50 protein-coding genes and 2 pseudogenes (1 of these 52 running past the window's edge) are annotated in these 57,209 nt (G+C 71.8%); 21 read left to right on the plus strand and 31 right to left on the minus strand.

From position 1 onward, the window contains the following. Positions 1-249 precede the first annotated feature (249 nt). The 4 genes from ABZ953_RS35615 to cynR form a co-directional block, all read right to left on the minus strand. The gene (locus ABZ953_RS35615) at positions 250-405 is read right to left on the minus strand and encodes a DUF6131 family protein (protein WP_361733010.1); all 156 of its coding nucleotides are present in this window, start codon (positions 403-405) and stop codon (positions 250-252) included. Between the two features lie 108 nt (positions 406-513). Then, positions 514-864, minus strand: a complete 351-nt coding sequence (locus ABZ953_RS35620; RefSeq protein WP_361733012.1) for a PRC-barrel domain-containing protein — start codon at positions 862-864, stop codon at positions 514-516. Positions 865-1,126: 262 nt separating this feature from the next. Next, positions 1,127-1,642: a lytic polysaccharide monooxygenase auxiliary activity family 9 protein gene (locus tag ABZ953_RS35625; protein ID WP_361733013.1), complete on the minus strand. Its 516-nt coding sequence runs from the start codon at positions 1,640-1,642 to the stop codon at positions 1,127-1,129. A 96-nt stretch (positions 1,643-1,738) separates the two neighbouring features. Then, positions 1,739-2,683, minus strand: coding sequence for a transcriptional regulator CynR (gene cynR, locus ABZ953_RS35630; RefSeq protein ID WP_361733015.1), 945 nt, complete (start codon positions 2,681-2,683; stop codon positions 1,739-1,741). Positions 2,684-2,867: 184 nt separating this feature from the next. Here cynR and ABZ953_RS35635 point away from each other — a divergent pair, with 184 nt between their 5' ends. Together ABZ953_RS35635 and cynS are read left to right on the plus strand one after the other, a co-directional pair. After that, on the plus strand, positions 2,868-3,452 hold the full coding sequence (locus ABZ953_RS35635) for a carbonic anhydrase (RefSeq protein ID WP_361733017.1): 585 nt from the start codon (positions 2,868-2,870) through the stop codon (positions 3,450-3,452). A gap of 60 nt (positions 3,453-3,512) precedes the next feature. Next, on the plus strand, positions 3,513-3,983 hold the full coding sequence (gene cynS, locus ABZ953_RS35640) for a cyanase (protein WP_361733019.1): 471 nt from the start codon (positions 3,513-3,515) through the stop codon (positions 3,981-3,983). Positions 3,984-4,160: 177 nt separating this feature from the next. On the opposite strand, the gene ABZ953_RS35645 is transcribed toward cynS, so the two are convergent. Next, on the minus strand, positions 4,161-4,358 hold the full coding sequence (locus tag ABZ953_RS35645; protein ID WP_361733021.1) for a hypothetical protein: 198 nt from the start codon (positions 4,356-4,358) through the stop codon (positions 4,161-4,163). A gap of 32 nt (positions 4,359-4,390) precedes the next feature. On the opposite strand from ABZ953_RS35645, the pseudogene ABZ953_RS35650 reads away from it, so the two are divergent. Then, positions 4,391-4,726: pseudogene (locus tag ABZ953_RS35650) on the plus strand (hypothetical protein); the annotation flags it as partial. 95 nt (positions 4,727-4,821) lie between these two features. On the opposite strand, the gene ABZ953_RS35655 reads toward ABZ953_RS35650, so the two are convergent. The 7 genes from ABZ953_RS35655 to ABZ953_RS35685 all read right to left on the minus strand — a co-directional run bounded on the left by ABZ953_RS35655 (position 4,822) and on the right by ABZ953_RS35685 (position 11,120). After that, entirely contained in the window at positions 4,822-5,370 is a 549-nt protein-coding gene (locus ABZ953_RS35655; RefSeq protein ID WP_361733023.1) for a tellurite resistance TerB family protein, read from the minus strand. 14 nt (positions 5,371-5,384) lie between these two features. Beyond that, positions 5,385-6,782: a C4-dicarboxylate transporter DctA gene (gene dctA, locus ABZ953_RS35660; RefSeq protein WP_361733024.1), complete on the minus strand. Its 1,398-nt coding sequence runs from the start codon at positions 6,780-6,782 to the stop codon at positions 5,385-5,387. A gap of 73 nt (positions 6,783-6,855) precedes the next feature. After that, positions 6,856-7,911 (minus strand): tartrate dehydrogenase, encoded by a 1,056-nt coding sequence (locus ABZ953_RS35665; protein WP_361733026.1) that lies wholly within the window; start codon positions 7,909-7,911, stop codon positions 6,856-6,858. A 101-nt stretch (positions 7,912-8,012) separates the two neighbouring features. Then, entirely contained in the window at positions 8,013-8,900 is an 888-nt protein-coding gene (locus tag ABZ953_RS35670; RefSeq protein ID WP_361733028.1) for a LysR family transcriptional regulator, read from the minus strand. An 87-nt stretch (positions 8,901-8,987) separates the two neighbouring features. Then, complete coding sequence (locus ABZ953_RS35675; protein ID WP_361733030.1) at positions 8,988-9,632, minus strand: TetR family transcriptional regulator; 645 nt, start codon at positions 9,630-9,632, stop codon at positions 8,988-8,990. An 89-nt stretch (positions 9,633-9,721) separates the two neighbouring features. Beyond that, positions 9,722-10,597, minus strand: a complete 876-nt coding sequence (locus ABZ953_RS35680) for a DUF1206 domain-containing protein (protein ID WP_361733032.1) — start codon at positions 10,595-10,597, stop codon at positions 9,722-9,724. 103 nt (positions 10,598-10,700) lie between these two features. Then, positions 10,701-11,120: an STAS domain-containing protein gene (locus ABZ953_RS35685; protein ID WP_361733034.1), complete on the minus strand. Its 420-nt coding sequence runs from the start codon at positions 11,118-11,120 to the stop codon at positions 10,701-10,703. Between the two features lie 425 nt (positions 11,121-11,545). Here ABZ953_RS35685 and ABZ953_RS35690 point away from each other — a divergent pair, with 425 nt between their 5' ends. Then, positions 11,546-12,358: a hypothetical protein gene (locus tag ABZ953_RS35690; protein ID WP_361733036.1), complete on the plus strand. Its 813-nt coding sequence runs from the start codon at positions 11,546-11,548 to the stop codon at positions 12,356-12,358. 159 nt (positions 12,359-12,517) lie between these two features. Next, on the plus strand, positions 12,518-13,627 hold the full coding sequence (locus ABZ953_RS35695; protein ID WP_361733038.1) for an alpha/beta hydrolase-fold protein: 1,110 nt from the start codon (positions 12,518-12,520) through the stop codon (positions 13,625-13,627). A 41-nt stretch (positions 13,628-13,668) separates the two neighbouring features. Here ABZ953_RS35695 and ABZ953_RS35700 read toward each other — a convergent pair whose 3' ends face one another. Continuing rightward, on the minus strand, positions 13,669-14,472 hold the full coding sequence (locus tag ABZ953_RS35700) for a sulfite exporter TauE/SafE family protein (protein WP_361733040.1): 804 nt from the start codon (positions 14,470-14,472) through the stop codon (positions 13,669-13,671). A gap of 84 nt (positions 14,473-14,556) precedes the next feature. Between ABZ953_RS35700 and ABZ953_RS35705 the strand changes: the two genes are divergently transcribed. Then, on the plus strand, positions 14,557-15,330 hold the full coding sequence (locus ABZ953_RS35705) for a helix-turn-helix domain-containing protein (RefSeq protein WP_361733042.1): 774 nt from the start codon (positions 14,557-14,559) through the stop codon (positions 15,328-15,330). Here ABZ953_RS35705 and ABZ953_RS35710 read toward each other — a convergent pair. The 5 genes from ABZ953_RS35710 to ABZ953_RS35730 form a co-directional block, all read right to left on the minus strand. Beyond that, complete coding sequence (locus ABZ953_RS35710) at positions 15,320-17,062, minus strand: ankyrin repeat domain-containing protein (protein ID WP_361733044.1); 1,743 nt, start codon at positions 17,060-17,062, stop codon at positions 15,320-15,322. The two genes, ABZ953_RS35705 and ABZ953_RS35710, sit on opposite strands and share 11 nt — an antisense overlap. A 360-nt stretch (positions 17,063-17,422) precedes the next feature. Continuing rightward, the gene (gene menC, locus ABZ953_RS35715; protein WP_361733114.1) at positions 17,423-18,490 is read right to left on the minus strand and encodes an o-succinylbenzoate synthase; all 1,068 of its coding nucleotides are present in this window, start codon (positions 18,488-18,490) and stop codon (positions 17,423-17,425) included. Positions 18,491-18,531: 41 nt separating this feature from the next. Next, entirely contained in the window at positions 18,532-19,335 is an 804-nt protein-coding gene (locus tag ABZ953_RS35720) for a GNAT family N-acetyltransferase (protein ID WP_361733046.1), read from the minus strand. Next, complete coding sequence (locus tag ABZ953_RS35725) at positions 19,332-20,414, minus strand: M20 family metallopeptidase (protein ID WP_361733116.1); 1,083 nt, start codon at positions 20,412-20,414, stop codon at positions 19,332-19,334. Before ABZ953_RS35725 ends, ABZ953_RS35720 begins: the two co-directional genes overlap by 4 nt. A gap of 198 nt (positions 20,415-20,612) precedes the next feature. After that, on the minus strand, positions 20,613-22,235 hold the full coding sequence (locus ABZ953_RS35730; protein WP_361733118.1) for a helix-turn-helix domain-containing protein: 1,623 nt from the start codon (positions 22,233-22,235) through the stop codon (positions 20,613-20,615). Between the two features lie 308 nt (positions 22,236-22,543). Between ABZ953_RS35730 and ABZ953_RS35735 the strand changes: the two genes are divergently transcribed. From ABZ953_RS35735 to ABZ953_RS35745, 3 genes are all read left to right on the plus strand, one after another. Continuing rightward, positions 22,544-23,662: a hypothetical protein gene (locus ABZ953_RS35735; protein ID WP_361733047.1), complete on the plus strand. Its 1,119-nt coding sequence runs from the start codon at positions 22,544-22,546 to the stop codon at positions 23,660-23,662. A gap of 50 nt (positions 23,663-23,712) precedes the next feature. After that, complete coding sequence (locus ABZ953_RS35740; RefSeq protein ID WP_361733049.1) at positions 23,713-24,573, plus strand: alpha/beta hydrolase; 861 nt, start codon at positions 23,713-23,715, stop codon at positions 24,571-24,573. A gap of 138 nt (positions 24,574-24,711) precedes the next feature. Further along, positions 24,712-25,656 carry a cation diffusion facilitator family transporter gene (locus tag ABZ953_RS35745; RefSeq protein WP_361733051.1) on the plus strand — a complete coding sequence of 315 codons (945 nt, stop codon included), beginning with the start codon at positions 24,712-24,714 and terminating at the stop codon, positions 25,654-25,656. A gap of 26 nt (positions 25,657-25,682) precedes the next feature. On the opposite strand, the gene ABZ953_RS35750 is transcribed toward ABZ953_RS35745, so the two are convergent. The 3 genes from ABZ953_RS35750 to ABZ953_RS35760 form a co-directional block, all read right to left on the minus strand. Beyond that, positions 25,683-27,311 carry a sigma-70 family RNA polymerase sigma factor gene (locus ABZ953_RS35750; RefSeq protein ID WP_361733053.1) on the minus strand — a complete coding sequence of 543 codons (1,629 nt, stop codon included), beginning with the start codon at positions 27,309-27,311 and terminating at the stop codon, positions 25,683-25,685. A gap of 171 nt (positions 27,312-27,482) precedes the next feature. Next, the gene (locus ABZ953_RS35755) at positions 27,483-28,865 is read right to left on the minus strand and encodes an SLC13 family permease (RefSeq protein WP_361733055.1); all 1,383 of its coding nucleotides are present in this window, start codon (positions 28,863-28,865) and stop codon (positions 27,483-27,485) included. A 208-nt stretch (positions 28,866-29,073) separates the two neighbouring features. Continuing rightward, a complete protein-coding gene (locus tag ABZ953_RS35760) occupies positions 29,074-29,949 on the minus strand; it encodes an IclR family transcriptional regulator (RefSeq protein WP_361733057.1) in 876 nt (291 codons plus the stop codon). Between the two features lie 96 nt (positions 29,950-30,045). Between ABZ953_RS35760 and ABZ953_RS35765 the strand changes: the two genes are divergently transcribed. Together ABZ953_RS35765 and ABZ953_RS35770 are read left to right on the plus strand one after the other, a co-directional pair. After that, a complete protein-coding gene (locus ABZ953_RS35765; protein WP_361733059.1) occupies positions 30,046-31,218 on the plus strand; it encodes an aminotransferase class V-fold PLP-dependent enzyme in 1,173 nt (390 codons plus the stop codon). Then, positions 31,211-34,171 carry an FAD-linked oxidase C-terminal domain-containing protein gene (locus ABZ953_RS35770; RefSeq protein ID WP_361733061.1) on the plus strand — a complete coding sequence of 987 codons (2,961 nt, stop codon included), beginning with the start codon at positions 31,211-31,213 and terminating at the stop codon, positions 34,169-34,171. Before ABZ953_RS35765 ends, ABZ953_RS35770 begins: the two co-directional genes overlap by 8 nt. 4 nt (positions 34,172-34,175) lie before the next feature. Here ABZ953_RS35770 and ABZ953_RS35775 read toward each other — a convergent pair whose 3' ends face one another. Then, positions 34,176-35,384 carry an alpha/beta hydrolase gene (locus ABZ953_RS35775; RefSeq protein ID WP_361733062.1) on the minus strand — a complete coding sequence of 403 codons (1,209 nt, stop codon included), beginning with the start codon at positions 35,382-35,384 and terminating at the stop codon, positions 34,176-34,178. Positions 35,385-35,620: 236 nt separating this feature from the next. Here ABZ953_RS35775 and ABZ953_RS35780 point away from each other — a divergent pair, with 236 nt between their 5' ends. Further along, on the plus strand, positions 35,621-38,839 hold the full coding sequence (locus ABZ953_RS35780; RefSeq protein WP_361733064.1) for an amidohydrolase family protein: 3,219 nt from the start codon (positions 35,621-35,623) through the stop codon (positions 38,837-38,839). Between the two features lie 50 nt (positions 38,840-38,889). Here ABZ953_RS35780 and ABZ953_RS35785 read toward each other — a convergent pair whose 3' ends face one another. Next, a complete protein-coding gene (locus ABZ953_RS35785; RefSeq protein ID WP_361733066.1) occupies positions 38,890-39,510 on the minus strand; it encodes an L-threonylcarbamoyladenylate synthase in 621 nt (206 codons plus the stop codon). 397 nt (positions 39,511-39,907) lie between these two features. On the opposite strand from ABZ953_RS35785, the gene ABZ953_RS35790 reads away from it, so the two are divergent. Together ABZ953_RS35790 and ABZ953_RS35795 are read left to right on the plus strand one after the other, a co-directional pair. Beyond that, entirely contained in the window at positions 39,908-40,360 is a 453-nt protein-coding gene (locus ABZ953_RS35790) for a ricin-type beta-trefoil lectin domain protein (RefSeq protein WP_361733068.1), read from the plus strand. 92 nt (positions 40,361-40,452) lie between these two features. Further along, the gene (locus ABZ953_RS35795; RefSeq protein WP_361733070.1) at positions 40,453-41,232 is read left to right on the plus strand and encodes a DJ-1/PfpI family protein; all 780 of its coding nucleotides are present in this window, start codon (positions 40,453-40,455) and stop codon (positions 41,230-41,232) included. Positions 41,233-41,557: 325 nt separating this feature from the next. Here ABZ953_RS35795 and ABZ953_RS35800 read toward each other — a convergent pair whose 3' ends face one another. Beyond that, a complete protein-coding gene (locus tag ABZ953_RS35800) occupies positions 41,558-42,796 on the minus strand; it encodes a sigma-70 family RNA polymerase sigma factor (RefSeq protein ID WP_361733071.1) in 1,239 nt (412 codons plus the stop codon). Next, positions 42,789-43,004: a hypothetical protein gene (locus ABZ953_RS35805; protein WP_361733073.1), complete on the minus strand. Its 216-nt coding sequence runs from the start codon at positions 43,002-43,004 to the stop codon at positions 42,789-42,791. Before ABZ953_RS35805 ends, ABZ953_RS35800 begins: the two co-directional genes overlap by 8 nt. A 119-nt stretch (positions 43,005-43,123) precedes the next feature. On the opposite strand from ABZ953_RS35805, the pseudogene ABZ953_RS35810 reads away from it, so the two are divergent. From ABZ953_RS35810 to ABZ953_RS35820, 3 genes and pseudogenes are all read left to right on the plus strand, one after another. Beyond that, positions 43,124-43,590, plus strand: a pseudogene (locus ABZ953_RS35810) (SAM-dependent methyltransferase); the annotation flags it as partial. 51 nt (positions 43,591-43,641) lie between these two features. Continuing rightward, positions 43,642-44,196, plus strand: a complete 555-nt coding sequence (locus ABZ953_RS35815; protein ID WP_361733120.1) for a putative immunity protein — start codon at positions 43,642-43,644, stop codon at positions 44,194-44,196. A gap of 108 nt (positions 44,197-44,304) precedes the next feature. Beyond that, positions 44,305-44,952 (plus strand): TOPRIM nucleotidyl transferase/hydrolase domain-containing protein, encoded by a 648-nt coding sequence (locus ABZ953_RS35820; protein WP_361733075.1) that lies wholly within the window; start codon positions 44,305-44,307, stop codon positions 44,950-44,952. Positions 44,953-45,392: 440 nt separating this feature from the next. Here the strand turns inward: ABZ953_RS35820 and ABZ953_RS35825 are convergent, their stop codons facing one another. The 3 genes from ABZ953_RS35825 to ABZ953_RS35835 form a co-directional block, all read right to left on the minus strand. Next, entirely contained in the window at positions 45,393-46,559 is a 1,167-nt protein-coding gene (locus ABZ953_RS35825) for an alanine--tRNA ligase-related protein (protein WP_361733122.1), read from the minus strand. Between the two features lie 326 nt (positions 46,560-46,885). Further along, the gene (locus ABZ953_RS35830; protein WP_361733077.1) at positions 46,886-47,926 is read right to left on the minus strand and encodes an FAD-dependent oxidoreductase; all 1,041 of its coding nucleotides are present in this window, start codon (positions 47,924-47,926) and stop codon (positions 46,886-46,888) included. Between the two features lie 104 nt (positions 47,927-48,030). Further along, positions 48,031-48,597: an HPP family protein gene (locus ABZ953_RS35835; RefSeq protein ID WP_361733079.1), complete on the minus strand. Its 567-nt coding sequence runs from the start codon at positions 48,595-48,597 to the stop codon at positions 48,031-48,033. Here ABZ953_RS35835 and ABZ953_RS35840 point away from each other — a divergent pair. Next, positions 48,584-49,237 (plus strand): hypothetical protein, encoded by a 654-nt coding sequence (locus tag ABZ953_RS35840; RefSeq protein ID WP_361733080.1) that lies wholly within the window; start codon positions 48,584-48,586, stop codon positions 49,235-49,237. The two genes, ABZ953_RS35835 and ABZ953_RS35840, sit on opposite strands and share 14 nt — an antisense overlap. A gap of 13 nt (positions 49,238-49,250) precedes the next feature. Here the strand turns inward: ABZ953_RS35840 and ABZ953_RS35845 are convergent, their stop codons facing one another. After that, positions 49,251-50,612 carry an amidohydrolase family protein gene (locus tag ABZ953_RS35845; RefSeq protein WP_361733124.1) on the minus strand — a complete coding sequence of 454 codons (1,362 nt, stop codon included), beginning with the start codon at positions 50,610-50,612 and terminating at the stop codon, positions 49,251-49,253. Between the two features lie 724 nt (positions 50,613-51,336). Here ABZ953_RS35845 and ABZ953_RS35850 point away from each other — a divergent pair. The 3 genes from ABZ953_RS35850 to ABZ953_RS35860 all read left to right on the plus strand — a co-directional run bounded on the left by ABZ953_RS35850 (position 51,337) and on the right by ABZ953_RS35860 (position 55,466). Next, positions 51,337-52,185, plus strand: a complete 849-nt coding sequence (locus ABZ953_RS35850) for a GntR family transcriptional regulator (protein WP_361733082.1) — start codon at positions 51,337-51,339, stop codon at positions 52,183-52,185. Then, positions 52,182-53,771, plus strand: a complete 1,590-nt coding sequence (locus tag ABZ953_RS35855) for an MFS transporter (RefSeq protein ID WP_361733084.1) — start codon at positions 52,182-52,184, stop codon at positions 53,769-53,771. Before ABZ953_RS35850 ends, ABZ953_RS35855 begins: the two co-directional genes overlap by 4 nt. A 204-nt stretch (positions 53,772-53,975) precedes the next feature. Next, positions 53,976-55,466: a glycoside hydrolase family 43 protein gene (locus ABZ953_RS35860; RefSeq protein WP_361733086.1), complete on the plus strand. Its 1,491-nt coding sequence runs from the start codon at positions 53,976-53,978 to the stop codon at positions 55,464-55,466. Positions 55,467-55,494: 28 nt separating this feature from the next. On the opposite strand, the gene ABZ953_RS35865 is transcribed toward ABZ953_RS35860, so the two are convergent. Both ABZ953_RS35865 and ABZ953_RS35870 read right to left on the minus strand, forming a co-directional pair. Further along, positions 55,495-56,727: a cytochrome P450 gene (locus tag ABZ953_RS35865; protein ID WP_361733088.1), complete on the minus strand. Its 1,233-nt coding sequence runs from the start codon at positions 56,725-56,727 to the stop codon at positions 55,495-55,497. A 12-nt stretch (positions 56,728-56,739) separates the two neighbouring features. Beyond that, on the minus strand, positions 56,740-57,209 hold the 3' end of the coding sequence (locus ABZ953_RS35870; RefSeq protein WP_361733090.1) for a cytochrome P450. The gene runs 739 nt beyond the window's last position; only the last 470 of its 1,209 coding nucleotides appear in the window; its start codon lies off the right edge, out of view; it ends in the stop codon at positions 56,740-56,742.

Raw genomic sequence — 57,209 nt, forward strand, 5'->3', positions numbered from 1 at the left:
TGGTCTACTGAGGGGGGACGACAGCCCCTTGGCCGCGTTTGGGGCGGTGTGCGGGTGGGGGGGGGGGCGTCCCCACTCCCCCCCCCCCCCTCTCACGGGCTACGTCAACTCTTATGGGTCAACTCATATGCGTCCATTGGTGGGCCGACCCATGGCCGACCCATGACTGATGGGCCCACCAATATCTGGTGGGCCCATCGATGTCACTGGTTTTCGAGGCTCCGCTGACGTCTACGGCTCCGCTGACGTCTACCAATAATGCTTGCGGCCGCCCACCGAGTGTCCGACTGCTCCGAGCACCCAAAGGACCGCACCGATGACGACGAGTGCGACGCCAATGGTCCAGAGGATAGAGATACCTGCCAGCATGCCGATGACGAGCAAGATGATGCCAAGTGCGATCATGGATCCTCCGACCCTCAGAACTCTTTTTTAGTGTACGCCTGTCGGGTGAAACCGACCGGCGCGCGAATGCTGCCGCCGTGCGGGGACGAAACCGTCGGGGCGGCGGAATCAGTGGCCCGATCCGCCGTAATAGCCGCCGAGCTGGTCGCGGTAGGCGGGGTCGCCCAGATGCTTTTCCTTGTCGAACTCGGGTGCGTTCTTGATCTGTTCCTTGGTGAGCGCGACCAGGATCCGCCGGTCGTCATGGTCGATTGCCGTGACGGTGCTGGCGGGCAGCAGAACCTCCTTGCCGAAGATCCAGACGCCGGTGTCGACGACGAGGTACTGATTGGCGACCTCGTTGGAATGCTTGTCGACCTTGCCGATGTGACCGTCCGAGGCTTCCACCTTGTAGCCGGTCAGATCGGCGTCCGGACCATGACCGGCCGTCGGAACGTAGTTCCACATTTCATTGCTCACGCAGGACTCCCCAATCGACATCAGAAACACAAGTCTTTGAATACCAGGGGCGGCGACGTAATGATCGGCCGCTCCCGCTGTTCGGGTGTCCTGCCGGAGCGCGGTCAAACAAAGAGGGGTCGAAATTCTTGGGAGTACCAGATGGGAGTACCAGAAACGCCCGTACCGCCGGACCGTGACGGGTCCGGCGGTACGGGCGAGGTGGCGTATGTGGGGGGACCACCTTGAGGCTGGGCCGCGGGCTCAGTCCGCGCGGCCGGCCTCAGCCTTTGATGTTCACGTCGATACAGGCGTAGAACGCGTTGGAGGTGTCCGCGATGTTCCACACGGCGAGGATCTTCTGCTTGCCGGTGAGCCCGCCGAAGTCGACCTTGTGCGTGACGGTCTCACCGGGCTTGGCGCCCCCGTCGTCGACTTCGGCGATCTTGTTGCCGCCGGCGAAGTACTGCCAGGTGCTGGTGGAGTGACGCGCCGTCAGCTTCCAGCTGAACTCCTGGGCCGAGCCGACGTCGGTGACCTGCCAGCCCTTGCTGTCGTCGTCGAGCTCGGCGAACCGTTCGTTGCCCGCGCTGCAGGTCGTCTGGCCTTTGGGCCCTTCGACGCTCTGCGGCTCGTGGGTGATCTCGCCGCAGGCCACGGTCCCGGCCGCGCACTGGGCCTGACGGCTCGGCGGTGAGGAGACATAGCCGTGGGCGCCGGCCGGGGAGACGCAGGTCAGGGCGAGGACGGGCGCGATGCCCGCTCCGATGACCGCCGCCAGTTTCCGCTTCGCATGCATCTCTGCTCCCTCTGGGGGTGGGGGGTGAGGGGGAAGAGGCAACCGGGCGCCTCGGTCGACTCATTGGCCTAGACCTTACTGATTGTCTGGACTCCGTCAACCCTTCAATTGATGTTCGTGGGGCGCAAGTTGCGCCTGGGACCACTCAAGGGCCAGCTCGGTGGACCACTCAACGGCCAGCTCGGTGAAGGCCCGCGCGGCGGCGCTCCGGTAGCCGATCTCGCGGTGCAGAAGCGTGACCGTTCGGGCCGGCAGGGCTGGGGCGAGCGGGACGGTGTGCAGGTCGGGGCGGTCGCGGGTGAGGGCGTCGGGCAGGACCGTGGCCAGCGGAGTGTGCCGGACGATCTCGGTGAGGGCGTTGATCGAGGTGGCCTCCACGGCGACGTCCGGCCGCACCCCGTACCGGCTCAGGTGGGCGTCGATGTGCACGCGGGTGGCGAAGTCGCCGCTGAGCAGCGCGAGCCGAAGCCGCGCCAGCTCGTCGAGCGGCAGGGGAGTGGTGCGTCTCGCCTCCGGGTGGCGGTCGCCCACCACGAGGCTGAGCGCCTCGGTGAACAGGTCCATGGCGGCCAGTCCCGGCAGATGCGGACCGTGGAAGGCGATGCCGAGGTCGAGCTCGTCGGCGAGCAGGGCGGGCTCGATGCGCTCCTGTGGAAGCTCTTTCAGGCGCACGGCGATCCCGGGGTGGCGGGAGTGCAGCAGCGCGGTGAGCGGCCCGACCAGGTAGGCGGTGAACGTCGGCGTCACGGCAAGGCGCAGAGTGCCGCGGGACAGATCGGTCACGTCGTGCACGGCGCGCTCGGCGGCCGCCAGGTCCTGCACGGCGCGCCGCGCGTACGGCAGGTAGGCGGCCCCGGCGTCGGTGAGCCGCACCGCGCGGCCGCCGCGGTCCAGGAGAGGGACGCCGATCGCACGCTCCAGCTGGCGGATCTGCTGGGAGAGCGTCGGCTGCGAGATGTGCAGCTCCTCGGCCGCCCGCGTGAAGTTGCCGTGCGCGGCGACGGCGAGCAGATAGCGCAGATGACGCAGTTCAGGGGCCATGAACCGACTATAGATGCCATCGATAGAAGTCATGGAAACCACGTCTTGGACTCTATAGGTGCACGTCATGCACGGTGGAACTCGTCAGCCCGACGGGGTGGATCCCCGTCGGACCACGGTGTTCGCCGCGCCGTCCGGGCCCGACCGCCCCACGCCGGCCGACCCTCTGTCGAAGGGAGTGACCATGCGAGACCTCGCGGCGGGAGTGCGGAGCTTCCAACGGGACGTCTTCCCGGCCAAGGCCGGGCTGTTCGCGGAGCTGGCCGCCCGCCACGCGCCGGACACGCTGTTCATCAGCTGTTCCGACGCCCGCGTCGTACCCGAACTGATCACCCAGCGCGAACCCGGCGAACTGTTCGTCGTGCGCACCGCGGGCAATCTCGTACCGGCCCACACGCCGTACCCCGACGGTACGGCCGCGAGCATCGAGTACGCGGTGGCGGTCCTCGGCGTCACCGACATCGTGGTGTGCGGCCATTCGTCCTGCGGCGCGATGACGGCCCTCGCCGAGGGCCACGACCTGAGCGGCGCGCCCGCCGTCGCGGACTGGCTGCGCCACGCGGACGCCGCCGTGGCCGGCACGACCGGCTCCACGACCGGCGCGGCGCGCGTGGCCGACCTGGTGCGGGAGAACGTCCTCGCCCAGCTGACCCGCCTGACCACCCACCCCTCGGTGGCCGGAGCCCTGGCCCGCGGCGCCCTGACGCTGCACGGCTGGGTCTACGACATCCCCATCGGCTCCGTCGAGACCCTCACCCCGGCCGCCTGAACCCTCCGTCCCCTGACCTGCTCTCCCCTGACCCGCTCTCCCCGAAAGGACACCACCCCCATGATCCATGCCCAGTTCGACCCCACCGCCCGTCAGGACCTCGCCGTCCGCGCCGTCGAGGCCAAGGTCCGCGAGGACCTGTCCTGGCAGCGGATCGCCGACACGGCGGGCCTCTCCGTCGCCTTCGTCACCGCGGCCGTCCTCGGCCAGCACGCCCTGCCCGCGCCCGCCGCGCAGGCCGTCGCCGAACTGCTCGGCCTGGACGGCGATGCCGCGACCCTGCTGCAGACGATCCCGACCCGCGGCTCGATCCCCGGCGCCATACCGACCGACCCGACGATCTACCGCTTCTACGAGATGCTCCAGGTCTACGGCACCACGCTGAAGGCCCTGGTCCACGAGGAATTCGGCGACGGCATCATCAGCGCGATCAACTTCAGGCTCGACGTGCGGAAGGTCGCCGACCCCGAAGGCGGCGAGCGCGCGGTGATCACCCTGGACGGCAAGTACCTGCCCACCAAGCCGTTCTGACCTCAACAGCCTCAACACCCCCTGAAATCAGGGCAGTCGACGCGCGAACGGCCCGCGACCCATTGACATCGTGCGGGCCCGAGGTGAAGCTCCAAGACGCCCGTGTTAACGCTAACAACGGGCTGAGGCACACCTGAGGGAGTCATCCATGTCAGGTAGTCGTCACCCTTCTAGTCGTCACCCCTCGATGGAGCGCCGCACCCTGCTCCTGGCCACCGCGGCCGGCGCGCTCGCCACCGCCTGCGGCACCGCCGAGGGGCTGCCCGCGGGCGAGGTGGCCGTGCTCGGCGACAGCACCGCATGGGAGAAGCCCATGACCGCCGCCGGCACGGCCATGAAGTCCGTGGCGTCGCTGCGCCTCGTGCCCGAGGTCAATCCGTCCCTGGAGTCGTTCGAGCAGATCGTAACCGAACTACCAGGCGGGCGTGTACCGGGACGTGCTGCTGCGCCGGTGGAACAACGCGCTGGGGCGCACCATGTGGGACTTCCCCGGCGGCCGGACCGGCGGCAACCGGTATCTGGTGCTCGGCCTCGGCTCCGGGCCCGCCGCCGACCTGGAGGTGCCGACGGGGCAGGACGGGCTGATCGCGTACGGGCCGCTCCTGTCCGACGACGGCGCCGACTGGCTGGGTACGGCGGCGCTGCTCTGCGCGCCGGACCCGGACACGGCGCGGGCCGTGCTGACCGCGGGCCGGTACGCCGACATCGAGGTGCACGACTGGGAGTTCGGCGGCAGGCGGTGAGGAACATCCGGGCGGACGCGGCCCGTTGAAACGTTCGGCCCTGGACCGGAACCGGTCCAGGGCCGAACGTTTCGACGCGGCGAGGCGTCACCCGATCAGAGGCCGAACTCCTGCGGGGAGACGCCGAGGGCCGTGCACGCCTCCCGCAGGACCTGCTCCTCGGCCGGAGCGATGTACCCGTCCGCTCCCGCGACGACGAAGCCGGTCTGGACGACGGCCTTGGCCTCCGTCTGCTTCTTCGCCGCCTTGGCGATCTCCTGCATGGCCTCGGTCTTGCCGTGCTGGAAGTTGGCCGCCAGCTGGTCGACGTGCTTGTTGAACCGCTGCCTGAGCTGCTCGGGCGGGAAGTTCTGCAGGACGTCGTTCTGCAGGATCAGCGACTCCACGTGCTGGCGTTCGGCCGGGTCGACCGAGCCGTCGGCGGCGGCGACGAGAGCGCACATGGCCATGCTGGCGTCCCGGTAGGCACCGCTCTTGAGCTCGGTCTTGAGGGAGGAGAGCTGGTTCTTGAGGACGCCCACGAGCTGGGTCTTCGAACCCCTGCCGGACCCGGAACCCGGACTGCCGTGCCCGCTGGAGCCCCGCGCCCCCTGCGACTGCTGCAGACCCTTCGCCTGATCCTTGATCCGGTCCCACATCGCCATCCGTGCCACCTCGGTTACCCGTTCGCTTCCACCCGCGCGTTCTGCGCGTCGTTCTGCCAACGCCTTCCCGCCTCCGGGAGTTCCGCCTCCGGGAGTTCCGGCTCCGGGACCCCGGTGTGCAGGACCCTGTTGACGCGTGCCGTGTCGAGCACGCGCTCCCAGCGGGCGACGACGAGAGTGGCCACGCTGTTGCCTGCGAGGTTGGTGAGGGCGCGGCACTCGGACATGAACTTGTCGATCCCGAAGACGAGCATGATGCCCGCGGCGGGCACGGTGCCGACGGTGGAGAGGGTGGCCGCCAGGGCGATGAAGCCGGCGCCCGTGATGCCGCCCGACCCCTTGGAGGTGAGGATCATGACGGCGAGCAGACCGAGCTGCTGGCCGATGGAGAGCGGCGTGTCGGTGGCCTGGGCGATGTAGACGGCGGCCAGGGAGAGATAGATGGAACTGCCGTCGAGGTTGAAGGAGTAGCCGGTCGGCACGGTCAGGCCGACGATGTCCCGGCGCACGCCGAGGCCCTCCAGCTTGGACATCACCCGGGGCAGCACGCTCTCGGACGACGAGGTGCCGAGGACGATGAGGAACTCCTCGCGCAGATGGCCGAGGAGCCGGAAGATGTTGATCCGCAGCAGGGCCAGGACGCCGCCGAGGACGACCACGACGAAGAACAGCGACGTGCCGTAGAACAGGCCGATCAGTCGGCCGAGGCTGGTGAGCGTCGAGATCCCGTACTTGCCGATGGTGTACGCCATGGCGCCGAACGCGCCGACGGGGGCGGCGAGCATGACGTAATGCAGGATCTTGAAGACGACCGTGCTGAGCCGGTTCACTCCGTCGACGAGGGGCGCGCCCACGGGCCCCACGGCCTTCAGTGCGATGCCGAACAGGACGGCGAAGAAGATGACTTGCAGGATGTTGCCCTCGGCGAACGCGCCGACCGCGCTGGAGGGCACGATGTCGGTGAGGAAGTGCCACCAGCTCTGGTTCTCGCCGTCCTTCACGTACTGCGCGGCGTCACCGGAGAGCTGGAGGTCGCCGGGGTGGGCGTGGACCCCGGCGCCGGGCCGGAAGACGTTGACCGCGATCAGCCCGACGGCGAGCGCGGCCAGAGTCCCCGCCTGGAAGTAGAGCAGGGATTTGAGGCCGACCCTGCCCACCCGGCGCAGGCTGTCGACACCGCCGATGCCGGCCACGATCGTCAGGAAGACGATCGGGGTGATCAGCATCTTGATGGCGGAGACGAAGGTGGTGCCGACCGGTTCCAGGGCGACGCCCACGGAGGGCCGGAGCCAGCCGGTCAGGACGCCTGCGACGATCGCGGCCAGGACCCAGAAGTACAGCTGTTTGTACCAGGGCCTGGACGGCGGTGCGGGCGGGGGCGCGGCAGGGGTGGTGGACTCGGTTGCTGCCATGGCGTCTCTCCTCGTCGAGCAACGTGGATGCAGCCGGGACGCGGTGCGGCCTCGGGTCCTGGCCTTGCGTGGGTCAGAGCAGTTCGAGGAGCTTCTCGGTGAACTCGGCGGTGGTGGCGCCGCCGCCGAGGTCGGGGGTGCGCAGACCGGTCTTGGCGAGCACCGCGGCGATGGCGCCGGTGATGTCGTCGGCCGCCGCCCGGTGGCCGAGGTGGTCGAGCATCAGCGCGGCCGACCAGATCGCGCCGAGGGGGTTGGCGATGCCGCGCCCCGCGATGTCGGGGGCGGAGCCGTGCACCGGCTCGAACATGGAGGGGTACTCCCGCTCCGGGTTGAGGTTGGCGGCCGGGGCGATCCCGATGGAGCCGGCCACGGCGGCGGCCAGGTCGCTGAGGATGTCACCGAAGAGGTTGGAGGCGACCACCACGTCGAAGCGGGCGGGTTCGAGGACGAACTTGGCGGCCAGCGCGTCGATGTGCTCCTGGTCCCAGGCCACCCGCGGATGGGCGGCGCCCCGCTCGGCGACCAGCTCGTCCCAGAACGGCATGGTGTGCACGATGCCGTTCGACTTGGTGGCCGAGGTGAGGGTGGCGCCGCGCCGCCCGGCCAGATCGAAGGCGTAGTCGAGGACGCGGGTCACACCGGCGCGGGTGAACACCGCCTCCTGCACGGCCATTTCCTCGGGGAAGCCCCGGTTGAGCCGGCCGCCGATCTCGCTGTACTCGCCCTCGACGTTCTCGCGGACGACCACGAAGTCGACCTCTCCCGGTGCGGCGGCGCGCAACGGGCTTTCGACCCCCTCGAAGACGCGGACCGGGCGCAGATTGACGTACTGGCGAAAGCTGCGCCGGATGGGGATCAGCAGGCCCCACAGCGAGACGTGGTCGGGGACGCCCGGGTAGCCGACCGCGCCGAGCAGAATGGCGTCCTTGTCCCGCAGCTGGTCCAGGCCGTCCTCGGGCATCATCGCGCCCTCACGCAGGTAGCGCTCGCACGACCAGTCGTAGGACGTGTACGAGAGGCGGAATCCGTGCCGGGCGCCGACGGCGTCGAGGACCCGCCGGGCGGGCGGCAGCACCTCTGCCCCGATGCCGTCCCCGGGGATGAGTGCGATGTGGTGGTGGGTCATGTCCTGATTGCAGCAATCAGGACGCTCGACCGTCCAAGACACTCTGCCGATCTGCCTTATAGGGCAGACCTATGAGCAAGCGGACCTACGAGCATGCGGGTCTATGCGCAGCCGATGGCGGCAAGACCGCAGGTCAGGAACGTCCGAGCGGCAGGCGACTGCTCGGCCCTGCGGCTCACCAGAGCGATCTGCAGCGTCGTCCTCGGCTCGATGTCCAGTACGCGCGCCCCGGCCCGCTCGGCGGTCGTGCGCCAGGACTCGGTGACGACGGCGAGCCCGACGCCCGCGAGCACCAGCGGCAGGATCGCCACCCGGTGCTCGGTCTCCGCCGCGATCGTGAAGTCGATCCCGCTCGCGCGGAGCCCGTCGACGTACGCGCGCATCCCCGTGCCCCGCTGCCCGACGATCAACCGCTGCCCGGCCAGCTCCTCGCAGGCCACCGCCCTGCCCTCGGCGAAAGGCCCGTCGGGCGGGGTGACCAGCACGAAGCGCTGCTCACCCGCGGCGTGGGAGATCACCTCCTTGTCGGAGACGGGGCCGGGCGTCGCGAGGAGACCCAGTTCGGCGGCCCCGGTGCGCACCATGTCGATGACGCCGCGCGGTGTGAAGGCGGCCCGGATGTTCACCGAGACGCCGGGGTAGCGGCCGCTGAAACTCCGGACCATCGTGGTCAGTGGCTCCACCGCCTGGGAAGGCATGGCGGCGATGTCGAGGCGCCCCTCGCGCAGTTCGTGCACCGCGGCGACGCTGGCCCGCGCCGTCTCCAGACTGCGCACGGCCGCCCGCGCCGGCTCGATCAGCGCCGTGCCCGCCTCGGTGAGCACCACGCGGCGGCCGATCCGGTGGAACAGGCTGCTGCCCAGGTCACGCTCAAGGGCACGCACGGCCTGGGAGAGCGACGGCTGCGAGAGGTAGAGGGCCGCCGCGGCCCGGTTGAAACCCCCGTGGTCGACGATCGCGAGGAAGTACTCCAGCTGGCGAACATCCATGCGCACATCCTCGGAGACTCATGAACCGGCGCCGGGCCGCCGGGCCGCCGGGCGCCGGCACCCGCGGACGGCGCACGTCAGGCGGAGTCAGCGCACCTCGGCGGCGTCAAGGGCCGGGGTGATCACGACGAAAGCCCGGTCGAGCAGCTCGGCCGGGTCCTCGGCGCCGTCGCTGCCGCTCCACCGCTGCAGCACCGTGTCGAACGCGGTCAGCGCCATCCCCGCGGCCAGCCGCGGATACAGCTCGGCTTCGGGGTCGAGTCCCGTACGGCTCGCCAGCTCCTCGGTCAGATCGCCGCGCCACTGTGCCTGGCGCTCCAGGAAACGGGCCAGCAGGGCGGGGGTCCGCAGAATGAGCTGTACGACGCTCAGCGCACGCTCGGAGTCGTCGGAGCAGGCGGCGAGCGGAACTCCGACGGCGTGCAGCAACGCGACGGAGGGGCGCTCTCCGGCGGGGCGGGCCGCCAGCTCCGCGCGTATGTCGGTGCCCATGTCGGCCAGGAACTGGACGACCACATCTTCCTTGGACGCGAAGTACCGGAAGAACGTCCGCCGGGACACGCCCGCGGCGGCCACGATCTCGTCGATGGTGACCGCGTCGTACCCCTTCAGAGCGAGCAACTGCAGCGCTGACTCGGTCAGTTCGTCCGAGACGAGTCGGCGTTTGCGCTCGGCCATGCTCAATTTGGGGCGGGAAGTCACCACGACATCGTACACATCGGGCGTTCCCATGCCCTTCCCGGCGCTCAGAGGCGCCCTGGCATCGAGTGCCACTGTCAACAGGGCGCGCCGAAGGATCTCGCGCTCCGCCAGGCCGGTCGTCAGAACTTGCGCCAGCGCGCGTTCGCCCACGAGAACAGCCCGAACGCGCCGAGGCCGACGGCGACCAGCACGAGCAGCCAGGGCCCCGCACCGGTGTCGGCGAAGGAGCGCAGTGTGTTGTCCATGCCCTTGGCCTCGCCGGGCTTGTGCTTCAGCGCCGCGGCGACGGCGAAGCCGCCCGCCGCGGCGAACACCGCGCCTCGGGTCGCGCCGCCGGAGACCCCGAGGATGTCGACACCACGGCGTACGCGCTGCGACATCTCGGACATCCGCAGCCGCTTGTGAAACTTGCGCAGGAGGGCGCGCCCGGCGATCCAGACCCCCGCCACGATCACCCCGACGCCCGCGGCGGCGACGATCCACTGCCCGCCGGGCCAGTCGAGCACCTTGGCCGTCGCGTCCTGGGTGTTCCGGTCGCTCGCACCGCTGCCGCTGCCCTCGTCGCCCGAGGCGTAGGCGAGGACGGAGTACGACACGAATCCGTAGAAGACGCAGCGCACGGCGGCCATGGCCCGTTTGCCCGCGCCGTCGCCGTCGGGCCCGGCCTGCCCGAAGAAGGCTTCCGAGAGGCGCCACAGCGCCATGCCCGCCAGGGCGCAGCCGAGCAGCCAGAGCAGTACGTTGCCGAACGGCCGGTCCGCGAGTTCCGCCATCGCGCCGCCGCGGTCCGCCTGGCGGCCGCCGCCACCGTCGGAGAAGGCGATCCGCAGGGCCAGCGCGCCGACGAGGAGATAGATGACGCCGCGGCCGACGAACCCGGCGCGCGCCACCGCGGCGACGCCCCGGCCCTTGGCCGCCTTACGGGCCTTGCGCTTGCCGGAAAGGGTGGCCGAGGGGAGACGTCTGGAGGAGAGGCGTAGGGAGGGGAGATGCATGGCTCCCGGATGCCCCGCGCGTTCCGTCTCATGCGGGGGCCGGGTGTTCCCGATACGGCTGGGGGGTGTTGTGGCGTGCGGTTCTGTCCGTGACGGTGCGGGGTCAGTGAAACCCGCTGTGGGCGCCGGGCCGTGCGCAGGAGGCGGGTGCGCAGGCCGGAATGGTGAACGCCCGGTCGAGGGCGGTGATGCGCAGCAGGCGCCAGTTGTGCGCGCTGCCGGGGACGAGCCACAAGGTGCCCTGGTCGTGGGCGACTTGCTTGCGGATACGGACCAGCAGCCGCAGGCCGCCGGCGTCCATGAAGGTCACCTTTCGTAGATCCGTGACGACTCGGGGACCGGCCCGGTCGAGGAGTGCCATGACACGGGGGGCGAGCTCCTGGTCGGCCCAGGCGTCCAGTTCACCCCAAAACGCAAGGACATCAGTGCCGTTCACCACGCGGTGGTGCAGGCCGAAGGTGAAGTCGGCGGTGCCCGTTTCCCAGTGCAGCAGTGTCTCTCTCCCTTCACGGAGAGTAATCAATATTGCGGTGGCGTGGCGTGCGATGACCGGCGCCGGACGCCACCGAGGTCCTGGGCGGCATCGAGTTCATATGTCAATCGTTCCCGCTCAGGACCGTTCTTACCCTTATGGGGTGGGGAGATTGGTCGAGTTTCCAAGCTGATCTAGCGCCAACTCTTATGTTACGGAGCGTAGTTATGCACGTGAATCGGGTCGCACGGTCGCGCGGAAGCCCGGCGGGAGCCGCCCGGTGCCGTTGCGAGGGCGCACGGAAATCGCCGACCCGGCTCCTCCTCCGGTCCTCCGGCGGAGCCTCCGCCTCCGGCAGAGGCTCCGCCTCCGGCAGGCGCGGGCAAGAGTCCAAGCCCGTGCCGGAAAAGTCCATGGCGCGCCTGAGGGGGCGGGGCGGGACACTGCTGCGCACTTCCACAGAGGAGGAACAGGACATGACCGCAGTCGGAATCCGGCGCCGGTACGCCGCGGCGGCCGCGGCCGCCGGACTGATGTTGGCCACCCCCGGCCCGGCGGCCGCGTCGGTCGGCGGCGGGAACGTGTCGATCAGCTGGTCGATCCCCGGCGCGCCCCCCGGCGGCCTGGGCGACATCACGTTCCCCATGACGGTCAACCGGGCCACGGCACACCGGAGCGGCATCTACTTCGCCCAGCAGTTCGGCTTCACCCATGCCCAGGACGTGGGCTACACCGGCCTCCAGCCCCGCGCGAACAGCGGTGGCAGCGAGCGTCTTTCCGCCCGCTTCTCCAACTTCGTCGCCGGATCGACCACCACCGACCCGCTCTGCCACCAGGGAGCCGACGGCGGGCCGGGGGTGACCTGCGCGGTGGACTTCGACGGCGTCTACGGCCACCGCTACGACATCGAGGTCCGACGCTCCGGCACCGACACCTGGACCGGCACCGCGCGGGACACGGTCACCGGAAAGGAGACCCACCTCGGCACGTACACGCTCCCGGCGGGCAGCGGTGGCCTGCGCGGCTCCCAGGGCGGCTTCGTCGAGTACTACGCGGGGATCCCCAGCTGCGCCGAGATGCCCAGATCCGACGTGCTCTTCGGCGGACCCACGTCCACCGACGGGGGAGGGCTGAGCGGCACGTCGAAGGCCAACTACGAGTACAGCGACTGTGTGGGCGAATCCAACTACCGCGCGGAGAACGCCGGGTCGGGGACGCACGTCACCCGCGGCTTCGTCAGCGGCGCCGGGCAGGCCGGGGAGAGCGGCCAGGCCGGGTCGGCGGGGTAAACCAGCGCGGTAGCCGATGTCCAACCGCGGCTGTATGTAGGGGAGTCCCGGCGGCGATAGCGTCGAGAACGCCGTTCGCGCCGGGGCGTTTCCCGGACATCGACGAGACGGGTGGGGGCCATGCGGGGGTGGAGAGAATTCGTGCACGGGTGGAGATCCGTGCGGACATGGCCGGCGCCCACCGCTCTGGCCGCCGCCCTGGTGCTCACCGGGACGCCTGCTCCGGCCGCTACGGCTGCCGCCGTGAGTTGCCCGGCCATCGCGGCGGGTGACGCGAACGGCCTGGACATGCGGTACTGGCGGCCGTCGCCCGACGGCCTCGTCTGCGAGGCGGAGTTCACCACGGGCGCGCTCTTCACCCCGCGCGGGCCAGGGGCGCCGCAGATCGACCCGGTGCGCAGGCCCGTGCGGGTGCGCGTCCAGCTGCCCGCGCCCTACGACCCGTCGGCCGCCTACCCGGTGCTCTACCTCCTCAACGGCGGCGCCGCCGACTACGAGCAGTGGACGAGCGGCGGCGGCAACGTCACCGACAGCGTCACGAAAGCCGGTTTCAAGGGCATCGTCGTGATGCCCGAAGGCGGCAAAGTCGGCTTCTACTCCGACTGGCAGGGCTCCACCTACGGCAACTTCACCCCGCTGTGGGAGACCTTCCACATCAAGCAGTTGGTGCCCTGGATCGACGCGCACTTCGCCACGTCCGGCCGTCGTGCCGTCGCGGGCATGTCCATGGGCGGCTACGGCGCACTGAAGTACGCGGCCCAGCACCCCGACCTGTTCAGCGCTGTCGGCGCCTTCTCCGGCGGCACGGACATCCGGCGCCCCGATCACCAGCAGATCGTCAACGAAGGCACCACCGCCTACGGGGCCCGCTTCTGGTGGCACGGCTCGGGCAGCGACGCGGGGAACTACTGGAAGTACCTGCTCCCCGGCAACCCCAACGCGCTGCAGCGCACCGAGCTGGTCTTCGGACCGCAGTCCGGCTGGCCGGCGTTCAACCCGGCCCAGGTCGCCCGGAGCCGTCCCGACGCGTACCGGTCGTACCAGGGGAAGATGGCGCTCTACGCCGGCCGGAGCGAGGACCCCTACGCGTGGAACGACGAGCTCCACGCGACGCTGAAGCAGCAGACCGTCCCCCACCGGTACTGCTCGGGACCGGGCGGACACGACTTCTCCACCTGGACGCCCGCGCTGAAGCATTTCCTCGGCTTCGCCTTCGGCCCGGCGCCCGCCCCGTGCCCCGACGGCACCGGCTGGCGACAGGAACCTTGAGACGTGCGCCCGCCGCCCGGCCGGGGATGTGGCACAGGCTCTCAGGAGACCAGCAGCATCACGATCGCCACCAGGGTGAGCAACCCGACGTAGGCCCACGCGTGGGCGCGGTCGGGTATCCGTGGCGGGCGCCGTCGCAGCACCGCGATGACCGGCAGGGCGCCGAGGAGCAGCGCGGAGGCGGCGCGGTAGTCGAGCAGACCCGCCAAGTGCACGTGAGCGTCCGTGGCGGCCGGGAGTGCCGCCACGCAGAGCGATACCGCCGTGGCCGGGAGCGCGATGGCGAGAGTGAGCGGATTGGCCAGCGAGGTCGCCACCCGCATGGGGTGCCCGGCCCGCCGCATCGCCGGAACGGTCATGACGCTGCCGCCCACACCGAGGAACGCGGCGACGGCCCCGATCGGCGCGCCGAGGGCGACCGGCAGCGGACGCGGCGCGTCGCGGGCCGTCGCGGCCCGCGGGTGCGGGCGCAGAAAGCCGGGGCGCAGCAGCAGGTCGACGATGGTGAGCGCGACATAGCCGACGAACGCCCAGCGGGCCAGGCCGGCGGGGGCGAGGCGAGTGGCGAACGCGCCGACCGCGGCGCCCGCCGCCAGCAGGGCGCACAGCCCGCCGCTGCCGCGCAGCATACGGAGCACGCGCCGCGGGGTGACGGCCGTCGCTACCCCCGCGTTCACCACCATCACCAGGGCCGAGGTGGCCGTCGCCACCCGCATCGCGTCCGCGCCGAGCACGGCGTCCGCCCACACCACGACCGGCACCGCGACGAACCCGCCACCGAAGCCGAACAGCACCGTCGTCGCCCCGGTGAGCAGCCCCACCCCGACCAACATCACAAAGTCCATGGGCCCACCTCACCAGCCGTACCGGCCAACTCGCATGCGATGGTCAGCCCGGTTCCTTCGCGTCTCGGCCACTACGGTGGACCGGTGAAGAACATCCCGCCGGCCGAGGTCGACCACGTCGACCGGGCCGTCCTGCCGATCGGCACCGACTACGCACACGGCCACGTCCTGGACTGGCACGAACACCGCCGGGCGCAGTTCCTCTACGGCGCCACCGGGGTCATGGCCGTCGACACCGCCGAAGGCGCCTGGACCGTGCCGCCCGAGCGCGCCGTCCTGATCCCGCCCGCCACCCGCCACCGGGTCCGCATGCTGGGGGTGAGCACCCGGAGCCTGTACATCGAACCGCACGCCGTCCCGTGGTGGCCCACCACCTGCACGGTCGTCGACGTACCGCCACTGCTGCGCGAACTGCTCCTGGCCGCCGTCGAGTTCGAGGCGGACTACAGCCTCTCCGGGCGGGCCGGGAGCGTCGCCGCGCTGCTCCTGTACGAGATCGCCGAGCGCGCCCCGCTCCCTTTCCACGTGGGGATCCCGGCCTCCGCCGACCTCGCCGGACTCTGCCGCGCCTACCTGGCCGCTCCGGACGCCGACGCCACCAACGCCGCGTGGGCCGCCCGGACGGCGATGAGCGAACGGGCCTTCACCCGGCGCTTTCGCGCAGAGACAGGCGAAAGCCCCGCCGTCTGGCGGGGCCGCGCCCGGCTGCTCGCGGCCCTCCCACTCCTTCGCACCGCCTCGGTCAGCGAGGTCGGCGGCCGTATCGGCTACTCCTCTCCCGCGGCGTTCACCGCCGCGTTCACCCGCGCCTTCGGCCTGCCGCCGTCCCGCTTCGCCGTGCGTCGGGTCAGCGCCTGAGCTCCGGCGGCAGCTCCACCCAGCGGCGTGGGCGGCTGCCGTCGGTGGCCGCGCGGCCGTCGGTGACGCGGAGCCCGGCAGCCGCGCAGGCGTAGGCGAGGTCGCGCGCGGTGTACGGGGTCCCTGGACCGTTCTGATAGAAGCGGAAGTGCCAGTACGCGGACGGGTCCGCGTCGCCGGGATCGGGGCCGATCTCCTCGTGCTCCACGCATCGGCCGTCCCTGGCGAGAGTGCCGTGCGTGCCGCCCTTGGGGTTGAAGTACACCCCGTACGCGGTGGTCCCCGGCGATATCGCCCGCAGCACGCCGTCGTCGCTCGGCATGTACCCGTCCTGCGTGACGACGCAGCCGCCCGGACTGCCGGGAAGGGAGGTCACCGCGACGTGGTGCAAGGACGCTTCGTAGTCCTCCTCGTCGAACGGGGTGTGCTCCAGCGGGACTTCGGGGCAGCGCGCCGGGTCCGCGCCCAGCCGCCGGACGACCTCGTCCTCGTCCAGATCGAGGACGAAGGCGATGCCGAGCCCTTCGGTCCACGCCTCCTCGTCGAACGCCTCGACGAGCGCGTCCGCGGCCCGGAAGGCGGCCAGCTCATCCGCCGGAAGCGGCACCGCACCCGGCGACTCCGCGACGATCGGCGCGAGCGGGGTCGTCAGCAGCAGCCGGCCCGGCGACCAGGGTCCGCTCTGCGGAGTCCACACGTCCGCTCCTGCCGCGACGAGCGCACGGACGCTCTCCTCATCACCTCGGCAGACGGCGTGCCACAGCGCGGTGTGTCCTTCTTCGTCGGCCAGGTCGACCTGGGCGACGTGGGGGAGCAGCACGGTCACCGCCGCCGCGTCGCCCCGCTCCGCGGCCAGATGCAGGGGAGTGGCGCCGGACCCGACGACGGCGTCGGCCGGTGCGCCGCCGTCCAACCGCGCCCGGAGCAGGGCCGCGTCGCCCCAGTCCTCGTACCGCATGCCCTCCCAGTCGGCCCGCGGTACATAGCGCACCCGTTCCTCTTCCTGCTCCTGACGCATTCTCTGCTCGTACGCGGACGCGGGACGGGCGAGGAATCCGGGCGGGCCGCCCCACTGGCCGACCATGATCAGCTCAGGACCCGTGTCCGTGTCCCGGGCCGGCAGATCGGGCCACACCTCCACGGCGCGCCCGGCCGCGGCGCGCAGGGCGTCGGCGTCGACCGGCGTGGACGTCTCGGGGACGTCCTCGTCGGGCCACTCCACGACCAGTCGGGCCCCGCCGGGCGGCGGCAGCTCCGGCAGATACAGGTCGACGGCCGTCTTGAAGAGCGCCCCGCGGGCGTCACTCCCGGCGGGGTCCAGCGGAATCAGCCCGGACCGCGCTCCCTGCGACGACATCGCGGCATACATCTGCGCAGGCCCGAGCACCCGCTCCCCCGACGTGTCGAGCGAGGTCACACGTCGGCCGTCCGCCAGCAGGAGCCCCACCCGGAGCCCCGACTGCCGCCCTCTGCGCTCGTCCTGCCGGAACACGGGCCGGTGCACGGAGAGGTGCAGCGTGACCGAGCCCGGCCACACGGACCAGCCGATCACCAGCACCTTGGCGGCCGGCCCGGCACCGGCCACCGCGAGTTGCGGCACCAGCGCCGGGGCGAACCAGTCGGCCGGTGGCCGGTCGCGGGGCGCGTCCTCTCCGGGAGGGCCAAGCCTGACCACTTCGCCTCGCGGCTCGGCCGGTTCCTCGGGAAGCACCAGGTCGTCAAAGAATCCCATGCGTTCATGCTGGCAGGAGGGTCTGACAACGGGCCGCGTGGCGAGGCTCGGACCACCCACCGTAATGGGTAGCAATTCTCCCATAACTGACCGGACTGGTCCCGAGTACGAACAGATATTGGACGTATTTCAAATGTCGTGACGATACTGACAGGGCGTCGCGCCCGGCGGGCTCTTGCCGGGTTTCCGTATTGCTGTGCACATCAAGGGGGTTGTGCCTCGCATGACGACGTCAGAACACCGTGAGTTCGGGGACGCGTTCGCTCCGGCCACAGACCGTTCCCCGGAGTCCGGGTGGAACGCGTCGATGGAGAGGACCGGACACCCGGCCTCGACCGCACCTCCCCCGAGAGGCGCCCCCTACAGAGCGATCCACTCCGTCGACGTCGTCACCTCTTCGAGGATTTCGGGCAGGGGCTCCGTTCCGAGGCCGGGCCCGGTCGGGACGTCGAGGTGGCCGTCCGCGAGGACGAACGGCGCGGTGATGTCCGTCGCGAAGTAGCGGTGGGAGCCGGAGGTGTCGCCCGGGAGGGTGAAGCCGGGCAGTGCCGCGAGGGCCACGTTGGCGGCGCGTCCGATGCCGGTCTCCAGCATGCCGCCGCACCAGACCGGGACGCCGTGCGCGCGGGCGATGTCGTGGATGCGGCGGGCCTCCAGATAGCCGCCGACCCGCGCCGGTTTGACGTTGATGACCGAGCAGGCGCCGAGAGAGATGGCCGCGGCCGCGTGGGCCGCCGACTCGATGGACTCGTCGAGACAGACCGGGGTGCGCAGCAGCTTGGCGAGCTGGGCGTGCTGGACCATGTCGTCGTTGGCGAGGGGCTGTTCGATCAGGAGCAGACCGAAGGCGTCGAGCTTGGCGAGGTGCTGGGCGTCGACGAGGGTGTAGGCGGCGTTGGCGTCGACCTGGAGCAGCAGGTCGTCCCCGAAGCGTTCGCGGACCGCGCGGACGGGCTCGACGTCCCAGCCCGGCTCGATCTTCAGCTTGATCCGGACGTACCCCTCGGCGACGTACTGCTCGACGGCGTCAAGGAGTTGGGGTATGGAGTCCATGATGCCCACCGACACGCCGCACGGAACGCGGTCGTGCGCGGCCCCGAGATAGGAGCCGAACGACTCGCCCGAGGCGCGGAGCTGGGCGTCGAGAACCGCACTCTCCAGGGCCGACTTCGCCATGTGGTGGCCGGTGAAGGGGGCCAGGGCCCGGCCCACCCCGGCGGCGTCCACGCCGTCCTTCGGCAGCGCGGGGATGAGGAACTTGCGCAGGACGTCCTGGGCGCCGTCGACGTACTCGCCGCAGTAGCGGGGCTCGGACATGGCGGCGCACTCGGCCCACCCCTCCCCGTCGGGGGTGACGACCCGGACGAGGAGGACGTCACGAGCGGTCTCGACGCCGAAGGAGGTGCGAAACGGCGCGACGAGCGGCATCGCGATCCGGCGCAGTTCGATGCCGGAGATCTTCGTCTTGGTCACTGGTTGCTCCCGGTGGGCAGGTCTGCGGGGGTGGCGGGGGCGCGGCGGACGACGTAGCTGCGCCGGTCGTGGAAGCCGACGACGCGGGCTCCCTCGGCGAGCAGACCGCCGAGGGTCTGCCGGACGGCGACGCGCCAGGCGCGGGCGGCCGCGGCGTCTGTGCGGCGCAGTGCTTCGATGTCGTCCGGCAGGTCGATGAGGATGAACTCCGCGTCGGTGGAGCGAAGTTCGGGACGCCCGCGGTCGTCGCGCACGGCGTGTGCGGCGTCGGCGGGCAGCGGTGTGTACGCGTTCCCGCTGACCGGCGGCGGGGCCGACAGGTCCCAGGCGGCCAGGACCCGGTCCGACTCGTCGCCGCCGTTGATGGCGTCGTCCATGGCGCCGTAGAAGGACTCCAGGTACTCCTCGGGACGGGCCCCGAGCTTGGTGAGGTTGAAGTGGGCGTTGCGGCGGATGAGCGGGTCGTACGTCCAGGTGATGCGCTTCAGCCCGCGGTCCATGGCCCACTGGCGCTGATGCAGCTTGAGGGCGAGGCCGATGCCCCGTCCCATGACGGCGCCCGTGATGTGGGAGTGCAGGGTGGCGCCCGCGGGTTCGCCGAAGAAGGCGACGGAGGCGCCCGTGAGGCGGCCGTCCTCGTACGCGCCGGCGACGTAGTTCCCGGCGTGGGCGAGCGCGCGCATGACCTCGGCGGAGACCGGCGCCGTGCTCGGCTCCGTGCCCCAGATGCCGGCGTACAGGTGCGAGACGGTCTCGAACTCCTCCACCGTGTGCAGCGCCCGGATGTCGAGGCGGCTCACCGGATCGCCTCGACGAGACCTGCGAGGAGCTGGACGCGGGGCGGCATGGCGGCCGTCACCACGTGCTCGTGGTCGGCGTGGGCTCCGTCGCCGACGGCACCGAGCCCGTCGAGCGTCGGACAGCCGACCCCTGCCGTGTAGTTGCCGTCGGACGCGCCGCCGACGGACGTCTGCCGCAGCGGGCCGAGCCCCGAGCGGATGGCCACCTCGTCGGCCAGTGCGAACAGCTGCTGCGACGAATCGGTGTCCAGGGGCGGCCGGTTGGGGCCGCCGCCGACCTCCAGGCGGGCGCCCGGGTGGTGCGGCGTGAGCCCGCGCAGGAGATCGTCGACCGCTTCCTGCGCGGCCCGGGTCGGGACCCGGACGTCGAGGCTCAGTTCGGCGCGGGCCGGGACGGTGTTGGTGGTCGTGCCCGCCGACATCACCGTCGGGGTGACCGTCGTGCCCGGCCCGGTCCGTGCGGTCACGGCGTCGGTGAGGTGCCGCAGGGCGAGGAGGTGGTGGGCGAGTTCCGTGGCCGCGTTGACGCCCTTCTCGGGCTCCAGGCCGGAGTGGGCGGCGCGGCCGTGGACCGCGAGGTCGTAGTGGGACACGCCCTTGCGGCCGGTCTTGAGGGCGCCGCCCGCCGCCGCGGCCTCCAGGACGAGGGCCGCCCGGCAGGCGCGTGCCGTGTCCTCGATGAGGGCGCGTGAGGTGTCCGAGCCGACCTCCTCGTCCCCGGTGACCAGGACGCAGATGCCGTCGAGGGAGGGCAGCAGGGCCAGCGCGTGGAACATCTGCACCAGACCGGCCTTCATGTCGAAGACGCCCGGTCCGCGGGCGACGCCGTCCCGCACCGAGAACGGATGGGTCTTGAGCGTGCCCATGGGCCAGACCGTGTCGTGGTGGCCGAGGAGCAGGACCCGCGGGGTCCCGAAACTCCACTGGAGGTGGGTCACCCCGCCCGTCACCAGCGTCCGGGGCGGCGCGCCGAGCAGCCGTCGGCCCTGCTCCGCCACGACGCGGGCACTGCGGGCCACGGCGGCGTGGTCGGCGGAGTAGGACTCGCAGGTCACGAGTTCCTCGAGGTCGTCGAGCATGGCGCCGAGCGGCGGCGGCGTGGCACGGGAAGGGGGATGAGCGGCCTGCACGGGGAAGTTCCTCCAGATGGTGGGGTGACTGCCACGCTAGGCAGGCGGCCGCATGCGGAGTTCGTACGTGGGTGACAACGTCCGGGCGCGGATTCGTACCGCGATCCGAAACCGCGCCCGGACGCGCCGTCGGCCCGTAGCGACCGCTCAGTCGCACAGCCCCATCAGACGCAGCTGCAGCATCGCGGCGAACCGCTCGGAGGGGTCCCGCAGGTCGATCTGCCCGACCTCCGCGACACGGCGGATCCGGTAGCGGAAGGTGTTGGGATGGACGAACACGCTCGCCGAGGCGGCGATCACGTCGCCGAACGCGTCGAGCCACGCCCGCAGCGTCTCGACCAGATGGGAGTTGTGGCTGCGGTCGTAGGCCGCCAACCGGGCGATGGGGCCCGACAGTTCATCGCGGTTGGCGACCGCTAGGTCCCGCATCTCGATCAGCAGCGCGTCGATGGACACGTCCCCGATGGCGGCGACCCGCCGGGCGACCCGGCCGCTGAAGAGAACGCGCAGCGCCCGGTCCGCATTGGTCCGTGACCGGGCGAGAGCCGCGGGCTCGGGGGCCACCGAGCCGATCCCGACGACCGCGCCCGTACGGTCCCCGGTGCGCTGCAGGAAGTCCGTCGCCACCTGCACGGCCCGCTCCCGCGCGAAAGCCGGGTCGTCCGGCACGGGGAGCAGCGCGTAGGCCACATCGCCGAGCAGCGCCACCGCCGACCGCGGCTGCACCGCCATCAGATGCACGGCAAGCGCACTGGTCAGCCGCTGGCGCTCCGCCGTGACGTGCGCGTGGTCCTCGCCCGCCGCGGGTTCGAGCCCCAGGGCCAGGACGAGGAGGGGCTCGTCGGCGAGACCGAGGCGGCCCAGCGCCGCGACCGCCCCCGAACCGCCCTCGAGCGCCGTCGTCACCAGATCGGCGCGCAGCCGGTTCTCGGCGTCGGCGCCCGCGCGGTGGCGCAGCATGTGCAGGGCGACCAGCTTGGCCGCCTCCTGGAAGGCCTCCTCCCGCTCCTGCGTGAGGGGTTCGCGCAGCGCCGCCCACACCGAGCCGAGGATCTCGTCCCCGGCGCGTACAGCGATGGCCACGCGCGGCAGCGCGGCCTCGTCGCCGAGCGTCGGCGGCGGAATGTGCACGGGCCGCTCACTGCGGTAGAGCTTCCTGAAGACCCCGTGCTCCTCGTGGACACGCAGATAGCGCTCGGGTACCCGCCGGGCCAGAATGCTCGCCACCCGCGCCGGATCCGCCTCGTCCTGGCGCCCGGAGAAGGCCAGGATGCGTGAGCGGCGGTCCTCGATGGTGACCGGCGCGTCCAGCAGTGTGGCGATCGCGTTCGCCAGGGCGAAAAGATCCCCGGAGGGCACTCCGCCAAGCGTCTGCCCACCCGCCTCGCCCACATCCCCTTCCGACAGCAACGTCCGCAGCATCGCGGCGAGTTGGGCCCAGGAGGCCCCGCGCGTGAGCGTCAGCAGAGCGATGCCGGTCTCGGCGGCCACGGCTTCGAGCGCCGCGGCGTCGACGGGCGCGCGCACGACCAGGGCCGCGGCGCCCGGCCCGGTGAGCCGCCGCATCAGCCGGGCCGTCTCCTCGGCTCCGTGCACCCCGACACCGAGCACGACGGCCCGCTCCGGATAGTGCTGCTCGTCGTGCGGATCGTGGATGCCGACGCCGCCGAGCTCCGCCGCCGCCGAGGGGTCGCCGTGGACCAGATCGAGGAGGGTGGGGCCGAAGTCCTCGAGGACCCGGCTCAGACCGCGGGCGGGGTGCGTCGACATGTGGCTGATCATCTCCGCAGGTTAGGACCGGTGCGGTCGTGCGCGTCCGTACGAGCGTACGAGGTTACGCGGCCGTTCTCGTACCAGGGAACGAACGCCCGCTGAGACGGTCGCCACAACCGGTCCGGAACGCGGTCGGCCGGTGCCGCGTCGATCCTCCGGCGCCGACGCCCGTACGGCATCGCCGCCGACTCCCAAAGGACGGACCCGACTTGGAGTCAACGGCCCGAGGGCAACTCCGCCCGAGGGGCGCGCCGGTCGTGAGATGCGGATACGGTGCTGACGTGCTGATCGAGAAGGAGGGGCCCATGCCTGGAACGGTGCTGCTCGTCGCGGCTGCCCCGGTGGGCAAGGGGCGACTGGTGGATGCGGCCTCCGTGCTCCCCGTCCTCGCGGCGGTGCCGCCCCAGACGCTCGCCGGAACGCCCACCGCGAGCATCGTGGAGCTGGCCGACCCCCTGGACCCGCAGACCGTCCTGACCCGGCTGCGCGCGGCGGCCATGGCCCCCGGGCCCCTGACGATCTACCTCATCGGTCAGGTCCATCTCGACCGGCGCCAGCGGCAGTTGCACGTCGCGCTCGCCAGAACCACCACGGCGACCGTGCGCTACACGGGGTTCCCCTGGCACTGGATCACGCAGGAGCTGCGGCTGCGCCCGGCGGGCACCACCACGGTCCTCGCCGATCTGCACACCGACCCCGAGAGCTGGCAGGCCCTCACCGCGCAGCCCCTCGACGCGGGCCCGGGTGTCGCGCTCTACGGCCGCATCGCGCCACCGGCCCGGCGCCGCACGCCCGCGACCCCCGCCTACATGAAGGCCCTCGCGACCATCCTGCGCAGCGGCCACCGCCCGCCGCTGCTCGAGCTCCACCAGCACGCCGCCGCCCAGAGCCTCGGCGACGACGCCCAGGACCTGCTGCCGGTCCACGACCCGGCCGCACCCGCGGCCGCCGCACCCGTCCCCGTACCGCACCCTCCGCGGCAGGACGACGCGGGCATGGACCCGCACGCCGCGATCACCGCGGCCGTCGAGGCCGGCCGGCACGGTGAGGCGTCGGCCCTGGCGGCCTCGTGGGAGCAGAGCGCCCTGCGGATGAACGGGCCGGGCTCGAAGGAAGCCATCCACTGGATGGAAGTACGGGCGGACCTGGCGAGGTTCGCCGGGGACCCGGCGCGCAGCTGCGAGACCTGGCTCGCGGTGGCCTCGGCCCGCCTCACGGCGGGGCAGGCCCCCGACTCCCCGGAGGTGGAGGCCGCCGCGGACCGCGCCCATCACCTGTGGGACCGCGTGCGCGACCCCGAGGCCGTCCGGGGCCTTGGGCCCGCCCTGGTCGCCCTGCGCCGCCGGGTGCCGGGCCGCCAGCGCGGCACGCTGCTGCTCGCGCAGCGCCGACTCGAACAGTTCCACACCCAGCAGGTCGGCTGAGGAGCCGCGGAACTGGTGCCACGTTCCACATTTCAGGAAAGGAGCGTTCCGTGTTCGAGGACTTCGCCGTCACGACGGTGAACACCGGCGAGGCTTCCGTCTTCGTCCGGTACGGCGGAGAGGGCCCGCCCCTCCTGTTGTTGCACGGCCACCCCCGCACCTCGGCGACCTGGCACCGGGTCGCACCCCTGCTGGTCCGGCGCGGATTCACTGTCGTCTGTCCCGACCTGCGCGGTTACGGGAGTTCTCGCGGCCCCGCGCCCGCCGCCGACCACGCACCGCACTGCAAGCGTGCCGTGGCCGGGGACCTGGTCGAGGTCATGGGGGCGCTCGGGCACCAGCGCTTCGGGCTCGTGGGCCACGACCGTGGAGCGGCCGTGGCGCTCCGGCTGGTGCTGGACCATCCGTCCGCGGTGACCCGGGTGGCGTTCTTGGACGGCCTGCCCCTGAGCGAGCACCTGGCCCGCGCCGACACCCGGTTCGCCACCGCGTGGTGGCACTGGTTCTTCTTCGCCCAGCCGGAGATCCCCGAGCGCGTCATCAACGCGGACCCCGACGCCTGGTACCGCGGCGACCCCTCGGCGATGGGGCAGGAGAATTACGCGGAGTGGCGGGCCGCCACAAGGAATCCGGACGTCGTGCGCGCCATGCTGGAGGACTACCGCGCCGGGCTCACTGTGGACCGCCGCCACGAGGAGGCGGACAGGGCCCGGGGCCGACGGATCGAGTGTCCCACTCTGGTTCTGTGGTCCCTGCGGGACGATCTGGAGGACCTGTACGGCGATCCGCGCGCCATCTGGCGCGACTGGGCCGACGACGTCCGGGGCCAGGGCATCGACGCCGGTCACCATGTGGCCGAGGAAGCCCCCGGTCCGCTCTCCGCCGCCCTGGGCGACTTCTTCACCGCCTGACCCGGCCCACCCCCGCAACGGCAGGCGTCCTCCCACAGCCGAGGCGCTCCCGCACGCCTGGAGCCACGCCCTCGGGGTACCCAAACGGCGTATTGCCCCCTGCAAGCACCGTTGTGACCCCCAGAACTGCGAGGCCAGATGACCGGCAAGCCTTCGAAGGACCAGGAGACGAAGACCACCGTCTGGGTGGCGCTCGCCGCGAACCTGGTCATCGCCGTGGCCAAGGTGGTGGGCGGACTGTTCGCGGGCTCACCCGCGCTCCTCTCCGAGGCGGCCCACTCGATCGCGGACAGCCTGAATGAGGTCTTTCTGCTGGCCGCGCTGCGCCGCAGCCGCAAACCGGCCGACTCCCAGCACCCCTTCGGCTACGGCAAGGAACGCTACTTCTGGTCGCTGCTCGCCGCCGTCGGCATCTTCGTCACCGGTGGCTGCTTCTCGATCTTCCAGGGCATCGAGGCGCTGCGCTCCGCAAGCTCGGAGACCACGACCGGATACCTTGTCGGCCTCGTCGTGCTCGGTCTCGCCTTCCTCGCCGAGGGCGGTTCCCTGGTCCGCGCGCTGTGGCAGGTGCGGCGGCAGGAGGGCGGCGTCGGCTCCGACCCGGCCTTGCGCACCGTCATCGCCGAGGACGGCACGGCCGTGCTCGGCGTGACCCTCGCCATGATCGGTATGGGCCTGCACATGGCGACCGGCGAGGTCGTCTACGAGGCGGCTGCCTCCATGGCGATCGGCCTGCTGCTCATCGCGGTGGCCTTCCGCTTGGGCAAGGAAACCAGGGAGCAGTTGATCGGCGAGGCCGTCGACCCCGAACTGCGCGAGGAAATAGCCCACTTCCTCGCCGAGCAGCCCGAGATCGACCGCGTCGCGAGCCTGCTCACGATGCGGCTCGGCATGGACTCGACGCTCGTCGCCGCCCGCATCGATCTCGCGCCCGGCCGGGACAGCGAGGTCGTGGAACTCGTCATGGAGCGCATCAAGGCCGACGCGGCCGCACGCTGGCCGCAGGCCGACCAGGTGTTCCTCGACGTCACCGAGGCACCGCCCGTACCGGGTGCCGCGGTCGACCCGGACCTCACGGTCTGACAGACGCCCCTGTTGGCTCGGTCCGGTCAGAGCGCGGTGCCGAAGGCCTGCGTCCACCAGGGGCCGCCGGAGCCGTTGTGGATGCCCACGCCCAGTTCCTTGAAGTCGCAGTTGAGGATGTTGGCGCGGTGACCGGCGCTGTTCATCCACGAGTCCATCACCGACGCCGGACTCTGCTGCCCGCGGGCGATGTTCTCCCCGTACGTGCTCCAGCGGTAACCGGCCGCGGTGATGCGGTCGCCGGGGTCCTTGCCGTCCGGGCTGGTGTGGTCGAAGTAGTCGCGGGCCGCCATGTCGGCGGAGTGCTTGGTGGCCGCCGTGGCGAGCTTGCCGTTGGACCGGACCGGGCCGCAGCCCGCCTTGGCACGCTCGGTGTTGACCAGCGCGACGACCTGCTCGGCGGTGCCGCTCGGCTTCGACGGCGCGGGTCCCGACGCCTCGGACGTGGGCTTCGGCTTCGGCTTGGGTCCGGGCTTGGCGGAGCTGTGGCTGGGGGAGGGCTTGGGCTTCTTCTTCGCCTTGCCGGACTTCGCCTTGCCGGACTTCGACTTGCTGGGCGACGGCTTGGCGCTGGGGGACGCGGAGCGCGAGGGGGAGGGCTTCTTCGACGCCGGGGTGAGTGTGGGGGAGGCGGGGGCGGCGGCGGTGGACGGCGCGCTCTCGTCCGTCTCCGGGCCGGTGAGGAGATGCACCGCGGTGCCGCCGATGCCGAGCGCGAGGACCGCGGCGGCCGCCCCCGCCGTACGGCGGCGGCGTCTGGCACGGTCGAGGCGGGCCTGCGTCCGCGCGGCGACCGGAGTCCCGTCGCCGGGTGCGGCGGCGGGTGCGGCGTATCCGACCTCGACGAGGTCGGGCGGGACGACCAGGGCGGTGAGCGCGGCGCCCACCGGGACGAGAGCGAGCCCGACCAGCAGGCCCTCGGCGGGGACCAGGTTCGACCAGTGGCCCTCGCAGGCCGCGCAGTCGCGGGCGTGACGGGCGAGCCGCTTGCGCCACAGGGCCGAGGGCACGCCGTCCCAGCCGGTTGTGATCTGCCGAAGCACCGCGCACGGCGGGCCGGCCGCGAGGGCGCGGACGACGACGCGGGCCGTCTCCAACTGCGCCTTCATCCGCTGCACCCGCACCGCCGCGTGCTGGGAGGACAGCTCGAGGGCCTCGGCGACCTCCGCCCGCGTGAGCTCGCCCGCGGACTCCAGCCACCACAGCGACAGCAGGGCCCTGTCGTCCTCGTCCAGCCACCGGGTGGCCTCCGCGGTCTCGCGGCGCTGACCCGAGAGCCCGAGCCGCGTGATGGTCAGATCCACGAAGTCCGCACCCGGGTCCACCACGTCGTACCCGTCGCCGTGCCCGTCCGCGAGGCCGGCGCCGGTGGGTATCGCGGACGACGCGCGCTCCCGCCAGTGGCCGCGTATCTGGTTCATGGTGATGGCGACCAGCCAGCTGCGGAAGTTCTCGGGACCGCGCAGCCCGTCCAGGCCGCCGAGGACGCGGAGCATGGTCTCCTGCACCACGTCGTCCACGTCCGCATGGCCGTTCAGGGCCCGTCCGACGATGTTGTAGACGAGGGGCAGGTACTCCGCGACCAGCGCGTCCTGCGCCCGCTGGTTCCCGTCCTGCGCTGCTCTGATCATCGCGATGTGGCGTTCGCTGCTCACGCTGTGACCACTTTCTGTGTGGGGGGCTGTCTCCTCCGACATAGAGGAGACGCCCCGCGCCCACCTCGATAACAGAAATCGATAGCAGAAATCGATAACAGAAACTGTCCGGTCTCCGTCAAAGCCGTTCGGGTGAAGTCTGACCCTGGACGTCAGGGTGAGGCCGGTACCTCAGAGCGAGGTGGGCAGGACGAACAGTCCCCAGGTGACGAGCGGCCCGGCCACGCTGATGCCGAGGCCCCAGGCCATGAGACGGCGGAAGACGGCGTCCCGGTGCTCCTCAGGAGTGTTCGCGGTCACCAGCGCGCCACTGGTGGAGAAGGGCGAGGCGTCCACCACGGACGAGGAGATGGCCAACGCTGTGATGAGTCCCACGGCCCCCACCTGGCCGTCCAGCAGGAACGGCACCGCCAGCGGGATCAGGGCGCCGAGCATGCCGGTGGTGGAGGCGAAGGCGGAGGCGATCGCGCCGATGAGGCAGATCAGCAGTGCGCCGATGAGGGGCGCGTGGAGGGACGCGACCTGCTTGCCGAGGTGGTGGATGGTGCCCATGCGTTCCAGCTGGCTCACATACGTGACGATGCCGCAGACAAGCAGCACGGTGGACCACGCGCACCGGTCCACCGCGCCCTTGGCCGACTCCGGGGAGACCAGCGAGAGGACGACGGTGACGGTGAGCGCCATCAGGCCCACGTCCAAATCGAAGAAGAGCGCGCCGACCACGAGGCCGAGCAGCCCGAGGAGCGTCAGCGCGCGCGGGCCGTCGAGACGCGGGGGCTCCGGCGCGGTGACGACGGCGGTGCCGGACGCGGCGACGGTGAGGGTGGGCGTCGCGCCGTCCGGTGTCCGGGCGGTGGCCGGTCCGCCGGGCGGCGCGATGTCGCCCGGGGGCCCGCCACGCGTTCCGCTGCTGCCGTCGCCTGCACCCTCGTATGTTTGCACGCGTCGCCCCAGCAACTGACGCCCCCCGAAGGCGAGGAAGGCGATGACGCAGAGGGCCGTGTTGAAGAGGAACGAGGCGGTGAACAGGAGTACCGGACTGCCCGGCAGATTGTTGCGTTCGACCACTCCGTTGGTGATGCCGCCGAACACCCCGATCGGCGAGAAGCCGCCCGCGCTGGCGCCGTTGGCGATGAGAAGGCCCATGAGGACCGGGTTGATGCCGTAGGCGGCGGCGAAGCCAAGACCGATGGGGGCGATGATCCCGACCGCCGCCGGAGTGACCGCGCCGACCGCGGTGAGCAGGGCGGTGACGAGGAACATCACCCAGGGGATGAGAGCGATCCGGCCACGTACGGCCTTGACCGCCGCGTTGACGAGCCAGTCCACGGTGCCGTTGTTCTTCGCCATGGCGAACAGCAACGTCACGCCGACGAGCACGACGAACAGGTCTCCGGGGAAGCCGGAGAAGATGTCGTCCGAGGATTCGTCCGCCACCGTGGAGCCGACGATGAATGCCGCCACGATGGCCAGCGCGCCCAGATGGGCGGAGGTGAAGGTGGCGACGGTGAAGATCAGTAACAGGGCGATGAGGGAGATGACTTGATCTGACACGGGGGCTCCCTTGCGGTCGGCCGATGGCCATGTCGCGGTGTGCCGTGGCGTGTGACGCGGGAGTGCGCGCGGCACCGGAGGGGGCGTGGTGCGAGGCGGCGCACGGACGTCCGCCCCTGGAGCCGAAGGGGCCAGGGGGGAGATGTTATTCCGTAGGGCGGAATGCAGCTTTCGCAGAGGGGAGTATTGGAGCGTTCCGTCGGAGACGTCAAGAGGTCCGTCGGAATCCGTCGTGACGGGGCGCCCCGTCGGAGTGCGCGCCTTGACGGCCGGACCGCGGGGACGGACCGCCACCGCCACCGCCACCGCCTCCGCCTCCGCCTCCGCCAAGACCGTCGTACCGCAGGCCCTCCAGCGCGGCGCCGACTTCCCTCGCCGTCTCGCCGACCAGGGCGCCGTGTGCTGCGCTCGCCTCCGGCGTCATCCGGCTCGTGGGCATGTTGACGCTGATGCTGGCGACCGGCAGCCCTGACGCGTCGAGGACGGCGGCCGCGACGGCGGACACGTCGGTGCGCCACTCCCCGCTGTTCGTCGCGTACCCCCGCTCGCGAATGAGCGCAAGCTCGGCGAGCAGCCGATCCCGGTCCGTGATGGTGGAGCCGGTGAACTCCTCCAGACCGTCCGCCAGTTGACGCTCCAGCGCTTCGGGCGGGCTCGCGGCGAGCACGGCCTTGCCGTTCGCGGAGGCGTGGAGGGGCAGGTGCGTGCCCAGGGCCAGGATGATCCGCACCGGCTTGGACGTCTCCAGGCGCTCGATGAGCACCACCTTGTCGCCGTTCGGGACGGTCAGGTGGACCGTCTCGTCGGTGCGCCGCCGCAGCTCCTCCATGAGTGGCACCGCCACGTCGCGCAGCCCCAACTCCCCGGTGGTGCGCCGTCCGACCTGCAGTGCCTTGGTGGTCAGGACCCAGCGCGTGACCTCACCGCCGGCCGGGCGCAGCCAGCCCGCGGTGTGCAGGGTGCGCAGCGCGCGCTGGGCGGAACTCTTGGGCAGATCCAGGGCGCGGGCCAGCTCGGCGACGCCGATCGGCTGCCGCGCGGAGACCTCTTCCAGTACCCGAAGTGCGTTGAGGACGCTCTGCATCCGTTGACTCCCCTGCGCTCGACTCCTATGCTCCGCGTGCCACCTTATGACACACCGTGCCACAATGCGGCACGCTTCTCAAGGGAGTCGGCCAGAGTGACCTCTCACGCCGGGCGCCACTTCTTACAGATCCCGGGCCCCACCAACATCCCCGACCAGGTGCTCCGCGCCATCTCGGCGCCGACCATCGACCACCGCGGCCCCGAATTCGCCGCGCTCACCCACGAGTTGCTCGCAGGGCTGCAGCCCGTCTTCGGCACCTCAGGTCCCGTCGTGATCTTCCCCGGTTCCGGCACCGGCGCCTGGGAAGCGGCCCTGGTGAACACGCTCAGCACGGGGGACCGGGTGCTGTGCGCCGAGACCGGCCACTTCGCGGCGCTCTGGCAGCGGATGGCCGTCGACCTCGGCCTCTACGTCGACGTCATCCCGGGGGACTGGCGCCACGGTGCCGCCCCCGAGGCCATCGCCGAACGGCTCGCCGCCGACACCGTCCGTACGATCAAAGCGGTCTGCGTGGTGCACAACGAGACGTCCACCGGCGTCACCAGCCGGGTGGCCGAGATCCGGCGGGCCATCGACGCGACGGGGCACCCCGCGCTGCTCCTCGTCGACACCGTCTCCTCGCTCGGATCCATCGACTACCGCCACGACGAGTGGGGCGTCGACGTCACGGTCGCAGGCTCTCAGAAGGGGCTGATGCTCCCGCCGGGGCTCGGCTTCAACGCGGTCAGCGCCAAGGCCCTCGCCGTCTCCCGCACCGCACGGCTGCGCAGGTCCTACTGGGACTGGCAGCCGGTCATCGAGGCGAACCGGCACGGCCACTTCCCGTACACCCCCGCCACCAACCTCCTGTACGGCCTCGCCGAGGCGCTGCGGATGCTGCGCACGGAGGGGCTCCCCGAGGTCTTCGCCCGCCACGCCCGGCACGCCGAGGCCACCCGAAAGGCCGTCCAGGGCTGGGGACTTGACGTGCTGTGCGCCGACGAGCGCGAGTACTCCTCGTCGCTCACCGCCGTCCTCGTGCCCGAGGGCCAGGACGCCGACAAGGTCCGCGAGATCATCCTCGAACGCTTCGACATGTCCCTGGGAGCGGGCCTCGGCAGACTCGCGGGGCGGATCTTCCGCATCGGCCACCTCGGGCACTTCAACGACCTCGCGCTCACGGGCACCCTCGCAGGCGTCCAGATGGGCCTCCAGCTGGCCGGCGTGCGCATCGACCCGAGCGGACTCACCGCCGCCCTGGACATCCTGCGAGAGCCCCATGGATGAGAGCAGCACGGACGGGAGCAGCACGGACGAGAGCCGTCGGGAGGCGTCCCGGGCGCTGCGGCGGAGCCTCGCCGACGACCTCGACGGCGAAGCCCGGTTCGACGACTACACCCGGCACTTGTTCGCCCGGGACGCCAGCATGTACGCGATCACCCCCCTGGGCGTCGTCTTCCCCCGGCACGCCGACGACGTCGCCGCCGCGCTCGCGGCAGCCGCGGCCCACCGGGTGCCCGTGGTGCCGCGCGGCGCCGGTACGAGCCTGGCGGGACAGACCGTAGGGCCCGGCCTGGTCCTCGACCTGTCACGCCACATGAACCGCATCGTCGAGCTCGACCCGAGCGGCGGCACCGCCCTGGTGGAGACCGGCGTCGTACAGGACCAGCTCAACCGCGCCGCGAGCCCGTGGGGGCTGATGTTCGGCCCGGACACGTCGACCAGCAACCGCGCCACCATCGGCGGGATGATCGGTAACAACTCGGCGGGCAGCGGGTCGGTGCGCCACGGCATGACCATCGACCACGTCCGCGAACTCGACGTGGTGCTCTCGGACGCGAGCCGGGCCCGCCTCGGCCGGGTCGACGAGGCCGAACGAGCCCGCAGAGCACGGCGCGGCACCCTGGAGGGCGCCCTCTACCGCGAGCTGCCCGGGATCGTACGGGCCAACGCCGCCGCCATCGCCGAGGGCTTCCCCGCCCACTGGCGGCGCGCCTGCGGCTACCGCCTGGACCGGCTCGCACGCGACGGTGCCCCCTTCGACCTGGCCACGTTCGTCGTCGGTTCGGAAGGCACTCTCGCCGTGGCGACCACGGCGCTCGTCGGCCTGGTGCGCAAACCGAGCCGCACCGTGATCGCCGTCGGCCACTTCACCTCCGTGGCGCACGCCATCGAGGCGACCGAGGACGCCCTCGACTGCGACCCGGCCGCCGTGGAGCTCATGGACCGCACGATCCTCGACCTGTCCCGCCGCAAGATCGAGTACGCGGCACTCGGCGACCTCCTGCACGGCAGCCCCGAAGCCCTCCTCTTCGTGTCCTTCACCGGAGACGAAGAAGGAGAACTCCTCGACCGGATGCGGCGCCTCACCGCACTCTGGTCCCGGCACGGCCACGGCTACCACACCCTCCAGGCGACCACCCCGGACGTACAGGCCTCTCTCCTGAAGGTCCGCAAGGCGGGCCTCGGCCTGCTGATGGCCGCCGGTGAGGGCACCCGGCGGCCGCTCGCCTTCGTCGAGGACACCGCGGTCGACCCCGCCCATCTCGCCGACTACACCCGCCGGTTCAGGAAAGTCCTGGACCGGCACGGCATGACAGCGGGCTTCTACGGCCACTGCTCCGTCGGCTGTCTGCACATCCGCCCCTACCTCGACCTCACCGACCCGGCGGACGTCGTCCGGATGCGCGCCGTCGCGGAGGAGATCAAGGACCTGGTCGCCGAGTACGGCGGGGTGAACTCCAGCGAGCACGGCGACGGCCTGGCCCGCAGCGAGTTCAACCGCGAGATCTTCGGCGACCAGCTGTACGAGGCGATGCGCCAGGTCAAGCGGCTCTTCGACCCCAACGACATCCTCAACCCCGGCAAGATCGTGGACGCCCGGCCCATGACGGACCACCTGCGTGACGCCGCGCTGACCCCCGCAGCGCCCCTGCGCACCCGCCTCTCCTTCGAGGTCGTGGGCGGCGGCATGCGCGCGGCGGCCGACCGGTGCATGAACATCGGCCTGTGCCGCAAGACCGGCAGCGGCGCCATGTGCCCCTCGTACATGGCCACCCGCAAGGAGGAGGACTCCACCCGCGGCCGCGCCGGCGCCCTCGTCAAAGCCCTCTCCGAGCCCGACCCGCGCACGGCGCTCGGCGACGAGCGGCTCCACGAGATCCTCGACCTCTGCCTGATGTGCAAGGCGTGCAAGAGCGAATGCCCCCTTGGCGTCGACATGGCCACCCTCAAGAGCGAGGCCCTCTCCCACCACCACGACCTCCACGGGGTGCCGCTGCGGAGCCGTTTGTTCGGCGCGATCCGGACCCTGAACCGCCTGGGCTCCGCGACGGCGCCCCTCTCCAACCTGCCGGGCCGCCTCGCCCCGGTACGGCGGCTGCTGGACCGCCTCACCGGCATCGCCCCGCAGCGCCCGCTGCCGGTCTTCGCACGCCACAACCTGCTGCGCTGGTCCCGCCGCCGCACACCCGCCCCGCACCCGGTGACCCAGGGGACGGTCACCTACCTCGCGGACTCCTTCACCACCTTCACCGAGCCCGGCATCGGCCGCGCCGCCATCGAACTCCTTGAGCACGCCGGGTGGCGCGTGCGGCTGGAGAGCCGCGGCTGCTGCGGCAGATCGAGTCTCTCCAAGGGCCTGGTCGACGACGCGAAGAACAAGGCGCGCCGACTCGCCCACCGACTGCACCGCTCGACGGGACCCGGCTCGCCGATCGTGGGCTGCGAGCCCTCCTGCCTGATGACACTGCGCGACGAGCACCGGGCGCTGCTGCCCGACGACACCGCGGTCGCGGACGTCGCCGGGCGGGTGCGCCAGGTCGAGGAACTCCTTGCGGAAGCCGTCGACGCGGGGCGCCTGCGACTGCGGGAGGACTCCTGGCTCGCCGGGCGCAGGCTCCTCTACCACGGCCACTGCCACCAGAAGGCCGAAGTCGGCACGGCCGCGACCCTCGAACTCCTGGGCCGCATCCCGGGAGCGACGGTCGTCGAACTCGACGCGGGCTGCTGCGGCATGGCCGGGTCCTTCGGGTTCGAGTCCGAGCACTACGAGACGTCGATGACGGTCGGCGAGGACCGGCTGTTCCCCGCGATCCAAGCGGAGCCCGCCGACACCGTCGTCGTCGCCACGGGAGTCTCCTGCCGCCAGCAGATCTTCCACGGCACCGAACGCGACGCCTGGCACCCGGTCCAGCTCCTGCGGGAGGCGGTCCTGACAGAGCCGCCCCCCACCGCCTGACCGGTCAGCGCCGCCGGAAGGTGACCTCCGGGTTCTGTGGCGTCGGTCCGTCGAGCAGCGGCTGCGGAACACCGCGCAGCTGCTGCTCGAAGAAGGCTCCGATGTATGCCCGGGTGATCCGCTCGGATCGCTCACCGGACAGCGGCACCTCCGGATCGTCCACACCGGCCTGCCCCGCCACAACGGGCACGTCGGTGAACGTGAAGTGCCCGGAACCCCTGACGGTGAGCCAGCGCTTCCAGCCGTCGAGCCCCTGCCACGTCTCGTCCCAGTTCTTGCCGTCCTCGACCCCCGGCGTATGTTGCACCTCCGTGCCCAGCATCAGGAAGGGCCGACCGCCGATCCCCTCGGGTCTGACGTGGAAATGGCCGTCCATGTTCATGCCCGCCCGCACCCGGGGATCGGCGGCCATGGTGGCGAGCGCGGCGGAGCCGCCTATCGAGTGCCCGCCCGCGCCGATCCGCCCGGGATCGATCATGCGGGAGAGCCGCCAGGACGCCTTCCGGCCGGTCAACCGGTCGATGACGAACGAGAGATCCTTGGCTCGCCCCTCGGCGGCGATCTCGCCGCCACCGGGCTCCTCGACGGGGGCGCACGCCCGGCAGGTGAGCATCCGGCCGCCGGGGAAGGCCGTGCCGACGGACTCGTAGGCGTGGTCGACGGTGGCCACCACGAAGCCACGGCTCGCCAGGTCCTCGGCGAGATGAGTCAACGTGGTGCGGGGAGCGGTGAAGCCGGGGGAGAGCACGATCAGCGGGAACCGTCCCTGCGCGGGCTTCGCCCCGGCGCGCGCGAAGGTGCGTGTGGAGCTGTACGCGGCCGCGGAGATCCGCTTGTCCACCTCCCACCACTCCAGCATGAGCCGGGCCTCCTCCTCGGAGGTGTACGAGGTGGGGCGCCCGCCGCCGTACCGCCCGGGGTAGTACATGGACACCATCAGCTCGCGCGCGTCCGCCGAGGGCACCCACGGGTCGCGGCGGCTCTTGTCGACGAGATGCAGGGTGTCGCGGCCGACCCCGAACGGGCCGGTGGGGCGCGGCAGATGGAAGGCCGTCGCCGCCGGATCACTCGCCGCGGCGCGGGCGCGCACGGTCCCGGTGCCGTCCGCGCCTGAGGCGTACGCCGCCGACCCGCCCGCGACCGGCAGGACGGCAGCGAGGGCGACGGCTGCGACAAGAGCGCGTCTCTGTACGGAAGTTCGGATGACTGTCATGTCAAAGGACGCTATGGCAAGGGGAGACGGCGTGACGTCACCCTGCGGTAGCACGCAGATCCAGACTTCAGAGGTACGTGAGGGCCGGGGCGTCAGCTTCTGGTACGACGGTGACCCGGCCGGGCCCCGGGCCGTCGCGTGCGTGTCCGTGACCGTCGGCCCCGACGTGGATCACCGGCGTGTTGTCGACCCGTGGTGTTGTCCACGGGTACGGCGATGGGCGAGTGTTCTGTGTCATGGACTGTGACCGGCACAACACCGTGCTGCCCCTGACCCGACGTCAACTGCTCGTCGCCGCAGGCGTTTCCGGGGCGGTCGCCGCCCTCGGGACCGCCCCCGCGCCCGCCAGGCCGCGCACCACGGTCCCCCTCTCCTTCACCCGGGTCACGAACGGCTCCGCCACCCTCTCGCCCGCCGCCGACCGGCTGATCGTCGAGGCGCAGGCCACCCTCTGGTCGCTGCCTCGGGGCGGCGGTGAGGCGGTACCGCTGACGCCCGCGGGCCTGGAGCCGAACCGGCCGGTGTACGCCCCGGACGGCACGTCGGTCGCGTTCTGCGCGTACCAGGACGGCGGATTCCACCTCTGGACGATGCACGCCGACGGCTCCCGGCTGCGGCAGCGCACCGAAGGCCCCTGGGACGACCGGGGCCCCGCCTGGTCACCCGACGGAACCCGCATCGCCTTCGCGTCCGAGCGCGGCGGCGACCCGGTGCGGGGCGGCTCGTACCGCATCCACGTCCTGCACCTCGAAAGCGGCGAACTCACCCGCGTGACCGGGCTGCCAGGACAGGACGGACCGCTCCAGGACGGGCCGTGGGAGGACTTCGACCCGACCTGGTCGCCCGACGGCGAGCGGATCCTGTTCGTCCGCGGAAAGCCCGTCACCACCCCGCAGGGCTCCTCGCTCGACGCCAGAACCATCGCGGCCGTCCCCGCCGAAGGGCCGGGCCCCGTCGCCCTCATCCACACCGAGACCGCGTCCGCGCAGGTCATGACGCCTGCCGTAGACCCGCACGCACACCGCATCGCCTATCTCAGGACCACCCCCTCACCCAGCGCCTCCTGCACGCTCGTCATCGACGGCGAGCCCGTCGACCTGACCGGCGACCTGGCTCCCGTGCCACCCCGCTGGACGGCGGCAGGGGAGCTCCTGCTCACCCTGGACGGCCGCATCACCCTCGTACGTCCCGGCGCGCGTCCCGACAGCCCCGGCGAGCCCGAGGTGATCCCCTTCGAGGCGACCCTGCCGGTGGACCGCCCCCGCTACCGGATCAAGGAGTACGACCTGGGCCTTGGCCGGGCCCGCCCCACGCGCGGCATCCACCTGCCCGCGCTGTCGCCGGACGGACGGCAGATCGCCTTCGCGGCCCTCAACTCGCTCTGGCTGGCGAACACGTCCGGCGGGCGCCCGCCCCGCAGGGCGCACCGGGCGGCGGCCACCGGCTATCTGCTCGGCCCGACCTGGGCGCGGGACGGCAAGTCCCTGGTGTACGCCGACGACCGCGACGGGCTGCTCGGCGTCTACCGCCGCGACCTCGCCACCGGCACCGAGACCGCCCTTGCGACCGGCGGCCGGGTCCACCCGGCCCTCTCGCCCGACGGCACGCGGCTCGCCTGCCTGGACATGACCGGCCGCCTCGTCGTACGCGACCTCGCCTCGGGCACCGAACGCGCCCTGGTGGAACCGCTCGGCGGCGGCGGCCTGCCGGGCAGACCGAGCTGGTCGCCGGACGGCCGCTACCTCGCGCTCTGCGACCGCAACCGCCTCAACCACCGCTTCCGGGAGGGCTACAACCTCATCCGGATCGTCGACACCACCACCGGAGCCGACCGTCTGCACGCCGTCGCCCCGCACGCCTCGCTCTCCGACCGGTACGACTCCGGCCCCGTCTGGTCTCCCGACGGCCACCGGCTCGCGGTGATCGTCGAATCCGCGCTGCACCTCCTGCCCGTCACCCCCGACGGCACACCGCGCGGCGCGCCGCGGATGCTCTCCGCCGAACCGGCCGACCACCCGTCGTGGTCGGGCGACTCGAAGACGCTCCTCTATCTGTCGAGCGGCCGACTGCGCCTGATCGGAGCCGACGGCAGCCGCCCCCGTACGGTGCGCATGCCCCTGGACCAGCGCAGGCCGGAGCCCGCCGACCTGGTGGTGCACGCGGGCCGGCTGTGGGACGGCACCGGGGACGAGGTGCGCGAGGACGTCGACCTCGTCGTCCGCGGCGGCCGCTTCGCCTCCGTGCGGCCGCACCGCCCCGCGGTCCTGACTCCCGCGGGCCGACGCGTCGACGCCTCCCGGCAGACGGTCGTCCCCGGGCTGTGGGACACGCACACCCACCCGTGGCAGACGACGTACGGCGGCCGCCAGACGGTGGGCCAGCTCACCTACGGGATCACCACGGCGGTGTCCCTCGGCGGCTTCGCGTACGAACAGGCCCGCGTCCGCGAAGCGGTGGCAGCGGGCGAACTGGCCGGACCCCGCCTGCTCACCACGGGCGAACTCCTCGACGGCGCCCGTGTCGCGTACAGCATGGGCCGCGCGCACCGGAGCAGGGCGGCGCTGAGGCGCTCCCTGGACCGCGGCGCGGCCCTCGACTGGGACTTCGTCAAGACCTATGTACGGGCGCCTGGCTGGGTCATGGAAGAAGCGGCGCGGTTCGCGCACGAGAAGCTCGGGGTACGGGCCGGGAGCCATCTGCTCTCGCCCGGCAGCCAGCTCGGCCAGGACCTGACGACCCATCTGCAGGCCACCCAGCGCGCGGAGTTCGGCCACGCCACCACCGCCACCGGCCGCGCCTGGGACGACGTCATCGAGATCTACAGCGCGCACGGCGCGGCCTTCTCGCTGATCGCCACGCCCTTCACCTCGTCGCCCCTGCTCGGCGCGGACCCGAGCCTCGCGGACGACCCACGCGTCACCGCGGTGATGCCGCCCTGGGACGCCGCCGCGGTGAAGGCCGGGGCAGGCGTGCCGCCCAGCGCGGAACAACTGGCCACGCTCCGTCGTGAAACCGACATCTACCGGCGAATCCTGGCCGCCGGCGGCCAGGTGGCCCTCGGCACCGACCAGCCCCTCGTCCCGGTGGGCCTCTCGCTCCACCTGGGACTGCGCGCCCTGCACCGGGGCGGCCTGTCCCCGGCGGCGGCCCTGCGCACCGCGACCGTCCTGCCCGCCAGGGTCTTCGGCCTCGACCGCCACCTGGGCACCGTCGAGCCCGGCAAGGTCGCCGACGTGACGATCGTGGACGGCGACCCGTTCACGGACTTCGACACGATGGTGCGGACGGTGTCGGTGCTCCGGGGAGGCACCCCGTACCGGACCGAGGAGCTGACGGCCGCGTTCGAGCCGCGGCTGAAGGACGGTGCGGGTGCGGCCGACAAGGACGCGGCGTACTGGCTGACGGCGGGGCGCCTGATGCGCAGGGACGGCTGCTGCGCGCCGCCGCTGACCTGATCAGGAGATCGCCGCGGGGGCGCCGCGGGGTCGCCGCGGGGGGAGGGGGGCTACTCGAAGCGCGAGGTGTCGCCCGCCCCCCGGCGGACGATCTCCGCCTCGCCACCGGAGAAGTCGATGACGGTGGTGGGCTCGGTGCCGCAGTCACCGGAGTCGATGACCGAGTCCACGAGGTGGTCGAGGCGCTCCTTGATGTCCCAGCCCTGGGTCAGCGGCTCCTCCTGATCGGGCAGGAGCAGCGTGCTGGAGAGCAGCGGCTCGCCGAGCTCGCCGAGCAGGGCCTGGGTGACGGTGTGATCGGGGATGCGCACACCGACGGTCCGCTTCTTCGGGTGCATCATCTGGCGCGGCACCTCTTTGGTGGCGGGCAGGATGAAGGTATAGCTGCCGGGCGTGGCCGCCTTGATCGCGCGGAACACGTCGTTGTCGAGGTGCACGAACTGCCCCATCTGCGCGAAGCTCTCGCACATGAGGGTGAAGTGGTGGCGGTCGTCGAGCTGACGGATCGACCGGATGCGGTCCATGCCGTCGCGGCTGCCGAGCTGACATCCCAGCGCGTAGCAGGAGTCCGTCGGATAGGCGACGAGCGCGCCGGATCGGATCCCGTCGACCACGCTGCTGATGCTGCGCCGCTGGGGGTTATCGGGGTGCACGTCGAAGTACTTGGCCATTCGGCGAGTCTAAAGCCTTGTGCAACAGGCTTTAGGCGACAGGCCCGGGCCTGTCGGGGCTCCCCGATACCTGTGTGGCGAGCGGCTGCGAACGGGGGCGAACGGAGTACGTGCGGGGGAAAAGCTCCGCTCTCGGGAAGGTAAAAGCCTCCCGCCGCGCGTTGTCGGCGAAATGCCCGGGTGGCAGAATCTCGGACCTGATCCTCGCGCCTGCTCAGAGAATGCAGTCAGCGCCTCAAGCGAGTAGCCCTCGGACTCGCCGCGCTCGGACCCCTCCTCTGCACCGCGGATGTCGTTCGGGCTCTCCAGCACTTCCAGTCGGAAAACCCGGAGAAGATCGATGTCCAGTCGACGCAGCTTGTCAGCGCTCGCCGTGGCCGTATTGACGATGGGGGCCATGGCCGTGGCCAGTGTGCCCGCGCGGGCCGCGAGCTTCACCCCGATCAACGTATGGAATTCCAGTCACTGTCTCGACAACGCCACCGAGAACGCCGCCAAGCTCCATATGTGGTCGTGCACCGGTGGCTCCGAGCAGAAGTGGCTCGAGGGATTCAACACACAGACCGGTCTGTTCACCTTCACCAACCAGCGCACGGGACGCTGCATCACCGCGCCGTCGTCGGGGTCGGGGACGGTCACGATGGCGTTCTGCAACGCGGCCGACCGCAGCCAGCAGTGGCGCGTCTTCTTCGCGGACAACCCCAATGGGCCGCCGTCCGGCTGGTACGACGTGTGGCAGAACGCGTCGAGCGGCTTCTGCCTGTCGACGCCCAGCGTACGGAACGGCACCCTCGTGCAGACCACGGTCTGCGACCCCTCCGACCCGTACGACAGGTGGCATCAGCAGTAGGAACCCGTTTCCAGCCGCGCGGGAACTCCGACTCCCTCACGTACGACTACTTGTGCGTCAACTGCTGTACGGCTGAAGGGCATTGGTGGGACATGAGCAAGGGTGTGGCCGGGCGGGAACCGAGCCGCCGTGGGGTGCTGCGGGGCGCTGTGTCGGGAGCGGTGGGGGCGGGGATCGCCGTGGCCGTCGGTGCGGGTGGCGCCGCGGAGGCGGCCACCGGGGACGGGCATCTGAGCGTGGCGGTGCTGCTCTACGACGGGTTCACGGCGCTGGACGCGGTCGGCCCGTTCGAGGTGCTGTGCCGTGTTCCGGGCGTGCGCGTGACGATGGTCGCCCGCGAGGCGGGTCCGGTGACCACGGACACCGGAGAGCTGAGCCTGGTGGCGGAACGGGCGATGCGGGACGTGCACCGCGCCGATGTCCTGCTCGTACCCGGCGGCGGGGACCGGGGAGTCATGGCCATGATGGACGACACCGGGGTGCACGAGTGGATCCGTCGTATCCACCGCCGCACGGTCTGGACGACGTCCGTGTGCACGGGCTCGCTGATCCTGGGGGCCGCCGGCTTGCTCCGCGGCCTGCCCGCCACGACGTACTGGGCGGCCCGGCCGTACCTGGCCGAGGTCGGTGCGACGTACACGCCCGGACGTTACGTCGAGGCCGGCAAGATCATTACGGCCGCGGGGGTCTCCGCCGGAATCGACATGGGACTGCACCTCGCCGCCCGCCTCTCCGACACCGAGGTGGCGAAGGCCATGCAGCTCGCCGTCGAGTACGACCCGGACCCGCCCTACGACACGGGGAGCCCCGAGAAGGCCGATGCCCGGACGGAGGCGCTCGCCCTGAAGCTGCTGGCCGACTCGGCGGTCTGAGAGCCGGGGCAGTACCGGGAGCGGTGCGGCAAAAAAGGAGCCCCGGCTGGACGGGGGAGACCTGCCGGGGCCGTGAGAGGTGGCAAGCGGAGGGCGGTCGCCTCTCGGCGAAAGGCTCCATGGGGCTTCAGCCGAACGATCGTCCCCATGGGCTATAGGTGAGGCCCGGGGACACTGTCCCCTCCGCAGCCACACTAGAAGGAACGACGCGCCACCTCGGGTTGTTCCGGACCCACCGCCTCATACGGGGTGATGTGGAACACACGGGACAGAAGTCGGTTCGGGGCAGGCCACAGGCCTCTTGGGCTTCGGGGTGCGGTCATGGTCAGAGGTAGGGGTCGTAGGGGCGGCTCTCGGGTGCGTACGGACCGTACGCGTGCGTTTCACCCAGATACTCGCCGGTGACGGCGTTCCGGAACTCCGTGGTGCCGTCGCTCCTGAGCGTCGAGAGCGACGTCCCGGACGCCTCGCGCTCCGCTGACGGGCCCGCCCCGCCGCGGCCGATGGTGACCTCGCCGCCCATCAGCTCGGCCAGCGGTGCCCGGAAGTCCCGCTGCCGCGCCCTGAGTGTCTGCCAGGCCTCATCGGACGCGGTGAGGAGCAGGTGGGCGCCCTGGAGCCGGGCGCGTCGGACCGCCAGCATGGCGCGGCCGGTCGTCGCGGGCACGGCAGGTGAGACGGCCGCTGCCCGCCAGGCCCGCAGTACGTTGTCCTCCTGCGGCCGGCGGTCCGCGGCCGCCCGACAGGCGGCCGAGCAGTAGCGGGGCGGCCGCCCGGGTGAGGTCGCCACCCCCAGGGCCTGGCGGCACTCCGGGCACACCGCAGGCCACCTCCGACGCGGAAGCGCCCAGCTCCCCAGCCGTGCAAGGCCCACGACCGCCCCCGCCGCCAGGAGCACGACGAGAACGACGGTGAGCGGCGCGGTGGACCATCTCGACGCAGCGTCAGCGTCGGGGCCCTGGCCCGGAGCACCGGCGGGCTCGGGCCGCCGCAGGACGCCCGCGACGAGGTGGACCACGCTCGTCAGTACGGTCGTCGTCGCCGCGGCGATCCCGGCCCGCAGTAGCTTCACGGCCCGTGAGACGTGCGCGGCGACCGTGCCCGGCCGTACGTCCATGAGCACGGCCACCTCGTCTCGGCTACAGTCCAGCGCCTTGGTCGCCCACACCGCGGTGCGCTGCTGAGCCGACAGACCCCGCACGGCTCGGTGCACCACGTCCCGGTTGTCCACGAGGGCACTGAAGTCGGCGGAGGCCGGGGCGTCGCAGCGCAGTGGGTCCGCGGCCCGTCTCTCCTCCAGGCGCCGGTGCTCGGCGCGTCGGCGGACCAGGTGCGCCACCTCAGTGCGGATCACCTCGAAGAGGTAGGCGCGGGGCTCCCGGATCGCGGCCGGATCCCGCAGCGCCCTGGTGAAGGCCGTGCTGACGACGTCGTCGGCGTCCGAGACGGACGGCGGCACCTCGGCCGCCGCGAGCAACTGCCGTGCTTTTCCCGTCATCTCGCTCCGGTGCCGCGCGAACACGGCGGCCAGCTCCTCCGCGGTCACCGCTTCCGAGTCAGCCATCGGCCTGCGCCTTCTTCTCGCGCCGTCGCGTCGACGGCACCCCGCCCCGTCCGCCCGTGCCCCCGCGCTCGTCCCCGGCACCTCTCTCGGCGCGGATGATCTCGGCCATGCCCCGAGCCCGGTTGCGATAGGCGACGCTGTCCAGCAGCGCCCTGACACCGGGTACCAGGAACATGACCGCTGCCGCCACGACGGCGAAGAGCTCCACGGCCGACCTCCCTTTCATTGTGCGGCCCTTGAGCGCTCCGGAGGGGCGCGACGGCCGTTCACGCAGGAGAGGCGCGAGCGGGCCGTTCTGATGACACCGGCCCCGAAATTCTTCGCCCACGACACATCGACCGGCTCGGACTCACCGCCGGCATGCGGTGCTGGGAGATCGGCGCCGGTGGTCCTTCCGACCTCGTCCACGCCCGGCTGGTCCTGGAGGACACCGATCCGGGGCTGCGGCCCCTGCTGTGCCCGGACGAGTCGGGTCCCGAGCAGCAACTCGCCAACCGGTTGCGCGCCGGTTTCCGCACCTTGATGGCAGCGCGCGGCGCGGACCTCGCCTACGGACGGACCCTGCCGAGACTGCTGCGGGAGGCCGGTCCCGACGACGTGCGGGCCGATGCGTACTTCCCCATCACCTCACCGGCCTGTGTCGTCCTCGAAGCCGCGACCGTGCGGCAGATCCGCCCGCTTCTGGTGGCGGAAGGACTCGCAACCGAGGAGGAGATCGACGCCACCTTTCGCACGTCAACACCGGCCGTCTCGACCTTGCCACCGCCCCGATCTCCGCGTGGGGCCGAAGGCCATGGCTCCCCACCCCTCGCCGACCGGTGCGGTGGTCGAAGGAAGATGGAGTCATGGCAGAGGAAGTGAGCGAGATCGCCCTGAGCAAGCAGGATCTCCGTGCGGTCACCGCGTTCGCCGCGGCGTGCGCGGAAGTCGTGCTCGACATCTTCGAGGCCGACCGGCCGGAGGACCGGCGGCCGCGGGACGCGATCGGCGCCGCTTGGGAGTTCGCCCGGGGCGGCGAGCGCGGGAAGGCGCTGCGCGACACGGCGTGGGCGGCGCTCAAGGCCGCCAAGAGCGCGGACTCGGCGGCCGCGTGCGAGGCGGCGCGGGCGGCGATGGCCGCGGCAGGCGCGGCGTACTTGCATCCGTTGGCGAAGGCCACTCAGGTCAAGCACATTCTCGGCGCGGGCGCTCACGCGGCCAGAGCGGCCGAACTGGTCGCCGGTGACGACCGGTCTGTCGGCGTCGAACGCGTAGAACGCGTAGAACGCGTCGGGCAGGCGGTGCGCGGTGCGAGCCCGGCCGTGATCGACGTGCTCAAGCGGTTCCCTGCGGCGCCCGCCGGCGGAGGACGGACCGGCGAGCTGATCCGGCTGCTTGACGACGACCTGCGCGGCCGATGACCACCCCACACCTCGGGCCGCGTACCGGTCGTCCCTCGCGTTCCGGCCGGGCCGGAAGGGGGCGGAATATCACGTGCCGTGTCGCCACCGGAGGCGCAGACTCGCTCCATGGCGGACATGAAGTCGTTCCGGGATGCTGTCGGCTGCTGGGCGCGCGGCGGCCGGGTCAACGGCGGTTGGGCGAACGGCGGTTCCGGCGGGACGGCGAGCGAACTGGCCGTGCGTCTCGGGGTGCGGACGGCGGTGCTGCTTGAGGGGCCGAGCGATTTCGAGGCCGTCGAGGCGCTGGCCGCGCGGCGCGGCCGGGACCTGGCCGCCGAGGGGGTGTGCGTCCTGGCGATGGGCGGGGCGATGAGCATCGGCCGCTACGCGGGTCTGCTCGGCCCGCCCGGCCTCGGCCTGCGCCTGGCAGGACTGTGCGACAAGGCCGAGCAGCGCTTCTACGACCAGGGACTGGAGCGGGCGGGAGCCTCGCGGAAGGGCTTCTACGTATGCGTGGCGGACCTGGAGGACGAGCTGATCCGCGCGCTGGGCACAGCACGGGTCGAGGAGATCGTCCGCGCCGAGGGCGACCTCCGCGCCTGGCAGACCTTTCTGCGCCAGCCCGCACAGCACGGCGGGCCCAGGGACCAGCAGTTGAGGCGCTTCCTCGGTACGAAGAAGGGCCGCAAGATCCGTTACGGCCGCCTCCTCGTCGAGTCCCTCGCCCCCGAACAGGTACCGGCTCCGCTCGACGACCTCCTCACGAGCCTGTGACCGAGACGGACGGCCACCCCTGCCGACCGGCCGTCATGAGAGGAGCGAGTGACCCGTGGGCGCCGGCCGGAGCAGCCGGGAGGCCGCCGCCCGTTCCCGCTCGATGCGCGGCAGGACCTCGTTCCGTACGAGGGCACGGGCCCGCACCGCGGTGACACGGCGGCGGTGCGCGTCCTCGTCGGGATACGAGGTGAAGACCGCGGCGACGATCTCGCCGGTGCGGGCCGGGCGACGAACTGTTCGACCGGCCGGAGGACTTCGACCTGGGCGCGTACTGCGCCACCTACCTCGACGGCTTCGAAGCGCGCCGCTACACCGGCACCGCCACCATCCGGCTCTCCCCGCGGGGCCGCATGCGACTGACTGACAACGTCCCCCGGAAGTGGTCCGGGCGGTGGAATCGACCGCCGGCCGTAGCCCCCCCCCGACACGTTCGGCCCTCACTCCGGCCGCAGGCTCAGGACGAGTTCGCTCGGCAGGCCGTGCGTGTCGTGGAGGTAGAACAAGTCCTCCTCGCCGAGCGGGCCCCGGAACCGGGGCCGGGACAGGACCCGCCGCCCGCGCTCCAGAAGCCGACGGAAGCGCTGCTCCTCCTCGAGCAGGATCTCGCGTACGACCGCGGCATCCATGTCCTGACGGAAGTGGTCCAGGGTGTGCACGATCAGCTCGCCCGGCAGATCACCGAGGCCGCGCGTGGGATCGTCACGCCACAGGACGGTGAGCAGGCGCCGCACCAGTCGGCGCAGTACGTACCCACGGCCGGTGTTGGCGGGCCGCACTCCGTCGCCGATCACCACCACGGCCGACCGCAGATGATCGCAGACCAGCCGCAGGGACTCCATGTCCAGCCGCCACAACCCCGGTACGAGCAGCCGCCACGGGGCGAAGACGTCGCACTCGAAGACCGACCGCTTGCCCTGCAACATCGAGACCAGGCGCTCCAGACCCATCCCGGTGTCGACATTGCGCTGAGGCAACGGCACGAGCGAACCGTCGTCGAGCCTGCGATAGCGCATCGTGACGTGGTTCCAGACCTCCACCCAACGGTCGTCCTGGGTGGGCGTCGACCGTGGCGGGGTGTCGCCCGTCCACAGGAACATCTCCGAATCGGGGCCGCACGGGCCGATCGGGCCGTTGTCCCACCAGTTGTCCTCGACGGTCAACTCCACCGGGACGCCGAGCTCGTCCCACACGTCCGAGGAGGAGGTGTCCGGGCCGGTCCGCTCGTCGCCGCCGAAGACCGTGGCATGCAGATGCCGCGGGTCGACCCCGAAGCCCTCGGTGAGCAGCTCGTATCCCCAGCGGAGACTCTGCGGCCCCTCGTAGTCGCCGAGCGACCAGCTGCCGAGCATCTCGAAGACAGTGAGATGGGTCGGATCGCCCACCTCCTCCAGGTCCGTGGTCCGCAGACAGCGCTGCACATTGACCAGCCGGTTGCCGAGGGGGTGCGGGCGTCCCTCCAGGAAGGGCGTGAGGGGGTGCATGCCGGAGGTGGTGAACAGAACGGAGTCGCCGGACGGCGGCACCAGGGTCGACCCGGTGATCCGCTGGTGCAGGCGCTCCTCGAAGTACTCGACGAACGTGCTGCGGACGCGGTCGCTGTTCAGGCGGTCCGTGTTCGTGCGGTCGGTGTTCATGGGGTGGCTCCTTCGCGGGCAAGCGGGGAGGCACCGGACAACGGGTCCGCACGGGGGGTGTGTGGGTCGTGGCGCGAAGCCACAGAGCCATCGGCGGGCCGTTTCCGGTCGCCGATGGGAAGAGGGAAAGACGTCAGGCGGCGGCAACCGGCGAGCTGGTCGCTCGCGCGGTTGCGGTGAGGCGTGGGCCGATGACGTTCATGCGGCCGACGATAACGCGCCCACCCCACCGCGTCACCCGCTTTTCCGCCGAGCCCGTTGCCGAGGCCATTGCCGGGGCCGTTGCCGGGGTCGCTTCAGTGGGCACGCGGTCGGCAACGCCGCAGCTCGGGGGCCGGTCTGCCGGTCGCGAGCTCGTCCGCCACGAGCCGTCCGACGGTGGGGGCGAGTCTGACGGCGGAGTGCATGACCGCGACGTAGACGGACCGGTCGCGCGTCGCGTAGCCGATGACCGGCCCGTGCGCGGGCATCGGGCGTCTGGCGGTGCGGCAGCCCGACAAGAGGCACTGGTCGCTTCCCCGGAAGGTCTTCCGCAGCTGCCGGAGCGCAACGTGCGCAGCTGCCTCGGGCGGCGCCGTCGCGCCTTCGACGTACGGCACGACCATCACGAGGTCGCCGTCCCGAACCTCTCGGACCTCGAAGTCGGGCCTGGCCACGATCGTCTTGACCAGGCCAGGAGGTGCGGTGATCCGCGCGAGGGTGGCCGGGGAGGCGGTGACGGCCAGGTCGACGCCGAGCGGCTCGCAGAGCGCGGTGACGTCGGTTCCCGCGGTGAGTACGACGGTTGCGGCCGGGTGGAATCCGGTCGACGACAGCACTCCGTCGACACGTCCGCCGGTCACCCGCACCGCGGAGACAGCGGTTCCGTGGAGCACGGTCGCTCCGTGGGCACGGGCGGCAGCCACCAGTGCGTGGGCCAGGCCGGCCGGATCGACGCCCGCATCGCTCGGGGTGTGGAGGGCCTGGCCGGGCGGCTCCCGCAGGTTGGGCTCCAGGGCCGCGATGTCGCTCCGCCCGACGATGAACTGGCCCGGCCTCGGCCGTAGGTCCCGAGCCGGTCCGTCGGCCCAGTGGAGCGAGCCGGTCCGGCGGACGGTGACGCCCGGCAGTTCGGCCTCCAGGCGCCGATGGTCCGCCAGGACGTACGGGCGAAGGTCCTCCGCGCCACCGGGCCAGTGGCCCCCCGCTTCGCCGATCCAGGCGAAGGAGTCCCGTGTGACCCCGGAGGCCGGTGCGGGTCCCTGTTCGAGCAGGGTGACCGGAACGCCCTGACGTGCCAAGTGGTACGCCACCGACGAACCGACGATCCCCGCACCGACGACAACAACGGCTGACATGAGGCCCTTTCGACGGGAAACCACCGTGCAGGGACACAGTCGGGCCCTCGCGGGGACGGCGCAACGGATTTTGCTGCGGCCCGCCTCCGGCCCTCGGCCCGTGCTCACCACCAGTACGCGGGATAGCGCGGTGCGCCGGGGCGGGCGCACGACGCGGCCCAGCCCGCGAGGACGAGCAGCGCGGTGGATCCCAGGAGCAGCGGGACGAAGGTCGTGGGCCGCGGGGAGTTCAGGACGATGACGACGGCGGTCGCGCACGCGGGGGAGTGCGGGGTCCGGGCCACCGTCATCACGGCCAGGCTGATCCCGGCGGCCAGCGCCGCCGCCCAGGGCGTAGGGCGTACTCCCCGCCGAGGCAGGGCCGACGGGAGACCCGGACGGCGAAGGCAGGAGGGCAGGAGTCGGCCCGGCTTCCCTCGCGGTCGGCAGGCAACGTGGGCACCGGCGGCGGTCCGGGGGTCGGGATATCCGCGCACTCTCCCCGCACTCAACGAGGCGCCGTCTCGTAGCCGCAGGTCAGGGTCCTGTCGACGTGAGCAGCGGTGGCGGATCCGCCAAACGGGCCGCGGTTGCGGGCCGGTCCGGCATGGCCTGCGGGGCGAGGGAGCCGTGCGCCTGGATGCTGGTCGCCCAGCCCCGGACCACACAGGAGGCGCTGTGGACCGTCCCACCCCGCGAGGAGCACAGAGCTCGACCCCGGCCTCGACCTCGACCCCGGCCTCGACCCCGGCCTCGACCGGAGCGAGCCCTGACGCCTCCAGTCAGGCAGGGGTCATCGGTATCGGCCTGGCCGCCGTGCTGACGGCCGCGTTCGCGCAGGGTTCGTGGCAGTGGTTCGCCACGTACATCGGGGTGACGCTGATCGCGGTGACCTCCAGCTTCTACCGGCTGCCGGTGTGGGCGCCCGGGCTCCGCGTCGCGTACGCACGGAATCTGGCGGCGTACTCCCTGGTGGTCGGCCTGTGCGCGGCGATCGCCCTGGCCCCCATGCTGCAGCGCTGGGCGTGGCTGTTCCCGATGCCGGGCACCCGTGCCCGATGCCCCGCGCTCGGCACCTACGCGAGCATCCGCACGGAGGCGGAGCTCGGAGACCTGGCAGGCCGCGGCGGGGCCGCCCTGGCTCAGGCGCGGCACGCCCAGAGCCATGACGCCGTCGCCGACTGCCTGTCCGCCACCACGACCTTGTGGCTGCCGGTCTACGCGGCCGGAGCGGCCGTGCTGGTGGGCCTCTGCGCGTGGTCCGTCGACCGGGTCCGATCGAGGAACGGGACGGGCGGCCCCGCACGGCCGCAGGCCCTTTCGCGGGACTAAGTGTGGCTTCCCGTCAGGAGCGAGGCCGCCGCGGATGGCGGGCGGTGCCGTCCGGGTCCGGGTCCACCCGGACGATGCGGGCGCGCCGCACGACCTTCGGGCCCACCTCGGCGGCCTCGCGGACCAGCGCGGGGCCGTCCCAGTCGGTGGGCCAGCCGTGCCAGAGGCGCAGCTTGCCGTCCACGACGACCGCGGTGATCTGGTCGCGGCCGGCCAGCCGGACCAGTTCCCACGACAGGTCGTAGGACGGGGTGAGTTCAGGCACCCGCAGGTCGACGAGCAGGAAATCGGCTGCCTTGCCGACGGCGATCTCGCCCGTCACCTTGCCGAGTCCCAGGGCGTCGGCGCTCAGCGCGGTGGCGTGGGTGAGCCAACCGGTGCCGGCGCCGCACGAGGAGTCGCCGGACAGCAGGCCGTAGGTCAGACGCTGGGCGCTCTCCGCGGCGTCCATCAGGCGGAAGCCGTCGCCGCGGGTGCCGTCGGTGCCGGTACCGAAGCGGATGCCCATGGCCTGCCACATCAGGGCGTGCGCGACGGCGTTGCCCTTCCAGGCGCTGGCCACCGGGTTGTAGCTGACGGCAGCGCCGGTGTCGGCGAGCATGCGCATCTCGTCGGGGGTGAGGAGGGTGGCGTGGGCGCCGAGGGTGTGCGCGTTGAGGGCGCCGATGTGGTGCAGGTAGGAGACCGGGCGGCGGCCCACGCTCTTGAGAGAGCGTTCCACGGCAGCCAGGTGCTCGTTCACGTGGATCTGGAAGACCGCGTCGGCGTCCGCGCACAGGTCGGCGGTCCTCTTCAGCACCTCGGCGGTCGCGTCCTCGGGGACGGGTATCGCCAGTGAGGGGTGGATCAGCCGGGAGTTCTGGAACCGCTCCAGGTGTTCCTTGCCGCCCTTGCCGTCGGAGACGACCTTCGACAACACGCAGCGCAGCCCGGCCTCCTCGGCGGCCTTGGCGATGACGCCCACGTCGACGGGCGCTCGGGTGCCGGCGTCGGCGGCCGTGGTGAACCCGCCGCGCAGCGCTTCCAGCGCCGCGAGCTTCGCCGAGAGGTGGGCGGTCTCCTCGTCCAGGGCGTGTTCCAGCGGCTCCCAGACGGTCTTGAAGATCTCCGACGGCTGCCCGAACGCCTGGGCCTTGCCGAAACTCTGCGTCAGATGGTGGTGGGAGTCCACGAAGCCCGGCATGAGCAGGTGGCCCTGCAGCCGCACCGTGCGGGCGTTCCGGTGCGCTTCGGCGAGCTTGCGGACCGGCCCGACGGCCCGGAAGGTGCCGCCCTGGACGAGCACCGCGCGGTCCTTGACCGGACCCTCGGGCAACAGGACGACGTCCGGTACGAGGAGCAGCCGCTCGGCGCGGAAGTCCTCGGGGCCGAATATCTCGCGGCAGCTGGGGCCGCTATGGCCGCCATGGCCGTCGTGATCCCCTTGGCCCCCGTGGTCCCCGTGGTCCCCGTGATCTCCGTGACCGTCGCGTCCGGCGGCGGTCGCCGGTGTCGCCCCGACGGCGCCGAGCAAGCCACCGGCCCCGGCAAGGCCGGCCCCGACGACGAAGCCACGGCGCCTCACCCCGCGCGGCCCACCGCCATCGCGTCCCTCCTCCGGCCGCACGTCCTGCCCCTCGCCCGACGACCCGTCCCGCCACGCCTGTTGCACCACCGCACACTCCTTCGTGTTCGCACAGGGAAGGCCCGGCCGCGCGGGGCGGTCGAGCCTGGGCGCCGACCTTAAGCGAGTCCGTAAGGCGGAACAAGGGTTTCGACAAACGGAAACGGAGCGCCGGGTTCGGGTCGGGCTCGCCAACCGACCTCGCTCTCCGGCCCCGTTGCGGCGGCTGGGTGGCGGAAGGGGTCCGCGCTCCCTGCCGCGCCGCACGTCACGGGCGTCGTAGCAGGTCAGGGTGGGTGGCGTAACGCGCCGGAAACGTCGAAAGCCTAGGTTCGACCGAACGGGCAACGGCGCACAGGCACCTCACACCTGGGGCCCCGGCGTGTGTTTCCCGCCCAACCCCGGCCTTGACCCTGCCCTGCCCCGCCCATGCCCTGCCCCGACTGTTCCTACTGCCCCGACCGTTCCTTCTGCCCCGACGCACAGCGGAGGTCCCATGAACGCCTCGCCCCGCGAGCCCGCGCTCCCGATCGCCGGGCGGGATCCGGCACCGGAGAGCCGACGGCGGACCCGGGCGGACCGGGCCCGGCAGGTCGCCGAGGTGCTGCGCCGTCAGATCGCATCCGGGGCCTTCCCCTCGGACGTGCTGCCGGACGAGCGGGTGCTGATCGCCGACTTCGCGGTGTCGCGGAACACCGTCCGCGAGGCGCTGGGCGTGCTGCGCGACGAAGGCGTGGTCGAGAGGCGCCAAGGAGTGGGGACGGTGATCGTACGGCGGCCCTACGAGCACACCTTGGACCGGCTGACCGGCCTGGCCGAAACGCTGCACACGCACGGTGAGGTGGTCAATCAGGTGCGGGTCGCGGACGTGGTGCGCCCGCCCGGCGAGGTGGCCCGCAAGCTGCACGTCCCCGACGGCGGACGCGTGGTCCATATCGAACGGCTCCGGCTGCTCGACGGTGTGCCGCTGTCCTTGGACCTGACCTACCTGCCCGAGGACATCGGGGCGCCGCTGCTCGCCGCCGACCTGGCGGGGCGGGACGTGTTCGGGCTCATCGAGCAGTCCACGGGCAGCCGGCTCGGCTCGGCGAGCGTCACCGTGCACGCGGTGGGCGGTGACCCGCACACCTGCGCGCTGCTGGACATCCCGGCAGGCTCGGCGCTGTTCACCGTCGAACGGCTGACCAGGATGCCCGACGGGCGCCCGGTGGACCTGGAGTTCCTGCGTATCCGCGGCGACCGGCTGGCTTTCAGCGCCGAACTCGTCCGCGCCACCCCGGAGCCGCACACCGCCCCGGCCCCGCGGCACGACGACGGCACGCGACGAACGGAAGGCGAACGGTGACCGGCTCTCAACGCCACGGCGACCAGGCCCCCGTATCAGAGGCCTCCGAAACACCGGCCGCCGCAGCATCATTGCCGGGGGCTTCGGCTGCGGAGGTCGAAGGCCCCGGCCCGCTGACCACCGCCGTGATGTGTCTGTGCGTCACCTTGGTGGTGGGCATGGTCTCCGCCGTGAACCTCGCCGTTCCCGCGCTATCGCGCAGCGCGCTGCGCCCGTCGGCGGAGTCGGTGCTGTGGGTGGTCGACGGCTATGTGGTGTTCTTCGCCTGCCTGCTCATTCCCGGCGGCGCGCTCGCCGACCGGCTCGGTCGCAAGCGGGTGCTGGCCGCGGGCATGGGCCTGTTCACCGCCGGATGCGTGCTGTGCGCCCTGGCGCCGGGCATCGGCGTGGTGATCGCGGGCCGCGTGGTCAGCGGGGTGGGCGCCGCCGCGGTGCTGCCGACGACGTTGGCTCTGCTGGTGAGCGGTGCGCCGGCCCACCGTCGGCCGCGGCTGGTGGCGGTGTGGGCGTCGATGACGGGCCTTGCGGCGGTGCTGGGAAACGTCGGCGGCGGCGCGGCACTGCAACTCGGTTCGTGGCGGGCGCTGTTCTGGTGTGTGGTGCCTCTCTCCCTGATAGCACTGGTCCTGGTGCTCGCGTTCTCCCCGGCGCCCCCGCGGCACGACCGCCCGCTGTCTTTGGTGTCCGCGGGCCTGCTGACGGCCGGGTTCCTCGCGCTCCTTTCGGGCATCGTCTCCGGTCCGCAGGCGGGGTGGGGCAGCGCGCGGGTCCTCGGCGGGTTCGGTGCGGCGGTGGTGCTGCTTGCGGCCTGGGCGGCATGGGAGCTGCGGCGTGCGCATCCGATGCTGGACCCCCGGCTGTTCACCGTGCCGGTGGTGCGGGCGGGGGCGGTCGGTATGACGCTGGTGTTCGTCGGCATGTTCGGCCTGTTCTACGTCAACGGGCAGTATCTGCAGTACGCCAAGGGCTACTCGCCGATGGGGGCCGGGGTGCGGCTGCTGCCCATGGCGGGTGCGCTGCTGCTCGCGCCGCGCTGCGCGGTGACGCTGGAGCGGCGCACGGGCCCGCGGGTCACGCTCGGGTGCGGCCTCGCGGTGCTTGCGGCCGGGCTGGGCACGGTCTCGCTGGTCGGCCCGAACACCCCGTATCCCCTGTACGCGTTCGGGGCGACGCTCACCGCGGCCGGGTGCGGCCTGGCCACACCGCTGCTGTCGCACGGCATGATGTCCGCGCTGCCGGCGCACCGGGCCGGAGTGGGCTCGGGGCTCCAGAGCCTGGCACGGGAGATGGGCAGCGCGCTGGGCGTGGCGGTCAGCGGCAGCGTGGTGGCCGGGGCGTTCACCGCGGGCCTCCCGGCGCCGCTGGGCGGGCCGGACGCGCCGACGACCGTCCCCGCCGCCGAACAGCGCCTGGCCGCCGAGGGGCTGACGTCCCCCGGCCTGCGGCACGCCGTCATCACGGACTTCACCGCATCCATCGACAGCGCGATGCGGGTGCTTGCCGTACTGGTGGTGGCGGTCGGCGTGCTGGTGGTCGCCTGGTACCCGCGCCGCGAGCCCAAGGCGGGGAGCGGGCAGCGTGGGTGACGGCAGGGAGGGTGACGGTGGAGTGGGCGCGCCCTCCAGCGTGCACTTCCGTCGACAGTGCACCTCCGTCGACAGTGCACCTCCGTTGACAGTGCACCTGACCGTCCTTACCGTATCCCCGCGTCATTACATCGTTGTAATGACGCCTGCGCGTCCACACGTTCTCGTCCTGGAACAAGACACTCCTGCCTTGAGGAGCCGTCCATGCGCGCCATCCCCGCACAGGGCCGAAGCCCGGTCCCGCACCGCACGGCCGTCGTGCTTGCCGTCCTCCTTGCCGTCCTGGCCGGTCTGTTGTCCGCGTCGTCGACCGTGGCGGCGGACAACACCGCCAACACCGCCTCACGCGCACGGGCCGCCGCGGCCGGTACCTTCCGCAACCCGTTGAACACCGGCCCCGACCCGTTCATGACGCACTGGAACGGGTCCTACTACCTGACGGCCACCCAGGGCGACAGCATCCGCATGTGGCGCTCGCCGTCGCTGAGCACCCTGCTCGCCGCCGACCCCGTGACGGTGTGGAAGGACTCCGACCCCTCTCGCAACCGCAACATCTGGGCGCCGGAGTTCTACCGCTTCGGCGATCGCTGGTACCTGTACTACACGGCCGACGACGGCATCGACGACCACCATCGCCTCTACGTCCTGGAGTCCGACCGCGACGACCCGGCAGGCCCGTACCACTTCAAGGCCAAGCTCACGCCGCCCAACCACGCCGACGACTTCGCCATCGACGCCGGCATCCTGCAGCACAACGGCCGCCTCTACCTGGCGTACAGCGGCATCAACCAGTACCAGCACAACGGCCTCAACATCGCCCCCATGTCCAACCCCTGGACCGTCTCCGGCAACGCGGTCGCCTTCAACCCCTCCGGTGGCTGCCCCGAAGTCAGGGAAGGTCCGGAGTTCCTGTACCGCAACGGTCGTACGTGGATGACGTACTCGACCTGTGACACCGGCAAACCGGACTACCAGCTGTGGATGATGTCCCTGCCCGCGACCGCCGACCCGTTGGTGCCCGGCAACTGGAAACAGCACCAGGGGCCGGTCTTCTCCCGAGCGGACGGCCACGGAGTGTACGGGCCCGGACACCACGCCTTCTTCCGCTCGCCCGACGGCACCGAGGACTGGATCGTCCACCACGCCAAGACGACGTCCGCCTCCACCTACTCCAACCGCACCACCCGTGCGCAGAAGTTCACGTGGAAACCCGACGGCACCCCCGACTTCGGCCGCCCCCTCGCCCTCGGCGCCACCCAGAACCTGCCCTCCGGCGATCCCGGCTCCGGCAACCACTGGATCAACGACGACGGCCGTTCCAGCGGCGACGGAACCGTCTCCTACACCGGAACCTGGAACACCGGAACCGGCTGCGCCACCCAGTGCTTCTGGAGCGACGACCACTGGAGCGACCGGGCGGGCAACACCGCGACCTTCACCTTCACGGGCACCCGCATAGCCCTGCTGTCCGTCCGTGACACCGGCAACGGCATCGCCGCCCTGAGCGTCGACGGGGGCCCCGAACAACGCGTCGACTTCTACGGATCCCCTCGTACCGGCGAGACGTTGCAGTACCTCAGCCCCCGGTTGCCCAGCGGCCGTCACACTCTCCGGATGCGGGTCACCGGCGAACACAACGCACAGTCGGGCGCGTCGTACGTCAGCGTGGACCGAGCGGAGGTCTACACCGACTGAACCGAGAGCGCGGCGACGCTCGCCCCGGTCACCCGGCGGCGCTCCGCAGGCGGACCGGCAGGGTCTGGTGGCCATTGCTCAGCAGGGAACCGAGCGGCTTCAACTCCGGAGCGGGCACCGCGAGTTCGAGCTGCGGGAACCGCTCGAAGAGCAGCTGCAGGGCCGTGCTCACCTCGAGACGGGCGAGCGGAGCCCCGAGGCAGAAGTGGACGCCGTGGCCGAAGGCCAGGTGCTCCTTGAGGGTGCGGGTGATGTCGAAGGCGTCCGCGCTCTCGCCGTGCCAGTCGGGGTGACGGTTGGCCGCCGCGTAGGAGGCGAGGATCGCCTCGCCCTGGGCGATGGTCTGCCCGTCGGGCAGTTCGATGTCGCTCACGGCGAACCGCAGCGGCAGGTGCCTGACGGCCGGTTCGAGCCGCAGGGTCTCCTCGACGGCGTCGCTCCAGTCGGCCTTCCCCGCCTGCAGGAGCGCGAGCTGGTCGGGATGGGCGAGCAGCTGAGTGATCGCCTGGTCGATGACGTTGACGGTGGTCTCGTATCCGGCGCTGATCATCAGCAGGAGGGTGTCGCGCAGCTCGTCCTCCGAAAGGCCGCCCTCCGCGTCCTGGTCGCGCGAGGTGATCAGGAGAGAGGTCATGTCGTCGCCGGGCTCGGCCCGTTTCGCGGCGATGAGCAGCTGGAGGGCCTCGTACAGGGCCTTGGTGTTGGCCTCGGACTGTTCGGCGGTCAGCGTGGTGTCGAAGACGCCGTCGACGACCCGGCGGAAGGAGTCCTGCTGCTCGGCCGGTACGCCCATGAGCCGGCTGATGACGGCGATCGGCAGCGGGTAGGCGAGGCGCTCACGCAGATCGACGACCTCGCCCGGCGGGAGGGCGTCGAGGTCGTCGAGGATGCCGGTGACCACCGCGTCTATGTTCTCCCGCAGCGCGGTCACGCGGCGGTGGCTGAACGCGGGGGCGACGATGCGCCGAAGGCGCCGGTGGTCCGACCCGTACGCGGTGAACATGTTCTCCACCGCGACCCACAGGGCGAGCGGCCACCGCTGGATCGCGTCGTTGAAGTCCGGCCAGTGCGCGCGGGCGTCCTTGGAGACGCTCGGACTGGTCAGCAGCTCCTTGAGCAGCGCGGGGTCGGTGACCGACCAGGCGGTCACACCGAGGATGTCGACGCGGGCCGCCTGGCCGTGGGCGCGCAACTGCTGGTGCTCGTCGTGTGCGCGGGCCCCGGTGGGGTCGAGGACGATCGGTTTCGTGGACAGGGTCATGATGTGGTCCCTTCAGACGGATGCGACGGCGGGGAACAGGACGGGCAGAGCGGCGAGCGCCCGGTGGAAGGGCCCGGGGCGCCAGACCAGCTCGCCGGGGGCGGTCGCGAGATCCATCTCGGGCAGCGCGTCGAGCAGGTGCGTGATGGCCGTCTCGGCGATGACATAGGCGTGCGGGCGCGCGGGGCAGGCGTGCGGGCCCGTGCTCCACGACAAGTGCGCGCGATTGCTGGCGATGCGCTGGTCACCGAGGGCGGGATCGTTGTTGCAGGCGGCCATCGAGATGACGACCGGCTGGTGTGCCGGCAGCAGGAACCCGTCCACGTCGACGGGGTGTGGCGGATAGCTGATGCAGTAGTTCGCCAGCGGCGGGTCCGTGTACAGCACCGTGTCGAGGGCTTCGCGTACCGAGGAGCCGCCGGCGTGCAGGTCCCCGGAGAACTGGTCGTCGGTGAGGATCCTGAGGACCGTGTTGGCGATGA

Source organism: Streptomyces sp. NPDC046465 (assembly GCF_040646035.1).
Classification (GTDB): Bacteria; Actinomycetota; Actinomycetes; order Streptomycetales; family Streptomycetaceae; genus Streptomyces.

Coding starts and splice junctions, on each gene's coding strand:
- ABZ953_RS35625 (WP_361733013.1), bottom strand. CDS start 1,642: ATGCATGCGAAGCGGAAACTGGCGGCGGTCATCGGAGCGGGCATCGCG.
- dctA (WP_361733024.1), bottom strand. CDS start 6,782: ATGGCAGCAACCGAGTCCACCACCCCTGCCGCGCCCCCGCCCGCACCG.
- ABZ953_RS35785 (WP_361733066.1), bottom strand. CDS start 39,510: ATGGCCAAGTACTTCGACGTGCACCCCGATAACCCCCAGCGGCGCAGC.
- ABZ953_RS35725 (WP_361733116.1), bottom strand. CDS start 20,414: ATGCTCGACGACCTCGAGGAACTCGTGACCTGCGAGTCCTACTCCGCC.
- ABZ953_RS35815 (WP_361733120.1), top strand. CDS start 43,642: ATGGCAGAGGAAGTGAGCGAGATCGCCCTGAGCAAGCAGGATCTCCGT.
- ABZ953_RS35860 (WP_361733086.1), top strand. CDS start 53,976: ATGCGCGCCATCCCCGCACAGGGCCGAAGCCCGGTCCCGCACCGCACG.
- ABZ953_RS35780 (WP_361733064.1), top strand. CDS start 35,621: ATGGACTGTGACCGGCACAACACCGTGCTGCCCCTGACCCGACGTCAA.
- ABZ953_RS35795 (WP_361733070.1), top strand. CDS start 40,453: ATGAGCAAGGGTGTGGCCGGGCGGGAACCGAGCCGCCGTGGGGTGCTG.
- ABZ953_RS35775 (WP_361733062.1), bottom strand. CDS start 35,384: ATGACAGTCATCCGAACTTCCGTACAGAGACGCGCTCTTGTCGCAGCC.
- ABZ953_RS35800 (WP_361733071.1), bottom strand. CDS start 42,796: ATGGCTGACTCGGAAGCGGTGACCGCGGAGGAGCTGGCCGCCGTGTTC.
- ABZ953_RS35690 (WP_361733036.1), top strand. CDS start 11,546: ATGACCGCAGTCGGAATCCGGCGCCGGTACGCCGCGGCGGCCGCGGCC.
- ABZ953_RS35710 (WP_361733044.1), bottom strand. CDS start 17,062: ATGGGATTCTTTGACGACCTGGTGCTTCCCGAGGAACCGGCCGAGCCG.
- cynS (WP_361733019.1), top strand. CDS start 3,513: ATGATCCATGCCCAGTTCGACCCCACCGCCCGTCAGGACCTCGCCGTC.
- ABZ953_RS35735 (WP_361733047.1), top strand. CDS start 22,544: ATGCCTGGAACGGTGCTGCTCGTCGCGGCTGCCCCGGTGGGCAAGGGG.
- ABZ953_RS35700 (WP_361733040.1), bottom strand. CDS start 14,472: ATGGACTTTGTGATGTTGGTCGGGGTGGGGCTGCTCACCGGGGCGACG.
- ABZ953_RS35770 (WP_361733061.1), top strand. CDS start 31,211: ATGGATGAGAGCAGCACGGACGGGAGCAGCACGGACGAGAGCCGTCGG.
- ABZ953_RS35850 (WP_361733082.1), top strand. CDS start 51,337: ATGAACGCCTCGCCCCGCGAGCCCGCGCTCCCGATCGCCGGGCGGGAT.
- ABZ953_RS35655 (WP_361733023.1), bottom strand. CDS start 5,370: ATGGCGATGTGGGACCGGATCAAGGATCAGGCGAAGGGTCTGCAGCAG.
- ABZ953_RS35680 (WP_361733032.1), bottom strand. CDS start 10,597: ATGCATCTCCCCTCCCTACGCCTCTCCTCCAGACGTCTCCCCTCGGCC.
- ABZ953_RS35670 (WP_361733028.1), bottom strand. CDS start 8,900: ATGGATGTTCGCCAGCTGGAGTACTTCCTCGCGATCGTCGACCACGGG.
- ABZ953_RS35745 (WP_361733051.1), top strand. CDS start 24,712: ATGACCGGCAAGCCTTCGAAGGACCAGGAGACGAAGACCACCGTCTGG.
- ABZ953_RS35865 (WP_361733088.1), bottom strand. CDS start 56,727: ATGACCCTGTCCACGAAACCGATCGTCCTCGACCCCACCGGGGCCCGC.
- ABZ953_RS35760 (WP_361733057.1), bottom strand. CDS start 29,949: ATGCAGAGCGTCCTCAACGCACTTCGGGTACTGGAAGAGGTCTCCGCG.
- menC (WP_361733114.1), bottom strand. CDS start 18,490: ATGCCGCTCGTCGCGCCGTTTCGCACCTCCTTCGGCGTCGAGACCGCT.
- ABZ953_RS35790 (WP_361733068.1), top strand. CDS start 39,908: ATGGCCGTGGCCAGTGTGCCCGCGCGGGCCGCGAGCTTCACCCCGATC.
- ABZ953_RS35730 (WP_361733118.1), bottom strand. CDS start 22,235: ATGTCGACGCACCCCGCCCGCGGTCTGAGCCGGGTCCTCGAGGACTTC.
- ABZ953_RS35820 (WP_361733075.1), top strand. CDS start 44,305: ATGGCGGACATGAAGTCGTTCCGGGATGCTGTCGGCTGCTGGGCGCGC.
- ABZ953_RS35615 (WP_361733010.1), bottom strand. CDS start 405: ATGATCGCACTTGGCATCATCTTGCTCGTCATCGGCATGCTGGCAGGT.
- ABZ953_RS35675 (WP_361733030.1), bottom strand. CDS start 9,632: ATGGGAACGCCCGATGTGTACGATGTCGTGGTGACTTCCCGCCCCAAA.
- ABZ953_RS35830 (WP_361733077.1), bottom strand. CDS start 47,926: ATGTCAGCCGTTGTTGTCGTCGGTGCGGGGATCGTCGGTTCGTCGGTG.
- cynR (WP_361733015.1), bottom strand. CDS start 2,683: ATGGCCCCTGAACTGCGTCATCTGCGCTATCTGCTCGCCGTCGCCGCG.
- ABZ953_RS35665 (WP_361733026.1), bottom strand. CDS start 7,911: ATGACCCACCACCACATCGCACTCATCCCCGGGGACGGCATCGGGGCA.
- ABZ953_RS35635 (WP_361733017.1), top strand. CDS start 2,868: ATGCGAGACCTCGCGGCGGGAGTGCGGAGCTTCCAACGGGACGTCTTC.